The organism is Pseudomonas graminis (assembly GCF_900111735.1).
Classification (GTDB): Bacteria; Pseudomonadota; Gammaproteobacteria; order Pseudomonadales; family Pseudomonadaceae; genus Aquipseudomonas; species Aquipseudomonas graminis.
This window is the reverse complement of the sequence record NZ_FOHW01000016.1, coordinates 1-57,671: the sequence shown is the minus strand read 5'-3', so window position 1 is coordinate 57,671 and position 57,671 is coordinate 1. Positions and strand designations below refer to the sequence as shown.

Genomic DNA, 57,671 nt, shown 5'->3' with positions numbered 1-57,671 from the left:
ACTCAGCCTATGTGGAACAACGGTCTGCTCGACCTTTCCGTCTGGCAATTGGTCGCAGTCACACTGGCGATGACACACGTCACCATCGTCGGCGTCACGGTCTATCTCCATCGCTATTCAGCGCATCGCTCCCTGGAACTCAACGCAGGGCTCAAGCACTTCTTCCGTTTCTGGCTGTGGCTCACCACGGCGCAGAATACCCGCGAGTGGACCGCTATCCACCGCAAGCACCATGCCAAATGCGAAACCGTCGATGACCCGCACAGCCCGGTCATCAAGGGTCTGTCGACCGTGCTGCGCAAAGGCGCCGAGCTGTACCGCGCCGAAGCGGAGAACCCCGAGACACTGCGCATCTACGGCAAAAACTGCCCCGAGGACTGGATCGAGCGCAACCTGTATTCGCGCTATCCCCTGCTGGGCATCGCGATCATGGGCGTGATCGATCTGGCGCTGTTCGGCGTCATTGGCATCACCGTCTGGGCGATCCAGATGATGTGGATCCCGGTGTGGGCGGCGGGCGTGGTCAACGGCCTGGGCCATGCGGTCGGCTATCGCAACTTCGAATGCCGCGACGCCGCCACCAATCTGGTGCCCTGGGGCATTTTGATCGGCGGCGAAGAGCTGCATAACAACCACCACACCTACCCCAACTCGGCCAAGCTGTCGGTCAAGCGCTGGGAGTTCGACATGGGCTGGGCGTGGATCAAGGTATTCAGCTGGCTGCGCCTGGCGAAGGTGCAACGGGTCGCGCCGATCGCGCACCGTGTTGAAGGCAAGGGTCATCTGGACATGGACACGGCGATGGCCATCCTCAACAACCGTTTCCAGATCATGGCTCAGTACCGCAAGCTGGTCATCGCGCCGTTGGTGACACAGGAACTGGCGAAAGCCGATGCCTCCGTACGTCACCAGTTCCGCCGCGCCAAACGCCTGCTTTCTCGCGAGCCCAGCCTGCTGGAAGACAAGCATCAAGCGCGCATCCAGACCATGCTGGAGCACAGCCAGGCACTGAAAGTGATTTACGAAAAACGTCTGGCGCTGCAGCAGATCTGGGCGAAGACCAGCAGCAATGGTCATGACATGCTGGCAGCCATCAAGGACTGGGTCCACGAGGCGGAAGCCAGCGGCATTCAATCGCTGCGTGACTTCGCTGATCAGCTGAAAACCTACTCACTGCGGCCTCAACACGCTTGATGCCGTTGATCGGTGACCATTCGTCCGGGTGGCACCGATCGGAACTTAGTGCCATTACTCCTATCTCACTAACACCTTCGCACTATGCTGTGTGACATGTTGTGGCATGCGCCGCACCTTATTCTGAGATGCAGTGCTCATGGACAATCAGACTCCCCACGTTGAGACACCCGCCGCAGCAGAAACCCTTCTGGCGCTGATGCATGCCCAGGCGGAAGTGGCCCGCCTCAGCGAGCGCGAGCAGCTGTTCAGTTCTCTGCTGGTCAGCGTCAACGCCGTGTTATGGGCGTTCGACTGGCAGACGCAACGCATGATCTATGTCAGCCCCGCTTACGAGCGCATTTTCGGCCGTTCCGCCGGTTTGTTGCTCGCGGACTACAGCGAGTGGCGCGACAGCATTTACCCCGATGACCTGGACTACGCCGAGCGCAGCCTGAGCGAAGTGCTCGAAAAGGGCTCCATCGAAGACCGCGAGTACCGCATCATTCGTGCTGACGGCCAGGTCCGCTGGCTGAGCGATAAATGCTTTGTCAGTCATCAGGCCGAGCACAGCCAGCGCCTGATCGTGGTCGGCATCGCCGAAGACATCACCGAGAAGAAGCACCTCGAAGACGAGTTGCAGCGTCTTGCCACCACCGACGTGCTCACCCAGAGCAGCAACCGCCGGCACTTCTTCGAATGCGCTCAACGGGAGTTCGAGCAAGCGCGTCTGCAGGGCACGCCGATGGCGTTCCTGTTGCTGGACGTGGATGATTTCAAGCTGGTCAACGACACCTACGGCCATCAGGAAGGCGATCTGGTGCTGCAACGCATTGCCGAGTGCGGGCGCAAGACGCTGCGTCGTGGTGATCTGTTCGGGCGGATTGGCGGGGAAGAATTCGCCGCCGTATTCCCGGGCTGTGCGCCGGAAATGGCCCAGCAGATTGCCGAGCGGTTGCAGCGTGAGATTCAGCGCCTTAGCTTTCAGTGCAACGACAAAACCTTCGGCATCACCGCCAGCCAGGGGCTGACCAACCTCGGCGATCAAGACCAGAGCCTCGAAGCGCTCTACGCACGCTCTGACGCTGCGATGTACCAGGCCAAGCGTCAGGGCAAGAATCAGATCGTGTTGGTGTAAGCCGCCTGTTCTGAAATCTACATCCGGCTACGCCACCGTCTTGTTGCGCACCCTTTCGAGATCTGACTCGCTGACCTTCAACAGCCGCGCCGACTTGCTTTTCGCCAGCGCCTCCAGCGGGTCTTCAAGCCCGAGAGAGCCCATCTGCCCAGCCACATTCATCGCCAGGATTTCGCGAGTAAAAACCCCGGTGTTGTATTGATACACCGCTGCGATCAATTCACGCAGTTCCAGGGGCAGGCGCCAACGCGTGCGTAATGCCGAGCCGAACGAGGCCGAATACTGCGCCAACGCACGGCGAATGGTTGCCTCATCCAGGGAGCCGCCGGCGATCAGCCAGTCCTGCATACAGCGCAACACGGTCAGTTCGCCAAGGCCCCTGAGCAAGCCGGCGCAGTAACAGCGCTCATGATCGAGATCCAGCTTGCGCGCCAGCGTCCGCGCACATTCGGCGGTGCGTTGCGAGACCTCCCAGATTTCCGTGGCATGCAGCAACAACGTTGCATCCGTCAGCACCGCCCCGCGCTTGAGGGCCAGACCTTGGACCAGATTGACGCTCTGGGTGGCGCCCAACATGGCGAGCGCCTGCCTCAGCGTCTGCACGGGCTTGCCCTGATGATTCGACGCGCTGTTAGCGGCGGCAATCAACAGTGCGGTGACATGGGGGTCATGGATCAGCGCCTGTTCCAGCAACGTCAGATCAACACCCGACGCCCCGCGACTGCTGGCCACCGCCGCCCTCACATCAACGAACAGCGGCCCGCCGTCGGCCACTTCGCGACGCTTTTCCAGAAACGCATCCAGCCCGACACCCGGCGCCAACGCGGGCACCGCACAGGCGACCTGCGCACCGTCCTGCAACAGCAGCGCTTCCAGCCGATGGCGCAGGCCTTCCATGTTCAGGGGTTTGGTGAGGTAGGCGGTGGGCGCCAGTTGCACGGCCTCGCGGACACTGACGCTGTCGCTGCGACTGCTCAGCAGAATGAAACGAACCGGTGGCTGGCGACGCAACTGGCGCAACCCGCGCAGCAGGCTCAGGCCATCGACGCCGGGCAACTCGCGGGAAGCGATCACCAGGTCGGGGATATACCCGCTCATCCGCTCGATCGCCTCTCGGCCGTTGGAACAGATGTCCAGCTGCGCGTCGCAACGCACGTCGAGAACCAATTCGTTGAGCATCTCGCGGGCCCAGGGGTCCGATTCAGCGATCAACACGCGGGGAACGGCTAGCGCCTCTACAACGGTCATCATGACTCTCCGGCATCAGTCTCCTTACCTTAGTCAAAGACTGGGCAAGGAGACAGACCGGAGGAAAATTTTCCGACGTCCATAAACGAAAAAACCTGCCGAGGCAGGTTTTTTCTGATGAAGCGGTCACGTCCTTATCAAACGTGGCTGCGGCTCATCGGCGTGAAGTCAGGCGATTTCAGCGAAGCATTCTTCGATGATCTTCAGGCCTTTGTCCAACTGCTCGTCAGGCGAGGTCAGCGGGACCAGCACGCGCAATACGTTGCCGTAGGTACCGCAGGACAGCAGGATCAACCCCTTGTCACGGGCCTTGGCGACCACTTGGGCCACGGCAGCCGCGTTCGGCTTGTGGGTGTCGCCGTTCTCGAAGCACTCGACGGCGATCATGGCGCCCAGCGCGCGGACTTCACCGATGACCGGGTACTTGGCCTGGATGGCACGCAGACCGGTGACCAGACGCTCGCCAACGGCTTTGCAACGATCCAGCAGATGCTCTTCTTCGAACACTTCCATGACTGCCAGCGCAGCAGCACACGCGATTGGGCTACCGGCGTACGTGCCGCCCAGACCACCCGGGGCGATGGCGTCCATGTATTCGGCCTTGCCGCACACGCCGGCCAGCGGGAAACCACCGGCGATGGATTTGGCGAAGGTGGTCAGGTCGGCGCTCACGCCCATCTGTTCCATGGCGAAGAAGGTGCCAGTACGGCCAGCGCCGGTCTGCACTTCGTCAGCGATCAGCAGAATGCCGTGCTTGTCGCACAGTTCGCGCAGACGCGCCATGAACGCTTTAGGCGCGACGTAGAAACCGCCCTCGCCCTGCACGGGCTCGATGATGATCGCGGCGATGTCTTTAGGCTCGGCGTCGTTCTTGAAGATGCGCTCGATGCTGGCGATGGAATCGTCAATGCTGACGCCGTGCAACTCGTTCGGGTAGATGGCGCGGAAGATACCGCCCGGCATCAGGCCCATGCCGGCCGAGTACGGCACGACTTTACCGGTCAGCCCCAGGGTCATCATGGTGCGGCCGTGGTAAGCGCCGGTGAAGGCGATGACGCCCGCACGGCCTGTTGCGGCACGGGCGATCTTGACGGCGTTTTCGACCGCTTCGGAACCAGTGGTCACCAACAGGGTTTTCTTGGCGAAATCGCCCGGCACCTTGGCGTTGACCTTCTCGCACAGCTCAACGTAGGGCTCGTACGCCAGCACCTGGAAGCAGGTGTGGGTCAGCTTGGTCAGTTGCTCTTGCACGGCCGCGATGATTTTCGGGTGCAGGTGACCGGTGTTCAGTACCGCAATACCGCCGGCGAAGTCGATGAACTCGTTGCCTTCGACGTCGGTGACAGTGGCGTTCTTCGCGGACTCAGCGAAGATCGGGTGAATTTGACCAACGCCGCGTGGGACTGCAGCTTCACGGCGTTTCATCAGGGATGCGTTAGTTTTGCTCATCATTTCCTCATTCGCCGCTCATCGGGCGGCGCGGTTCAAGGATCAAGCAGCGGGGGTCAACAGCGACAGCATACGATGATCGACTGTCGCGGCCTCCCGGCCACCAATAGGTTGGTGCCACTGAAACCTGCGAAACGGCGCTCTCGCGTCCCGCAGGTTGTCGAACAGTTACTTCACTCTGCCACTCAGCGGGTTCAGATGCTGAGGCAGAGGTATTTGATTTCCAGATAATCTTCGATGCCGTACTTGGAGCCTTCACGGCCAAGACCGGACGCCTTGACGCCGCCGAACGGCGCGACTTCATTGGAGATCAGGCCGGTGTTGATGCCCACCATGCCGTACTCCAGCGCTTCCGCCACACGGAACACTCGGCTCAGGTTCTGCGCGTAGAAATACGACGCCAGCCCGAACTCGGTGTCGTTGGCCATGGCGATCACTTCGGCTTCGTCTTTGAAGCGGAACAGCGGAGCCAGCGGACCGAAGGTTTCTTCCTTGGCCACGGCTGCGTTTTTCGGCACGTTGACCAGGATAGTCGGTTCGAAGAAATTGCCTTCCAGGCTGTTGCCGCCGCTCAGCACTTTCGCGCCCTTGCTCAAGGCATCAGCGATATGTTCCTTGACCTTGGCCACGGCTTTTTCGTCGATCAACGGACCCGTGGTCACGCCGTCGGCCAAGCCATCGCCGACTTTCAGCTTGGCGACGGCAACCTGCAGCTTCTCGGCGAAAGCATCGTAGACCGCGTCCTGCACATAGATGCGGTTGGCGCACACGCAGGTCTGGCCGTTGTTGCGGTACTTGGAAATGATCGCGCCTTCAACGGCCTTATCCAGGTCAGCGTCGTCGAACACGATGAACGGCGCGTTGCCACCCAGCTCCAGCGAGACTTTCTTGATGTCGTGAGCGCATTCAGCCATCAACTGGCGACCGATCTCGGTCGAGCCAGTGAACGACAGTTTGCGCACGATCGGGTTGCTGGTCAGCTCGCTGCCGATATCGCCTGCGCTGCCGGTTACCACGCTGAACACGCCAGCCGGGATGCCCGCGCGCTCAGCCAGTTCAGCCAGCGCCAGTGCGGAATATGGGGTTTGCGAAGCAGGCTTGAGCACCATGGTGCAGCCTGCCGCAAGGGCCGGGCCGGCCTTGCGGGTGATCATCGCAGCGGGGAAGTTCCACGGCGTGATCGCTGCGGTAACGCCGATTGGCTGCTTGAGGACGATCAGGCGCTTGTCCGGCTGATGGCCCGGAATCACGTCGCCGTAGACGCGCTTGGCTTCTTCGGAAAACCACTCGATAAAGGAGGCGGCGTAAGTGATTTCGCCTTTGGCCTCGGCCAGCGGCTTGCCCTGCTCCAGGGTCATCAGGCGACCAAGGTCGTCCTGGTTTTCAATCATCAGTTCGAACCAGCGACGCAGCTTGGCGCCACGCTCTTTGGCGGTCAGCGCACGCCAGGCCGGCAGCGCCTTGTCAGCGGCCTCGATGGCGCGACGGGTTTCAGCAGCGCCCATCTTTGGCACGGTACCGAGAATCTCGTTGGTCGACGGGTTGTTCACCTTGATGGTCTGGCCACCGTCGGCATCAGCCCAGGCGCCATTGATGTACGCCTGCTGGCGGAACAACTTCGAGTCTTTGAGCTGCATTGCGGCCTCCTGAACAGCACCGCGCGCGGCGGAGCGAATGGTTGTGTGCGGGCGCCTCGACCGAGGCCGCCGCCGGATAAGACTGTCGCCGGCCCTGATTGGAGAATAGAAGAAAGGCCGGGCGGGGCGTTTGAAATCTCAAACGAATCCTAGGGACAACAGGGTTAAAGGACAATAGTGCGTTCGAAAAAAAGAACGGCTGGGGTTTGGGGTGAGGATGAATTCGGATCAGCGTACCTGGGAGCATGCGGATGTGGTTGTCATGTGGGGGTGCCGATACGGCTTGGCTTGGTCTCACTAAATTGTTAACAGCGGGTCATCGGCATGGACGCGTGCAGGCCAGATGAGTATTATGGCGCCCGCGTTGCACCTGTAGCTCAGCTGGATAGAGTACTGCCCTCCGAAGGCAGGGGTCATGGGTTCGAATCCCGTCAGGTGCACCATCTTCTTCCCCTTGTATTACAAGGGGATATCGCTACTGACAGAAACCTGTCCTAGTCCTGAAAGTCGTTTTTGCCACAAATTTGCCACACTCAAATGTGGCGGGAATGGTCGAAATGGCAACAATCAGGAATCGCGGCGAGTATCAGTGGGAAGCGCAAATTCGTCGCAAAGGCTATCCAGCCCAGCGCAAAACCTTCGAAACCAAAGCCGACGCCCAAGCCTGGGCACGCATGATCGAAAGCGAAATCGACCGGGGCATCTTTGTCTCTCGCGTCGAGGCTGAACGCACCGCCTTTCATCAACTCATCGATCGCTACAACTCCGAAATTGCTCCAAAGCACAAAGGCGCGTATTCGGAAATCAAACGCTTGGAAGCGCTCAAGCGTCATCCGCTCGCGACACGCATCGTTGCCACCCTAACCTCTTCAGATTTTGCCCTCTACCGTGACGAGCGCCTGAAGATCCGCAAGGGCAATACAGTGAAGCGTGAGCTGGCTTTGTTTCAATGCGTGATTGAGGTCGCCCGCCGCGAGTGGGGAATTCACCTTGCGGAGAATCCAGTCAGGATGGTCAGTCGTCCAAGCTATAACGACGAGCGCTCGCGACGGCTCGACCCAATTGAAGAGCAATACATGCTCGGCGCGTTAGAGCTTCGTGAGCGACGTGCTGACGGCACCTACGCCGATGCATCACACAATCCCTGGATACGGCCCATCGTCCAATTGGCGATTGAGACCGCCATGCGCCGTGGCGAGATTTTCGAGCTGCGCTGGAAGCATGTGAACCTGGATCGTAGGACCGCGCACCTGCCCGCAACCAAGAACGGCCTACCCAGAACCGTCCCGCTTTCGCCTAAGGCCATCCAGCTGTTGAAGGACTTGCCGCGCTCGTTGTGCGGTCGAGTCTTTCCCACCACGGCTGATGCTCTCAAGAAGGCCTTCGTTCGAGGTCTGGAGCGTGCAAGGCTGAAATACCTGGGAGATTGCGGGGCTGCGCAGGTAACACCTCAGGAAGACTTCCTGATCAATCTGCGCTTTCACGATCTGCGGCATGAGGCAACCTGTCGGCTTGCGACCAAGCTGCCGAATTTGATCGAGCTGGCCAGCGTGACGGGGCATCGGGAGGTGAACATGCTCAAGCGCTACTACAACATCACAGCGGAAGAGTTAGCAGCGAAGCTAGCTTGATCGAACCACACCCATCGGTGTGGTAGTTACACAGACGGAGCTTCACTGGCGCACGGCTGGGCCAATCGTGTGCGTCGGATGAGCCCAGTACAGTGGGTGTCTTTAACCGGCAGAAGTCGGCCAAAAGCGACCGCTCAACAATTGCGTCGTGCACGTCCCGTGACAGGGCCCAAAGCGCCTTCGGACACACTTCGCTGTAGCTAGCGCTGTCTCGTTGTATCGATTCTCGCGAGCGGCGTTGGAGCATTCCCAAGCTCTCCGACCATACAATCTATGAAGCACCTGACACCGGCCTCCAAAAGACGCTTGCGGGGATAGATCGTCCGGATCTTTAGCTCGTCGTCAATCTCGACCCTTGACGATTTGGCAGACGACCGTGGCGGCAACTACACTGGCATTATTGCCTACTACCGCGACGCTAAGTCCGGTACCGAGAAATCCATCACTTAAGGCGACCAGAGCAAGCCGCGGTGCCTACGGCATCTCTATAGCAGCAAGAAAAGTGCGCAGCGGGCTATAGATCGAGAATGGACGAATCAGTAGAGCCGAAGGTAGATTAGTATTGGGTTTAGCATGCTGAGCCTGATGGATGCCCTATACGTTATTGCGGGAATCAAAATTTTATGTCGAAGGGAATCAAATGAGGCTGGAAAGCGAATTTAAAAGAACCGGCTTTTTCTCTACACCAAACAACCCTGAGAAACAGTTCCAGGGCACTCTCACAATAAGTGACGGTGGCGATATTGAGCTTGAAATAACTACAATAGAAACAGACCTAATGACCTTAGATGATTATCATATTGGTTGACTTATTTGGAATCTGGAAAAAGCTGGCTCCGTAACTCTCGACGACTGTTTCTATATAAATAGAAGTTTAGCATTCGGAGCGCCCGCTACATCTCGCATACGGGTCGGTCGCGCTACCATAGGAGCCGTCTATGAAGCAGAGGAAGAGACAGTCTTTTCGGAGTTCAGCTTTAGCATTGAAGGCATTGACGATTGGCTTCGAACCAGCGGCATCAAGGTAGAACGCAGTGAAAACACTGCAACGATAATGTACGAACCACAACAACCGATTATTGTATACAGTGAATCCGGTTGCGAAATATCGATTTGCTTTGCTTACACAATCCCAGGGTTTCCCACATACAGCGAAGCAAAGATCACCCAATCTGCGTACATCAAGATCTCAACCTCAGAACCTCAATGCTTTAGTTACTTCACAAACATCGCTTATAAAATAACTAACCTGCTTTGCTTCGCCACAGCCTGTTCACTATCCATGCACTCTGTGAACGCCAAGGTTCCAGATAGCTCGACAGATAGCGGCGAGTCTATCAAGGTAAAGCTTTTCTACCCCAGCCTCCCTTTTTCAGAATCCAAACCAGACGTCAAACGGCACGACCTACGCTTTGCCTACCCTCAAGTTCGCGATCGTTTCCCTGATATTCTTAAAAAGTGGCTAGACGATTATGAACTGTTGTCCCCTGCTTTGAACCTTTATTTCTCGACTCAGAATGGAACCCACAAATATTTAGACTCGAAGTTTTTATCACTAATGCAAGGATTAGAGACTTTCAGTCGGCGCACACATACAGCAACTCAAATGGACCCGGAGCACTTTCACGCGCTCACCCTACAACTATTAATATCTTGCCCATCAGAAAAGCATGATTGGCTATTTGGTCGATTACAGCATGGTAATGAAATTAGCCAAGCCAATAGAATCAAAAAACTAATCGAACCCTTCGAATCTCATTTCGGAGACAAAGCTACAATCCATAGCATTGTTCGCAAAATCGTAGACACTAGAAATTATCTAACACATTACGACTTAGCTGCAGAAAAGCGGGCCGCTAAAGGTCGAAACCTTTGGATTCTAGGGCAAAAACTAGAGTCCATATTCGAACTGAACATTTACAAGCGCTTATCATTCAGCGACGAAGACATCGTGAATATCTGCAAATTCGGAAACCTTAAACAAAAACTTAGCCTGTTACTCGAATAACCTCATCCCAGCGCGAGGTAAAGCACTGACGCTTCATATCCCGCAGCATGCTCCGGTCCAGTTCGTCGGGCACACAGCTCGCGCGTACAGGACCGCGCAGCAGCGGTAATCCGGCCGCATTAAGCGTGTTCAGGCTGAAGGTACACATGTCTGAACCGCGTTCTCGTCCAGAAGGGGAAATGGCTCTGGCGCGATGGGCTGCTTCTGGCCGATTTCAGTCAGTCGTGACAGGCAAAAATCGGCCATAAGCAGACCTTCGCCCGCATATTTACGATGCCCTACCGTTCTAATTGGCGTTGCCTCAGAATATCGGTCCACTAGCGGCTGGATGGAACCACCATGCGCATCGTCACAGACTCCCGGCCAAACGAAATCCTCAGGCTGGCGTTACGGGAATACGTCCAAGGTGTACCGTACCTCGGCCCCATTTTTCGTTGAAATGATCCATCAAAGATTTATGAGGCGCGGCGGCTGTATGTTGGCGAAAATATCAGGTGTGTATTCTTCTGGTTTGCGCCACTGACAAAGCCAGTGGCGTAAGCCAGCCTATTAATTATTTGACGTTACGGCTTGGCAACGTGCCAGACTTGGTTGACGCCGTCACCGGTTGTATCCCCTGGCTTGGTATCTTTGACCCAGCTGTAAAGTGGCATGCCTTTGTATGCCCATTGTTTTGTGCCATCGTCTCGAGTGATGACAGAGTAATCATGACCCGCTTTCGCGTCTGCGGATACCGGTAGAGGTGGCCAGTTTGAAGCGCATGGCCCATTGCAGACCGACTTGCCCGAGGTGTCCTTACCGAAGGTATAAAGAGTCATACCTTTTGCGTCTACGAGTACTTTTCCCTTGTCCGTTTCAGCAAGCTTGACTGGCGCATCGGCGAGCGCCAAACCCGACATGCAGCTGGCGGCAACAGCGACGGTGAGAATCATCTTTTTGAACATATGTATTTCCTTTGGTCATTTTTAATTTTTAGAAGACCCACCTGCCTCTGAAACGGCAAGCGATCAGACAATAGACGAGCCACAAACAGGTTAATTCGACTCCATAGAAAAAACGTCCCGATATCATTTTTTGCTGGAATGCTGGGCTCTCCCCCCCCCCCGGACCCTGTGCCTTCCTCAATTGAGCAAAGCGACGCTCACGGTCAAGCATCATTGGCTCATCTCAATGAGCGACGGCGATCCATCATCCAGGACTCATCATTTTCACTCATTATTATTCACTTGGTCGTGGAGTATCAGCAGGCCCCCATGAAGGCCTGCGCTGTTCAATCAGTCGGCCTTGAGCGTCGACACCACCTTGTTGCTGGCGAGATCGACTGTGGAGATACTCAAGTCCTCATTGAGGACATACGCCTTCGACTTGTCTTTGGTGAAGACAATGGCCTGGCGGGGTGCCTTCAAACCGGTCACAGTGGTGGTCACTTTCAGCGTTTTGGTGTCGATCACTGAAAGGCTGTTGTCACCGAGGTTACCCGAGTAGACGTGCAGCCCGTCTGGAGTGAGGGCTGCGCCGTAGGGGTCTTTGCCAACAATGACGGTGGTTGTGATGGCGCGTTTTTGAGTGTCGACAACTGCGATGCTGTTACTGCCGCTGTTAGCCGCGTACAGCGTATTGCCGTCCGCCGATATGGAGATGGCGCGCAACTTGTTGAAGCCAGTGATCTCACCTTCAATCGTATTGGTCTTGCTGTCGACCAAGGTAATTTTGTCCCCAAGAAAGTTGGTGACATAGACGGTTTTGCCGTCAGGACTTACTCGGATGCCCTGGCGCGGTTGGGAGAAGCCAGGTACCACAGCTACTGGCCGCTGGTGATCAAGGTCAATGACCGACAGCGTGCTGGCCGCTTCATTGTTGACGTAGAGCAGGCTTCCGTCCTTGCTGAGTGTGGTACCAAAAGCACCTGCGCCCAACGGAATATCTGCGATCACTTTTAAAGTCTTGGTGTCAATCTTGCGCACGACCCCCAAACTGCTGTCGGAGAGGTAGAACACATCGCCAGTTGGCGAAAACACAATATTTCGCGGCGTGACGTAGCCGGTGAGAACCTGGCGAACCTTACCGGTTTTCAAATCATAAACCACTACATCTGGACGCTGACTGTAAGAGACCACCGCCGTCGTTTCATCAGGGCTGACGGCCAGCGAGTTGTTGTGAATATCGCCGTCAAACGTCCAGCGATCTTGCGCGGCCCACGCGCTCATCGATGCGGCCAACGCAACACCCAACGTCAGGGCTGTGACGGTTTTCTTTATCACATTCATCAGAATTTCCTCATAGGGTAAGCAAGGCACCCAGTCGCGCCTTGGCATATACAACTCGTTCATCGCTGCAGGGCAATGAGTTGACTTTATGCGTCGTTGATAAATTCCGGAAACAACTTGTTTTGGTAGCTCTTACCTGTTTTATAAATAGGTCTAGCTACTCTTGGCTCACGAATTGACTGCATTTTTCCCAGAATCGCTCAAGCCCAGGCGAGATGTATCTGTCCCGGTGACGGATCAGAAAAAAACGTCGGGTCAGTGCAGGCAACGCGTGCGGCAGTTCAACCAAGACTTCAGAGGCCAGTAGATCCCGAACGACCCAGCGGGACAGGCAACTGATGCCGATGCCTTGTGCGAGGGTATGCTTGATGGCCTCTGAACTGCCGATCTGGCGCGTTTCGGCGAGATCGTGCAAATGACGCAGCAGCAATTGTTCGACTTCTTCACGGGTACCAGAACCTGGCTCGCGCAGTAGCCATTCAGCGGTACGAAGATCATCAAGTGTGACCTGCTGCTTTAGTGCCAAGGGGTGCCGTTGGCCTGCGGCAATAAGCAACTCATCAATTAGCCAAGGCTCGGCACTGAGTTCGGGCAGGTGGCAAGGCCCCTCGATCAGGCCCATATCAATCTCGAAATCAGCGACTCTTCTTGCGATAGCCATGCTGTTGGCCATGTCGACATCGACCCTCAAATGTGGTGTTGATTGACGTAGCTCACCGAGAATCAATGGCAGAACATAATTGCCTATCGTGGTACTGCATCCTACCCGCAAGCGTGTCTTCAGCCCGGCATGGCCGGGTAAGAAACTGGCCTCTATCTGTTGTGCATTCTCAAGCATCCTTCTGGCTTGAGGCAGTAAGGCATGGCCGTTATCGTTCAGCACTAAACGCTTGCCTACACGGTCGAACAGCCTGGTATCCAAGGCGCTTTCCAACTCGTTCAGTGCGGCGCTGGTTGCAGATTGGGACAGTGACACCGAAATGGCGGCGCTGGTGGTGCTACCGTGCTGCGCGACGGCGCAGAAAATTTGTAGCTGGCGTAGGCTTAGCTTCATGTAATCTACCTTCTTTATAGGTCATATAAACCTATACTATCCGTTTTTACCGCTATTCCCATCAAGCTATACTTCAACCATGTCATATCGAAGGCACACTGAAGCGGGAGCGCGAAAATGAGTGAGACACGACTCGCAGCTATAATGGGCGGCAGCCATCCACTGGCGGCTTTGTCCAATCCACGAGAAGCGATCCGGCAGTTCACACCCAACTGGTTCGCCGCCACGATGGGCACCGGGATTCTGGCGCTGGCTCTGGGCCAACTGCCCTTTGTTGCGCAGTGGCCCAAAGCGTTAGGGGAAGCCTTGTGGTTTTTTAATATCGTGCTGTTTTGCCTGTTTACGCTGATGTACGCGAGCCGTTGGGTATTGTTCTTCGATGAGGCCAAACAGATCTTCGGCCACTCCACTGTATCGATGTTTTTTGGAACTATCCCCATGGGATTGGCGACCATCATCAACGGTTTTCTCCTTTATGGTTTGCCACGCTGGGGGGGTGGGGTAGTCGCTTTAGCCGAAGTGTTGTGGTGGATCGATGTCACCATGGCATTGGCCTGCGGGGTGCTGATCCCGTATATGATGTTTACTCGCCAGCAGCACAGCATTGATCAGATGACAGCGGTATGGCTGCTGCCAGTAGTTGCGGCTGAGGTGGCTGCCGCCAGTGGCGGTCTATTGGCTCCGCACCTCGCTGATGCGAGCGCACAGTTCACCATGCTCATCACCAGCTACGTGCTGTGGGCCTACTCGGTGCCCGTCGCCTTGAGCATACTGGTGATCCTGTTACTGCGCATGGCTCTGCACAAACTACCTCATGAAAGCATGGCAGCATCGAGCTGGCTGTCTTTAGGGCCGATCGGTACCGGGGCTTTGGGGATGTTGCTGCTGGGCAACGATGCTCCAGCAATCTTTGCTGCCCATGGAATGGCAAGCATCGGCGGCGTAGCCGAGGGCATTGGCTTGATCGGTGGTGTGCTGTTCTGGGGGCTGGGATTGTGGTGGATGGTATTGGCGCTGCTAATTACCGGGCGCTACTTCAGGGAGGGCATTCCCTTCAACCTCGGCTGGTGGGGCTTCACCTTTCCGCTGGGAGTGTACGCCGTAACAACCCTCAAATTGGGCTCTATGCTGCACCTCACGTTCTTTAGCTTCTTTGGCGTGGTGCTGGTGTTGATGCTGACTGTCATGTGGATGATCGTCGCGGCTAAAACCCTGGCTGGTGCCTATCGCGGCAACTTGTTCGTCTCGCCGTGTATCCACTCGCTGAGCAAGGCGAGCAAAACCTGAGCCTTTGGCTACTTGATCGACTGTTTGGCGTGACGCAGTGTGGACAAAATGCGCTGCCTAACATTCGGGTGAGTGCAAACGGAAAGGGGGCTTGGGTGTGGCATTTCCAGCAATGAAAAATTAGGGAAGGCGAGCCGAACACGCGGTATGGCTTTCTGGGCAACACGTCCGGCAAACACGATAGTGACGAGATCAGGGAAAAGCGTCAGTAGCGTGATCAGCATCTCGATACCTTCCTCAATTTGCGCTCTGCGGAGCGGACCCTTGGGCTTATCGAGATCTGGTAACCAAGGGTACAAATTCCAAAGGACGGTTTTGTGACGTGCCAGTCCAACCTGCTCAATGAAACCTTTCAGGTTGCGTTGTGCAGGCCCCGGATTGTCTCTTGAGACATACCGTGGAAGACTGACCGTTCGAGCGGGCGATTCCAACAAGATCAATACCCTTGCGAAGACGCCGCCATCCAGTGGATCGAAATACGGTAATGTTCTTTCGCCCGTGGACTGGGCCATTACCCAGCGCGTCAATTCAGCAGTTTTCGGCAGCAGCAAAAAGTCTTCTCTTACCTTAAGAGAAATTTCCTGCTCTGCGCTTTTCTGATTGAGTAACACTACTTGGAAGCCTCCTTCTTCAGGTTATAGGCCGCTACCGATTTACGAATATCTTCCCGCGCTTCGTCTGCGCTCCCCCAGCGGCCCATTTTCACCCACTTACCCGGCTCTAACGCTTTGTAGTTTTCGAAGAAGTGCTGAATCTGTGCGAGGAGTAACGCAGGGAGGTCAGAGCATTCCTTTACATTGCTGTACATAGAGCTGAGTTTTTCATGAGGCACTGCGATTACCTTGGCATCCGCACCAGCTTCGTCCGTCATGTACATCACACCTACTGGGCGACTGCGGATGACAACGCCAGGTGATACCGGGTAAGGGCAAATCACGAGGACGTCCAAAGGATCGCCGTCATCGCTCAAGGTATTTGGAATGAACCCGTAGTTAGCCGGGTAGAACATCGGCGTGCTGAGGAAGCGATCAACGAAGATCTGTCCACTTGGCTTGTCCACCTCGTACTTGATCGGCGAGTGGTTTGCAGGAATCTCGATAACGGTGAAGAAGTCATCGGGGATCGCGTTACCAGCTGGAATATCCGTGTAGCTCATGCTCATATCTCCAAGCGTCTAGGAAAGGCCAATGCCACTGACGTTTTTGCCAACAGCTATACGTGGTTCGTTTTTTTACGGTAACCAGTCCAACAGGTTTACCGGCGATAGGCCGTCAGCGCACGAATGCATCATGTCCTGCATAAAACGCACGGCTGCCAAGATCCTCTTCTATTCGCAGAAACTGATTGTATTTCTCGACCCGCTCCCCCCGGCATGGAGCTCCTGTCTTGAGATGGCCAGTCCCCATCGCGACAGTCAGATCAGCGATGGAGCTGTCCACCGTCTCCCCGCTACGATGAGAAACCATCGCCCCCCAATTTGCCCCATAGGCCATTTCGATGGCGGCTTTGGTCTCAGTCAGCGTTCCGATTTGATTAGGTTTGATCAATACGGCATTGGCGACGTTTTCTGTGATGCCTCGCTGAATCCGTTCGACATTGGTGACAAATAGGTCATCTCCAACCAACTCGATCCGGTCACCCAGAGCTGCATTCAACAGCTTCCAGCCTGACCAATCGTCTTCCGCGAGTCCATCTTCCAGTACCGCAATCGGATACTTGTCGACCCAGGAGGAATAGAGATTAATCAGCTCTTGAGCATCGACCTTACGACCCTCAGAGCGCAGATGGTAAAGGCCGTTTTCATAGAAGCCGCTGGATGCTGGATCGATAGCGATCTCGATCTGAGATCCAGGGGTGTAACCAGCCCTCTCGATTGCCTTGATGATCAGCTCAATGGCGTCTGAGTTTTTCTTGAGTGCCGGCGCAAAGCCGCCCTCATCTCCGACCGCTGTTGAATAGCCGGCGTCCTTAAGCACCGCTTTCAGCTCGTGGTACACCTCGGAGCCCCATCGCAAGGCTTCCTTGAAACTGCCAGCCCCTGTAGGTGCAATCATGAATTCCTGAAAGTCAGGGCCTTGCCAGTTGGCGTGAACACCGCCATTGAGAATATTGAACATCGGGACGGGCATTCTTGCTGCTTGCTCGCCGCCCAGATATTGGAACAAGGGCAAGTTCAGCGCAGAAGCCGCCGCTCTGGCAACGGCGAGGCTCACGCCCAAGATCGCGTTTCCTCCAAGCCTGGATTTATCAGAGGTTCCATCCAGCTTAATCATCAAATGATCAATTTGTTCCTGGTCAATCGCATTCATGCCCCTCAGAGACTCAAGTATTTCGGTATTCACATTGCTAACGGCCTTTAACACTCCCTTGCCGGAGTACCGCTGTGTATCTTTGTCACGCAACTCAACTGCTTCGTGAGCGCCTGTAGAGGCACCGGACGGTACTGAAGCCCGGCCCATGGCGCCGCACTCCAAGGTGACGTCGACTTCAACGGTAGGGTTACCGCGTGAATCGAGAATTTCACGTGCATGAATGGCCTGGATTTGCGTTTTCATTGATCTTCTCCAAGTAACGATTCGGGAGCGTCATTAACCATTTGAATCCGTTGAGAGGCCTCTATGTCGGACGTCAGCTCTCCATGAGTATCCTGAACAGCTGCACTGCCGACACCGCAATTGCGGGAACCAAGAAGCCTCCAATAATTAGTTCAGGAATCTCTCCCACCAAGGGCATGAACTGCCCTCTTTTTGCCATCTGGAAAAGCTCCATCATTTGGTTTGAAGCAACCATTACAGAGCAGCAATACGCCGTCTGGGCTTGTAGCCTGACGCGCCTTTGATTTAGCAGATGAAAGGTCAGCAAGGACACTCCAACGCTTACGATGAAAAGCGCGGCGAACTCATAGACGGATCCTGTGAAAAACCTGCCCATCACAAGCCCGAATACGATGCTCAGCGTCACTGCGCTCATGTGGTCTCCCAATTCTCTAAAATGATTTTGATGAGCCGACGTCGGTGAGCTCCATTTCGCGATCTCATCTTTGGATTGCCAACCGCCATCGCGCTCAATGTTGCTGTGCTCTCAGCTCGTAGCCCGGTACGCAGGTCTGGGCTACGTCGGCCTTGCAGGACTTTTCACTGGGCATACGCATCGTGACTAATGCGCCTTCGAGCGGGGTGACGACGTACCACCCCTCGCTCGAAATCTTTTGATTGTCTGCGATGCCCGCCAGAAAAAGCGACCAAAAAACCAGTCCTACGAGGAGCTGCCTGTTGTCATGAGCCCAGTTAGCGGGGGCTGGCTGTGGACGTAGGTTATAAACTCGGTACATGGCGTTTATCCTTTTTATCGGTTGTCCAACAAGGTGCGTTTTTTAGTTTTTCGCCTGGCCCACTCGACCGTATTCGATGGGCAATTTGATATAGCTCAGTGAAAACGACTCCTTGGCCAATGCCTCCAGCAACCTGTCGCACCCAATTTCATCAGTGGATATAGTCACCGTGACGGGATGGTCGGCACCGCCGAGGAAATGCGCCGTATGCAAATGCCCCAAATGATCTAGCCCCTCTGTACCGCTCACCAACGTCGCACCCAACGCGCCCTCTCGCTTGGCGAACTCGACCAACCACTCTCCCAGTGGAAGGTGCTGGTAGTTGGTACTCTGTTCGGTGAAAAACGTCAGTTGAAAGCCGTTCATAGCTACATCCTCTAATGTCGCGAGTGACCGACGCTTCGGTCGGCCTTACCTCTTCATTTCCGAGCTGTTTTCAAACTGAATTACGACGCGTCAGTGAGCGGTAACTCACATAAGAGAAGAACTGCTCGCACCTTGCGTAACTCGTCAGCGTGGTCGCGCAGGTATGCGCGCAGCTTGTCCTCTGTATCTAGCAATTCCAGACACTGGGGATGACGCATATCGCCAAGCTCCGGGTGATGATGGGAGATGCGATGGCCTGGCAAATAACCTGCAGAAATCGTCTTGAGCATGACCTGCTCAATTCTTGCTTTTTGAGCAACTTTAAGGAGGTGCTGGGCTAGTGCAGGTGCGCTTAGGTGGTGCCAGAAGCTGGTCACGCGAGCCCGGCTAGCGCCAGGAAAATAGAGTTGCAAAGCTGTCAGGCGATCTTGGTGATGTTCAATCATTTCTCTTCCCCCGCAAGAGTCACTTTCCGCTCGCTGGCGGATTCACTTTGAGCATGAAATTGCTTGATATCAGAGAGCCGGATTTCCGTAACCGTCCGGGCAACACACCTTCCTGACACCGTCGCTTGAGGCGATGGTGTCCACCCAAATATAGGTGGACACCATTTTTAGCCTTTTTAAGCGGACGCCCATGCCACAAGAACGCCGTTCCTATTCCAAGTCCTTCAAGGCCCAGGTCATTGCTGAGTGCGCCCAACCTGACACTTCAATTGCCAATGTCGCCTTGACCCACAACCTCAATGCAAACCTCGTCCATAAATGGATTCGGGTGCATGCACAGAAAAACCTGACACTTCAAACCGCCTTCATCCCGGTCAAGACATCGCCGCCGGTGCCGATGCATCAGGCCCTTCCTGCCACGATCCGAATCGAAGTGCCGCATTCAAAAGGCGTAGTCGTGGTGAGTTGGCCGGCAGAAAATGCAGCGGCGTGTTCTGCTTTCCTGCGAGACCTGCTGCGATGATCCGCATCGACTCCATCTGGCTTGCCACCGAGCCCATGGACATGCGCGCAGGCACTGAAACTGCGCTGGCGCGGGTCGTGGCGGTGTTCGGTGCGGCGAAGCCGCACTGTGCTTATCTGTTTGCCAACCGTCGTGCCAATCGCATGAAAGTGCTGGTGCATGATGGCTTGGGGATTTGGCTTGCTGCCCGGCGCTTGAATCAAGGACGTTTTTTTTGGCCGGGCGTGCGGCACGGCTCTGAAGTCGAGTTGGATGCAGAGCAACTTCAAGCCTTGGTGCTCGGCTTGCCTTGGCAACGCGTCGGTTCCGGAGGAGCCATCACGGTGCTCTAATTCGCCTGCCATGGCCTGCTTGCCAGCGCAATTGGCCCATCAGTCTATCGCCGCCACTAGCCCTCTCTGGCAAAATCGGCGGCATGACTTCGCATCCGAATCTCGATCAATTAAACCCTGAAGAACTGCGTGCCTTGGCGGCGCAGTTGATCCAGCGCGTCGAGACGATGGACAAGCAAATCACTCATCACAAATCGGTCAACGAGAAGCTGGCCCACGAGATCGCGCTGCTCAAACGCTTCAAGTTTGCCAAGCGCAGCGAGCAGTTGAGCCCGGATCAAGCCAGCCTGCTCGACGACTTGATCGATACGGATATCGCCGCTATCGAAGCCGAGTTTGAGGCGCTGCAACCGGCACCTGTCGAAGCCAAAGTGCGCCAGCAACCCAAGCGCGCACCGCTGCCACCGCAGTTTCCTCGCACACTGATCCATCACGAACCGGACAACAGCCACTGCCAGTGCGGCTGCGCACTCAAGCGCATCGGCGAAGACGCCAGCGAAAAGCTCGACTACACGCCCGGCGTGTTCACAGTCGAACGCCACATCCGTGGAAAGTGGGCCTGCGAACAGTGCGAAACACTGATCCAGGCGCCGGTACCGGCGCACGTCATCGACAAAGGCGTCCCGACCGCAGGCCTGCTGGCCCACATCATGGTGGCCAAGTTTGCCGACCATCTGCCGCTGTATCGCCAAGAGAAAATCTTCGGCCGCGCCGGGCTGCCCATCGCCCGTTCGACCTTGGCGCAGTGGGTGGGCAACTGCGGCGTGCAATTACAGCCGCTGGTTGATGCGCTGCGCGAAGCCGTGCTGACGCACGACGTCGTTCACGCCGACGAGACGCCGGTACAAATGCTGACGCCTGGTGCGAAAAAAACTCATCGCGCTTACGTCTGGGCCTATGCCACCAGTCAGTTCTCCAACCTGGCGGCGGTCGTTTACGACTTCAGCCCGAGCCGCGCTGGCGAACATGCCCGAGCCTTCTTGGGCAGTTGGAACGGCAAGCTGGTCTGCGATGACTTTGCCGGCTACAAGGCAGGCTTTGAACTGGGCGTTACGGAGATCGGCTGCATGGCCCATGCCCGCCGGAAGTTCTTCGACTTGCACGTGACCAACAAGAGCCAGGTCGCCGAAAAAGCGCTGAACTACATCGCGGCCTTGTACGAAGCTGAACGAGAAGTCCGAGAGCTGGAGCCGGGTGATCGGCAGCGAATACGGCAGGAAAAAGCAGCGCCAATCGCCGACGCACTTCATACCTGGATGATCGCCCAAAGACAGCTTGTGCCTGAGGGTTCGGCCATCGCCAAGGCGCTGGATTACAGTCTCAAACGCTGGATAGCGCTGACGCGCTATCTCGATGACGGTGCCGTGCCCATCGATAATAACTGGTGCGAGAATCAAATCCGGCCGTGGGCTCTTGGGCGTTCGAACTGGCTGTTCGCGGGATCGTTACGCAGCGGTAAACGTGCAGCGGCGATCATGAGTTTGATCCAATCGGCGCGACTCAACGGCCATGATCCGTATGCTTATTTGAAGGACGTCCTCACGCGCCTGCCGACGCAGCGGGCAAGTGAGATTGCGGAGCTACTACCGCATAGGTGGCGACCGGTTTAGTTGCGCAAGACGGGATGCCCGGACGCACCTCCAACTGGTGCCATTACCGGTCTACTTAGCCTTTATGCTGGTTATCCATGCATTCCTCCCTACAGCTTCGCCCGGTTCAGCCGATAGTTTTCGTACCAAGAGAAGCGCGGCAATTCGATCCTGTAACAAAGGAGAGTAAGCGGCTTTTGAGGAAGATCTCTTGGAATGCTTTCATTACCTCATAACCATAAATGAGAGATGGGCACTTTTTAACGCCTAAGAAAGCACTCACAGACCTTGAGTGATCGAGAACCCGATGAATTTATTAGCGCCTGCCCTGTTCGTTACCAACCGTGTTCGATTCCCCATGAAATTCGCAATTTTGGGATTTATTGTCCTGATTCCTCTGCTCCTGCTAGGCACCCGGGCGATGCTTTCACTGAACACGAGCATCACGGGCATCAAGCATGAACAGGTGGGTCAACAATACTTGTTGGACGTCACCCCTATCCTGCGTCTAACCATGATTCAGAGGGCGCTGACACACGGCATGCTCAGCGGTGACACCAACGCAGTAGCCAATGCAGCACGCAATGCTGAAAAGCTTAACGATGCCTATGCGACTCTTGCTGCGCAGGACGCAAAATTTAGCACCCAACTGGCAACGACAGACCGAGTTCAGACGTTGCGTACCGCTAGTGTGCAGCTGGTTGAACGCGCCAAAGCAGGCGAAGCACCTTTGGTGATCTTTTCCGCGTGGAACGACCAGTTAACCGACCTAATGAATTTCGTTTACTACATTACGGCCACTTCCGGCATGATTTTGGACGAAGATGCAGGTTCGTTGTACCTCATCGATCTAAGCTCTATACGTCTGCCTCGGCAAATAAATCTGGTCGGACAGATTCGCGGTCTGGCCAGCGGTTTTAGCGCTGACCGTCCTCTGGACGACACCACTCGTATTTTTGCCCAGACTTTGTTGAAACAGGAGCTGCTAATGCGTCAAGAGTTGCAGCAGAGCCTTTCCCTGCTTCGCCGAGAAGAGCCGAAATTATATGGTGTAGTTCAGCCGTCTGTAACAACAGCCATTACCGACCTGGAAAATCTGCGTAAAGACCTGGTGGACTACCTTGATCCGAGCAAGCGCTCAAACGTGAATGCCAACACCTTGGGCGAGCGTGGAAACGCCGTCGTTGCTCAGTTTTACAAAGCTCAGGATCAGATGCAGGAATCGCTGCGAATTCGAATTGATGAGCGTCTGAATACACTGAGTAATGAGCGTACTTTCGGCACTGAGCTATTTATCGCCATTGCGATACTGCTGCTCTATGCGTTCGTCGGCATCTACAAGGCCCTGCGGATTGGGGTTGATGAGCTCCTAGCTGTGACGGCACGTATTGCTCAAGGCGATCTGAGCGCGCGCGTCCGAATCAACAGCCACGATGAAATCGGTGATGTAGGCGAGGGACTTAACCGCATGGTAACGGCCTTCTCTGGCTCACTGAGCCAGGTGGAGCGTAGCTCGCATTCAGTCTCAGATGCGGCAAAGCGACTAGAGATCTCCATAGGCCAAGCCAAAGCCTCAATGAACTCACAACAGGCTGAAACCGAGCAGGTTGCTACTGCCATCAACGAAATGACCGCGAGCGTTGCCGACGTGGCCCAGAATACCGAGGGCGCAGCACGTGCCGCTGAATCTGCAAGCAGTGCGTCTAACGACGGCTTGAAAGTTATGATTGAAACAAGTGCCGCTATTGAGACGTTGGCCAACGAAGTGGAGCTCAGTGCAAGCAAAGTCGAAGCGTTAGCGACACACAGCAAAGAAATCGGTGGTGTCATCGAGGTCATCAGTACCATCGCGGATCAGACTAACCTGCTGGCCCTTAACGCGGCCATCGAGGCGGCGCGAGCTGGCGAGCAAGGCCGTGGTTTCGCGGTCGTGGCTGACGAAGTGCGGACTCTGGCCTCGCGCACACAAAACTCCACAGAAGAAATTCGACGGATCATCCAACAGTTGCAAGGCGCTACTGATGCCGCTGTTCAACAGATGAAAGCTGGGCAAACCCGAGCTAGGGAATGCATTCAGGCAGCGAGCCAAGCGTCTGGCAGCCTGAACCAGATCAATGAAGCAGTAGACGGAATTGTGGGCATGAACACTCAGATTGCAAGTGCGGCGGTGCAGCAACATTCGGTCTCAGAGGATATCAATCGCAACGTCATCGGCATTCGAAACAGCAGCTTAATCGTCATGGAAGGCGTAGAGGACAACGCCGTAACGGCTGACGAGCTTTCATTGCTCGCTAATGAACTTCGCAGCGTAGTCGGCAAGTTTAAGTTATCCAGCAACGCTTGAAAGGAATCTCAAACGTTTCAATTGTTGATAGCACGAGAAAGTGCTTTGATCGGGTCTGACTGGGGTGATGATGCCCGGCAGTCCCTGATCGACATTGAGGGCTGAGCTTTATCGTTGCGCAATCTCGTAAAACAATAGAGCCAGCTACGCTAGATGACTTGCCCGGACGGTTACAAATCACAGAATGGGCCACCGCCATAACCTCAAGGAAGCACTTCCAGCACGTTATATTGCGATTTAGAGATTATGACTATCCATCAATAACCATACCCGTGCGAACGCACGATATGGAACGCGTCACTTCTCAGCTGATAACCACAATGGGGTAAACAATCGGGCTTAAACCCGCGATTTTCTATTCCAGTTCAGTAGAGGCTTCGTTCAGCACAAGGATATTCTGTTTAGCCATGCCACATCGGCGCTGTTCCAGGGGCAGATTCTGACATTTAGCTTCAAGCTTTCCAGATGCTGGTGTTCGAACATCCGCCCCCCAGAAGGCTACGGTCACCCTCAGATTCCAAAGCTCGAAACTTTACTGAGTTTCTCAAGAGCCCATCGGTCGAGAATCCCGCAACGGCAGAGGTGAAGGAAATAATTCGCGTACCGTCTTCTACACCAGCGAGACAACTCGTGGTTGGCGGCCAGGCTCTAGGCTTCAAGTGTATGCGCTGTTCCGTTGCCCCCCGCCCTGCGCAGCTGCACAAACGAAAATGTCGGCGATATACGACAAGGTTCAAGGGGTAAGGCACCGTGCGTTTCCTCCCCTCCAAAACCATAAAAGTCAGAAATGACCTCAAAAATACCCAGCAAATGCATTTCAGGCGAACCGTCGAACTAGGCAAGCTTAATCGAGGAAACCCGCGGCAATTATAGGGATTTTGGTGGTACACGACATCTCCCGCCTAACGCTGAGTCTTAGCGGGTTAGTGCATTTGCTTTTCCGTTGCTGGCCAACTCAGACGTCAATTGACGCGTTTGTAGCCTCTGCGTACGATTGGATTACAACCATAACCTCCACGCCTCCGACGGGCTTTGGCCCGAACTGCGCACCAGGGGGTTTCTTTGTGCCTGTAGGATAGTCAGCTGGACGCTCTTAATCTACGTCGTCCAGCAGCCATAAGATAGGTAAAAAGGGCTCCAACCCGCAGCCACGCAGCTATGAATAACAGCTGCGTAACTCCATCGCTTACAGACCTGAATAACCCAGCACTCTCTGTACGAAGACCCTGCATCTCGACCACGCACAGCATTGCTTTGCAGTGAGAAATGAGCGCCTACAAGCTAAGCGTTAAGCTGGTCTCCAGTCGCCCATAAATGTCGGCGATATACGATAACTCACAGCCAGCCATGCCAATCGTAAACCACGCTCAGTACCCATAAATGCCACAAATTTGCCACACTCGCCCAGCTAACTGGGGCGAAAACCCGCTAACCCCAGCTAACACAACCCATTGATTTCCCAGCTAATCCCCGCTAACGTATTGATTCTAAACGTTGACTTTTAGGACTCCGAAGGCAGGGGTCATGGGTTCGAATCCCGTCAGGTGCACCAATATCATCCTGTTTCGATTTGTCTACGGATGTCTTCGAAGCGCTCCACAAAGCCCGCTCACCGCGGGCTTTGTTGTTTCTGATTCTCTACGACTGTCCCCCTTCATACCTGAGCCCCCTGTATCCCCTTGGGAGATTTTAGAACCTAGGGAATAAGACCTCTGAAACGGTCGGAAATCAAACGCAAGCCACTCAACGATGCCGCTTTGTCAAAGCTTGAACCGGAGATCTGCGAGTACCGGGAGCTCGACAGCAAAGGGGTCCATCTGAGAGTCAAACCGGACGGCCAAAAATCTTGGCAACTCCGGTACAAGAACCAAGCGGGTAAATGGAGTTGGCTCGGCCTTGGGGGCTATCCGAATGTGGGTGGCGCCCTAGCACGCAGCAAAGCGTTAGATCTGCGAAAGGAGATCGCTCAAGACGAAGACCCGCTCGCCAACAAATAGGCGCGTCAGGCAGCCGAGCTCGAGGCGGCGACCAATACTTTTGAATGCCTTGCCCGGGAGTGGATCACCATTCGCACGCCGGGTTGCGCAGCCAGCACAACGAAGCGCAACGTAGGTGCTTTAGAACTTCACGTTTTTCCGGTTTTCGGTAGGTGCGTTCACACCGAGAGTACCCCCCAAGCGCTGGATGGATTTCTTCCAGATGCTGAAACGTAAAGGCATTTTCGAATAGATAAGCAGGTTTCGTCGTTCCTGCAAAGAAATCTACGACTTGGCGAGAATTACGGGCCGGGCGATTCATAACCCGGTTGAGGGCTTGAGCAGATTTTTGCAGAGCAGATCGGCAGAAAACTATCCCCACGTCACTGCAAAAGAACTTCCAGATCTGATGAGAGCAATCAGTGCATATCCGCATGCTTCGGACGTGCGCCTTGGCCTTCGCTTGCTCACATTGACCGGCGCGGAAATCCACGCGCTGACACTGTGCGATACCGCTTATTCGGCGTATTGTTCTGAATGACCACGCTGTAACAGGAACGCGACCCTACGCACGTGGGGATTGGTGAGCTCGCTTAGGCTCGGAGGCCAGATGTACGATCAAAGTTTCAACCTTAAGTCAATCGAGCGGACCATCCGCAAGTCCGATTTCTATACACTTCACTTCCTAAAGAATGAAGCTGAAAAAACTAAGGTAGTTAGCGCAGCTCATACTAGGTCAATGGAAGGCTTCAAAGATTTTGCAGCGTTTTCATCCAACAAGGTTCGAGGCAAAACAGTCGTAAGTGTTAAGTCATTTGCAGACGAACTATTAATTAGAAAAATAAATCTCAACATCGTAACCAAAGCAAAGATTCGCCCTTTAGACCGAGACTCAATCGTAGCTAACGTCGCTAACTTGTTAGCAGAGGGAATTCAATACAGGGTGTATCGGCTGGATATAAAAAGTTTCTACGAAACTATTTCTACCAGCCAAGTGACAGCGGCGCTTGACGAGGTGACGTTGCTCTCGCTCGCAACCAAACAGCATGTCCAGCAGATACTGCGCCATTACCACTCGTCGGGTGGTTCCGGGGTGCCTAGAGGACTGTCAATATCCGGGGCACTATCTGAACTGGTACTGAGAAATTTCGACCGTAGGGTGACGTGTGATCCTGAGGTATTTTTTTACTCACGGTATGTTGACGACATCATTATCATCACTAGCGGTGATGAAAACCGGCGCAGGTTCACAAGATGGATCCGTAGTAGCCTGCCCCCAGGCCTGACCCTAAACGAGAAGAAGCAACACATAATTGACCGTGCAAAGGTAATTGTAGAGAAAGGAGCCCCTGTTACATCGAAGGAGGTGTCATTTGAGTTCCTAGGTTATGAGTTCAAAGTAATAGAATCTGGAAATGATGGAAAAAAACCTCGAACTGTAAAACTTGATCTAGCCCCATCAAAAGTAAAAAAAATTAAGACCAGATTGCTTAAGAGCTTACTAAGCTACTCAAAAGATAAAGACTTTGATCTTCTAAGCGACCGCATATTATTTCTCTGCTCTAACTTCAGCGTAATGGATGCAGACAGGGAGCGAAAAAGGTTGGCTGGAATCTATCACAATTATCATAGAGTTTTATCAGGAGGATCGGACGCTTTACGCGATCTAGAGTTGTTCTTCCAAAAGGTGGTGACTTCTGGATATGGGCGTGTGTGTGATCCTTTTTTTACAAGCACAACGGCCAGTCAAAGGCGTGAACTCCTGAGGTGCAGCTTCATTAGAGGCCACTCAACCCCAGTTTATTACCACTTTTCCGAAAAACGCATCTCCACAATTCAGCGGTGCTGGCGATATGTCTAAAAAATTCGCGGTCGAAAAAATCCGCAAAGACAATTTCTTGAGGATTCTCTCTACGGAGACTTTGCCATACGAAACACCAATCATCCACTCCAATGATGGTCTAGTCAAAAATCTAAAGTCCGACAACAATAACGAAATCTACAAATTTATCTGCAGTACTATAATAAAGCCGCAGAAACTGGGGCCTACAACACCTTATAAGTATAAGATTCGAAAATCAACAACTGAGCTACGCACGCTTGCATTGGTACACCCCGCATCCCAAATCAGGTTCATGGATTTTTACGAAAAATATGCGCATCTCATGTGCTATTACTGTAGCTTTAGCAGCTTTTCAATTAGAGCTCCATACAAAATAGCTAGCACGTTTTACTATAAAAATCTGTGGCAAAACATTAGCGAATTTAAACGAGGCGCAGTGACCACCATAAAAAATGACGAGCTCTCAAGGCACAGCAGTTCGTATTTTGCTTACAAGGGTCACGACAGGCTTTTCAAATTTTACAACTCTCGCGATTTTTTGAATATTGAAAAAGATTTCGGAATATTCCTGAGTTTGGATGTTTCGAAGTGCTTTGATAGCATCTACACACACTCAATTGCTTGGGCTACAAAGACTAAGCCACATACAAAAGAAAATCTCAAAATAACGACGACGTTTGGCCAAATATTTGACGGCTTGATGCAGCAGTCCAACCACAATGAGACGAATGGAATAGTCATTGGACCTGAAATCAGTAGAATCTTTGCAGAAATCATATTCCAACGTATAGATTGGACAGTTGAGCACAGACTCTTAGAGATGCCTAACCCAATAATCAACAATAAAAATTATACAATCCGAAGGTATGTTGACGACATTTTCATCTTTGCAAAAAACAAAGCTGACATCAATGTAATCGCAGAAATCTACACAGAAGAACTTGCTAGATTCAACTTGTATGTAAACCGCAATAAAGTAGTTGAATATGCTCGACCTTTCTTCTCAACCAAATCTAGGGTAATCACAGAAAGCAACTCTGCGATAAATGCGTTTAGCGATAACTTCCTAGAATCTAGAGAAAACAATGAACGACTCTCGCCCAAGCAAATTTACAATCCTCAAAAGCTGACCAAAAGCTTCATCGATGACATTAAGACTATCTGCTCAAGCAACGGCGTAGATTACGATCAGGTGTCATCATATATAATTTCAGCCATTACCAACAGGATAAAGAAACTCATAAACATCACAACAAATTCTGGAATTGACCACCCTGCTCATTACAGCAACGCTCTAGATGTCTTGATAGAGGTTCAATTCTTTTTTTATACTACAGCGCCTTCAGTAAGCGCCTCTTACAAGCTTGCAACTTCGATGATTTTGGTTTCACGCTTTACAAAAAAATATTTGCCTATTCATAATCCGACAATCAATCAAAGAATTTTTGAGCTAACCTCACAGCTGCTAACCGGCGACCTTATCTACTATAAATCCACAACACGCAATTTTGTTTATCTCGAAGCCTTGAACATTGTATTAGCCAGCTCCGAGCTAGGCGATGAGTGCCGGCTGCCGTCGGCTATATTAAACGCTTTGCTCAGCGATCACAGTTCGTATTACGACCTGATGAGCTGCCTTTATTACATAAAAAACGAAACCACTTATGCTGATACGAAAATCGTCATCGAGCGGCGACTGGATTATCTCCTAAGAGATCTTAGTCAGATCCCTACAGACGCCGAAAAAGCTTGTATTTTGCTGGATTCTCTTTCATGTCCCTATCTGGATATGCCCCGTAAGAAAAAGTTTGTTCAGAGGCTATACAGAGATTTGGGGCAAAAAGTACCGACAGACGAACAGATAGGCGGTTTTCTTAAAAAAGCATTGACAATGCCGTGGTTTATCAACTGGACGGAAATAGACCTCCTTAACATGCTAGAAAAAAAGGAGTTGAAAGAAGTTTACTAATGCCGCTTAATCATTTCCGGGAGATGGCCAATATGCTCTCTACGGGCTTCGGCACGGTTACTCAGGTATGAGACACGGATCAACAACATGCTAGGTGTCTGCTTGGGAGCCCTTTCCATCGGTTTGGGCACACACTAAGAGATGAGGCCATCTCTCCTCTTTTCACCGCTGCTCCAAGCACCATGTATCCCGGACTGTATCTCTAAAACCCGCCCCCCCTTAATAAAGTATTTATTTTTCAGTGAGTTGATGGATTTATTCGAATCCCGTCAGGTGCACCATTATTGATTCCAGTTCGCGCAATGGGTTCTGGAAATCCGCTACAGACGAAGAAGCCCGCCTTTGAGCGGGCTTTTTTGTACCTGAGCGTTCGTAAAGGTGTCCGACTCAATCCCACGCTAGATCCATCCTCAAAGGTACGCGCTATCCGTCGCATCGCCTTGCCAAGGATGGACGATGCGTCTAACGTAACGACAAATGTCTTTACGGGCTCAACTTATGGCTTCCATCAATGTTCGCGTCGATGACGAACTCAAGGCTCGCGCCTACCGAGAGCTGGAGCGTCTAGGCGTTACTCCGTCCGACCTTATGCGCCAGGCCCTGCAGTACGTGGCCGAGCGTGGTCAACTCCCGTTCCGTCCGGTCCTCCTAACTCAAGAAGACGAAGCGTTGATCTCCGTGGCGCGCGAGCGCCTTGCAGCGCCGCAGCGCGTTAAGGTTTCGCTGGATGAGTTATAGGCTGGAGTTTGATGCTCGTGCGCTGAAGGAATGGCGCAAGCTCGGCGATACAGTCAGGGAGCAATTGAAGAAAAAACTCGCAGCTGTATTGCTGAATCCCTGCGTCGAAGCCAATCGACTTCATACGTTACCTAATTGCTACAAGATCAAAGTCCGTAGCAGCGGGTACCGGCTGGTGTATCAGGTGATCGAGCTTGAAATCGTAGTCTTGGTAGTCGCCGTCGCTAAACGAGAAGGCGAAGCGGCTTATCAAAAAGCCTCCGTACGCACCAGGTAAACGCTCGCTGTGCAGTGCGTTCAAGTGACGCGCTCGAAGGCAGAGGATCGGGCTGCCTGCTCCGAAAGCCCGATGTTCTACAAGCGTTCAGGCGTCTGATCCTCCAGTGACTGGATGATCACCTTCCCAGCCGCTTACACAACAAACTTACTCACCAACCCCTGCAGATGCACACCCAAACGCGCCAGCTCAACGCTGGAGGCGGCAGTCTGTTCACTGGCGGAAGCGGTCTGTTCGGAGATGTCCCTCACACTGAGAACACTGCGATTAATCTCTTCAGCCACGGCACTTTGCTCTTCAGCAGAGGCGGCGATTTGCTGGTTCATTGATTCGATGGTCGAAATTGATCGACTGATGTTGCCGATCGAAGCCCCCGCATCCCGCGCCAGCTCCACACTGTTGTCAGTCAGCAGGCGACTGTTTTCCAGTGTGGCCGCAACCTGAGCGGTTCGGGTGTGCAAACCACCAATCAATGTTGCAATTTCTTCGGTCGACGCCTGGGTGCGCTGCGCCAGGCTTCTCACCTCGTCCGCAACAACCGCAAACCCTCGTCCGGCTTCGCCAGCGCGTGCGGCTTCGATGGCAGCGTTGAGCGCCAGCAAGTTGGTTTGCTCGGCAACGGCCTTGATCACATCAAGCACGCCGCCGATCTTGTTGCTCTCTTGCTTGAGCTCATCCATCGCGGTCTTCGAATAGCCGACTTCTGTCGCGAGTTTTTCAATCTGGAGCACGGCCTTGGCGACAACTGCATCGCCATCGCGGGCCTCTTTGGAGGCGCTGACCGCCGCATCTGACGCCTGCTCTGCGTTTCTCGCCACTTCCTGAACAGTGGCGGCCATTTGGTTCATGGCTGTTGCAACTTGGTCGGTTTCGGTTCGCTGACTGTTGACCCCTGCGCTGGTCTGCTCGGTGACTGCCGACAACTGTTCGGCAGCGCTCGCGATCTGAGTGACGCTGTCACGCAAGCCACCCATCAATTGCCGCAGGTTTGAGGTCATTCTTTGCATGCTGGTTTGCAGCAGACCAAGCTCATCTCGCCTTGTCGTGACTTCGCTGTAGGTCAGATCACCGTTTGCTACCCGATCAGCCAACTGCAGTGCCTCGCGAAGCGGCCCGACGATGACGCGGGTGATGATCCATGCAGCCAATGCGCTGATGATGAGAGCAATGCTCAGCCAGATAATCAGCATCTTGTTGGCTTGACCGACGTCCTCGATACGCAGCGAAACCTGGTTTTGCGCCAACTGATCGGCGGAACTCAGCAGGATTTCGATGTTTTTCGTGATGCCCCCCTGCCCTTTGTCAATCGCGGCCTGGGACTCTGAAAACTGAGCAATGGCAGCCTGGTATTTACTCAGGGAAGCCTGGAGGCCTTTGATGACGTCAGGTTGAAATCCAGCGGCTTGCAGGGATTGGGTATTGTTCATGGCAGCGGCGATTGAAGCGATCGCCAGTTGCTGCGCCTCAGGCTTTAGCGTGAACGTGTACCCACGCACATCAAAGCGCATTTTCTGAAAAAGTGTCAGCGCTTGCCTGATTGCATCTCGCTGCTCGGACGTACCCTCAGGCGAGCTGGCGAAGGCGTCAAGGCGTTGCAGCGCCGCCGCTGCATCGTCGCCGTTGCTGCCAAATACGACTCGACTGGCTTCGCGAGCGTGGGTCGCATTGATGATGTCGTTGTAAAAACCTTTGTAGGCAGTCATCGCGGCGGATGCGGTTTTTACATGGGGAATATTGAGCTCGGAATCCAGTATTTCGCGAAGATACGCCAAATGACCGTCGAGATTGTCGTAGGCTTTAAGCCAAGTGGCAGCATTGGCGTCATCAGAATTCTGGGCGTAGACCAGCCGCGCGATGCGCATGTCCCGCGTCAGCGTGGTGAGCTTCGCGATGTCAGACACGCGCTCGCTTCGCTCGCTGAGTGAGGAGATTCCTGTCCAACCCGTCAGGGCGATAAGGACAGTAAAAATGATCACCAGGGTGAAGCCGAGTACTAGCTTCGACCTGACGGTCATGTTGATTAATATGTTCTTTAGCATGGCGCCCTCTGAGAGTTTTAGGTGTCGACATAGGAGAGGGCCACTCCATGCCATTCCTACAGCTTTAAACTTCGGCCACGCAAAAAGAAACTTTAGTGAAAAATCACTTTTTCCATGCACTATCGACTTAATAACTCATTTTTATCGGCGAAACTATCCAGGATAAAAAGTTCAACATGCCGGTCCTATTTTTTTGGGCGGCCGATGGTCGGGCGCGTTGGCCGGGGACTGGGGATCGATTCGGGCTTTAGGGGCTCGGACGGGTGCCTGGCCCGAGCCAGAAGCGCAAAGGGCGGTTATTCCAAGGCAGGATAGCGCGGGAGAGTTCCCATTGGTGGATGGGACAGATTAAGCCAAACACGAAAGACAGTTACTCTTCTTATTAAGTGAGAGTGCCGGCAATCACATGGCAACTTCGAACTTAAATATCAGTGCATTGAGAGTTGAACCAACCAGCCCTCACATGGGTCGCGTTTAACTGATATCCCTTTCCTACTTGCGAGAGTTACTGCCATTCAGATCCATTGCCTGGCAAGCCGTTAGAACTCAAGACACTCACTTCAGTAAACCGGCGGCTTGAACCAACTTCAGACCCCATTCCACTCGCTCGGGAATGGCTTGGATCATCGGCTCTCGGTCTCCACCCAGCAGCGCTCTAAGCCGACGGGGCGCGAACACCAAAATCGATAAAGTGAAGGGCCGGTGCATCAGGATCCGAGGGTTGGCAGGCCTGAGCGGAGGACAGGCGTCAAATCGTCGAATCTGTAACAAAAACGAGAAAAAATTCCGCTTGTAGGAGCTTTCCTACTATAAAAGGCTGCCAGCGACGTGCCGGGGACTTAAGCGTCAAAATCGTAATCGCCGCAAACCGGGCAGTCAGCAACGCATAACAACAAGCAAGACCCAGGATATCCGGGAAGAAAACACCACCCAAGGACCTCAAGGAAAACCAACATGAACACGACAGATCAAGTACAAAGCCGCGACGTCTACAGCGAGAAATGGCAGCAACGTTTCGCATTTTTTGACGAGCATGGCGGGCCGAACTCCCCAACGTTCAAGCCCGCATGGCTGAAACTGCCTCTCCGGCAGAGGATCAAGATCAACGCGAACATCATCGCGTTTTTCTTCGGCCCGATTTACCTGTTCGTCCTGGGCTTGTGGAAAAAAAACCTGACGCTGATCGGCCTTTTGCTGGCCGTCAGCGTGGTGGCGGAAATCTTCTATTCCGCAACCGGCTTTGCCTACGCCAAACAGTTGGATCTTGCTATCGGCATTGCCATAAACGCCTTCTATGCAAGGACCACGAACTTCGCCTACTACCTCAAGGAAGTTAAAGGCGAACAAGGCTGGAACCCGTTCAAAGGCTGCTAACGCCAAGACGGACCACAGAGCGTCGTCACTTTCATTGCCTCGTTGTGTGAAAGACGAAGCGCTCTGCCATGGTGTTGCGCCGGCAATGCCATGGCCATTCAAAACCCCCGCAGCCAGTCCTGCGGGGAGAGCTACGCCAACATCACAGGTAAAGCGTTCGATCGCTACCTTCGCGACTAACGCAATGCCAGCAGCGCATCCCGACGAACCCCCTCCAACGCAGAAAGCGCAGCACCCCTGACCTAAAGCCGCGCAGCCTTTCGCCGATACTTTTTACCTACAGCGTCATTTTCATTTAATCGGACAGTCACACAGCAGTCCCGCAAGGAGCACGTTCGGCATGATCGTCGGTATAGATCTCGGCACCACCAACAGCCTGGTCGCCGTCTGGCGCGATGGCGGCACGCAATTGGTCAGCAACGCGCTGGGTGAGCTGTTGACGCCCAGCGTCGTCGGGCTGGACGACGACGGACAAGTGTTAGTGGGCAAGGCCGCGCAAGAGCGGCTTCAAACTCATCCGGGCACAACCACGGCGCTGTTCAAGCGGCACATGGGCAGCGCGCATGAAGTGAAGCTCGGCGCGCGCAAATATCGTCCGGAAGAGCTGTCCGCGCTGGTGCTGAAAAGCCTGAAGGCTGACGTCGAGCGGGCGTTCGGCGAGCCGGTGACGGAAGCGGTGATCAGCGTGCCGGCGTATTTCAGCGATGCGCAGCGCAAGGCGACCAAGGTGGCCGGCGAGCTGGCGGGCCTGAAGATCGAGAAGCTCATCAATGAACCGACTGCCGCAGCGCTGGCCTACGGGCTGCATCAAAAAGAAGGCGAGACCTCGTTTCTGGTGTTTGACCTGGGCGGAGGCACCTTCGATGTGTCGATCCTTGAACTGTTCGACGGCGTGATGGAAGTGCGCGCCAGCGCCGGGGATAACTTCCTCGGCGGCGAGGACTTCGACAACGTGCTGCTTGAGCACTTCGTGGCGCTGCACAAACAGGAGGTCGAATTTCCAGCCGCATTGACGGTGAGGCAATCCCTTCGTCGTGAAGCCGAGCGCGTGCGTAAAGCGCTGGGGCAGGAAGCGAGTGTTGATTTCGTGCTGCGTCATGCCGATCGCGAGTGGCGCAAGCCGGTGACCCAAGAGCAACTTGTCGAGCTGTACGCGCCCCTGCTGGACCGTCTGCGCGCGCCGATCGAACGAGCGCTGCGTGACGCGCGCATCCGTGTCGCCGATCTGGATGAAATCCTGCTGGTGGGCGGCACCACGCGCATGCCGCTGATCCGCAAGCTGACCGCCAGCCTGTTCGGGCGCTTCCCTTCCATCACGCTCAACCCTGACGAAGTGGTCGCTCAAGGCGCGGCGATTCAGGCTGCGCTGAAGGCGCGCGACTCGGCGCTGGAAGAAGTGGTGCTGACGGATGTGTGTCCTTACACGCTGGGCATCGAAACCACCCAGCGCATCGGCGAGCATTTCGAGAGCGGCCATTACCTGCCGATTATCGAGCGCAACACGGTCGTGCCGGTAAGCCGGGTCAGGACCGTCAGCACCCTCAGCGATCATCAGCAATTCGTCATTGTGAAGATCTTTCAGGGCGAGAGCCGCAAGGTTAAGGACAACGTGGCCTTGGGCGAACTTGAGATCAAGGTGCCGCGCCGGCCCGCCGGTGAAGTCGACCTGGACGTGCGGTTTACTTACGACAACAACGGCATTCTCGAAGCCGACGTGCGCATTCCGATGACCGGGGAAGCGCACACGCTGGTGATCGAAAACAACCCGGGCGTGCTGACGCCTGCCGAGATTCAAGAGCGCCTCAAAGCGCTCGAGTCGTTGAAGACTCACCCCCGCGAGCAGCAGGTCAACACGCACATGACGGCAAAGCTCGAGCGCCTGTATCAGGAGTACCTGGGTGAAGCGCGCGAGATGGTTGGGGCATGGGCCAGCCAGTTTCAGCACGTGTTGGAAACGCAGGATGAGCGGCAGATCAGCGAGGTGCGCAAGCGGCTGAGCGAGCAGGTCGAACGCTTCGAGCGAGGGGAATGGTAAGCGACATGAACCCTTGGACTTTGCTGGGCCTGAGCGACGATGCCGATGAGCGGACCGTCAAACGTCACTATGCAAAACTGCTGAAGGTCACTCGGCCGGACGAAGACCCGAAGGCCTTTCAGCGGTTACGAGAAGCCTACGAGCGCGCGATTGAGTTGGCGCGAAACCGTGCTGAAGAAGATGATGATGACCACTCGCCTACGGTGACTTTGAGTCGTGCGTCGGAGCTTTCGGCCCAGACCGTGACGTCTGCGCACAATTCCGGTGATCTCGTGCATCCGGCACAGGATGCCGAAGCCTTGGCGCGGCAGGCTGCACGCCTGCTGGTTGAAGGAACCACCGCAGAAAATCTGCCGCATCAGCATCAGCGCGCGGTGGAACAAGGTTGCGATTTGCCCTTCCAGCAACGCTTACTCGATCGGTGCCTGGAAGCAGAGTCGTCCGACTGCGATCTGCTCAAAGCCGCCGTCGACCGGTTGCAATGGCTGACCCCGTGGCAGTCGTTGCGCATCAGCGCAGACCGGGAAATCCAGCTGACACAGCGATTGCTGGACAGCGAAGGCGCGCGGCTCGAACACGCGTTGGCCGAAGGCAAAGAGCGCCAGTTTCTTGCGGGCTTGCAGGAGCTCGCTCAGCAACCCTGGCTGGCCTCTCTGGAACGCCGCGATCAATTGCAGCGCTGGGCGATGTTCTTCCTGCACAACCACAAAGGCTGGACGGCTGCGCTGTTCGACAGGGTATGCGAACTTTTTGCGTGGGATGACCGCAAGGCCGTGTTTCCCGAGCCGGAGTTCATCTGGCGAAATTTGATCGAGCGATGCGAGAAGTACGCCTACATCGAACATTGGCAGCGCCTGCTGGCGGGCGGCAAGACTGACAGCGTTGAAGAGAAGGCCGCGCGGCTGGTGCTCCAGCCGGGGCGCAAGGTTGATCGGCTGCGACTGGCAAGATTCTGCACCGCGGATGTGTGGATCGCCTGCGAGCGGCTGTGCTCGACGATCAACAATCGCTATCCCGAAATGCTAGAGGTTTTCCCCGAAGCGGATCTGCAGGGCTGGAGAACCTTACGGGTTGATCCGATGAACCCGGCTGTCTGGACGTGGATCGGCTGGGTGCTGTTCACGGCTCTCTTCATGATCCCGAACGAGATGATGAAGGGCGAGCTGGACGGGGTAAAGGCGGCGGTGATGTTGCTGATGTATCCGCTTTTCATGACCGGCCTGTGCCGAATCGCCATGCGCGCCTGGCGCCCGGTGTGTCTGGCCATCGAAGAAGCTGATGAATGGATCAGCGACCTGCTGCTTCCGGAGTGGCTGCATTGGCCCGCGTCGCAGGCACTCGTCGTTCGGCACGGGGTACCGCTGGTGTTGATTGGGGCGCTGCTCTACTCCCAAGGGATTGGCGCGTTGCTGTGCTACTCGCTCCTGATGCTGGCGTGGATCTTTCTGTCGCCCTATCGCCACCCGCAGATTTACGCACCAATCCGGGAGGCGGTGAGAGGGTTCCTGCACGTGAACACGCGCAAGATCTTCCTGTCGATCATCGTCATCGCTGCATCTGCGATCTATTTCAGTCTCTACCCGTTGGCACCGAAGCCGGTGCCAACCTCAAACTCCGGACAGACGACCGCGAGAGCACTCCCCGGCCAGCTCGATTGCAGCAGCGAGCAGGCAATGGAACTGATGGATAAGGAGTGCAGGAACGCGGTGCTGCCAGAGCGCTGCGCGAGCTATTCGCGAGAGCAGAAGATCAGCCAGTGCTGGCGGCTTAGGACCCGGTTGCAGCGTGAGCTGGACATTCAGGCGTCGCCGGGCCGTTAGCCCGGACTGGCCAGACCATTCGACTTGTAGTAAACGTGTCGGATGCTCTGGCTCGCTGATTCCAGCCCGTCACGATTTCAGCGGCGGCGGGTTGATCAGGGAACATTGAGCACCGAGGGAGCTCACACCTCTTGCCTTTGAACCGTCCTGTTGGTGACCCCCTCTATGGAACACGTACTCCCGGAAGCCTGGCTGAACGCGCTGCCGTTGCCCTGGCTCAACACCCTCCTGGCTGCGGCCATCGCGATTGGCATCGCACTGTTGGGACGCTGGATCGCGCTGATCTTGCTCCGCCGCGTGGCCAAGTCCTTCGTCTTCGCTCAACAGCTCATTCATCGCGCCGAGCCGCCGACCTTGTGGCTGATCCCGCTGCTGGCCCTGCAAACCGTGTGGACCTCTGCGCCTGATGATCTGATGTTGATCAAGGGTGTTCGGCATCTGAACGGCATGCTGGTGGTGGCCGGGTTCACCTGGCTGGCGCTGAGCTGCGTGAAGGCCATTGGCGAAGCGGTGGCGATCCGCAACCCGCTGGACATCGAAGACAACCTGCAAGCCCGCCGGATTCAGACGCAAGTGCGGGTGCTGGTACGCTGCCTGAATGTGCTGGTTCTGTTGTTCGGCACCGGGCTTATTCTGATGAGCTTCCCGCCAGTGCGTCAGATCGGTACCAGCCTGCTGGCGTCGGCAGGGCTCGCGGGACTGGCCGCCGGTTTCGCCGCCAAGCCGGTACTGGGTAACTTGATCGCCGGCCTGCAAATCGCGATCTCTCAGCCGATTCGCCTGGATGACGTGGTGATCGTCGAGGGCGAGTGGGGTCGGATCGAGGAGATCAGCGGCACGTATGTGGTGCTGAAGATCTGGGATGAACGGCGGATGGTGATTCCGTTGCAGTACTTCATCGAGAAACCCTTTCAGAACTGGACGCGCAGCACGTCGAGCCTGATTGGCTCGGTGTTTCTCTGGGTGGATTACGCGTTGCCGCTGGAGGAGCTGCGCGAGGAAGCGGAACGTATCTGCAAGGAGATTCCGCACCTATGGGATGGCCGCGTCTGCGTGTTGCAGGTCACGGACACCACCGACAAGGCGATGCAGTTGCGGGTGTTGTTGAGCTCTGCTGACTCATCGCGCAGTTGGGATGCGCGGTGCCACATGCGCGAGCGGCTGATCAGTTTCGTTGCCCGGCAATACCCGCAGTGCCTGCCGCAACTGCGCGCGGAGATGTCTTCGCGCACCGTTCAGCCGGAACGCGAAGGCCACGAAGCGCCCACGGAAATCGCGCGCCAGCCGCCAGTCTGAAGACAGGTCAAAGCAAGCTGCCCGGCCACCTCAGCGGTGGCCGGGCAAGACTTATTGACCGCCGCTGAGCATCACAAACTTGCCCATCATCGATGCGGCAAACTGTTGCGCCGGCATCTTCACGCCGTTGAAGTCCACCACGTCATTGGCGTAATGCAGGCTGGACAGGATGTTGTCGCCCTCGACCTTGCCCATTTGCAACATGACTGCCATGCCGCCCACCGACTCTGCTGCTGCCTGCGCCTGTTGCGCGATGGCGGCGGGGTCGGTCAGACCGGCAGACTTGGCGCGCAGTGCGGCCAGATCCTTGATCATCGGCTTGGAGAGCACCAGCTTGGCGTCCAGCTGGGTCAGCAACTGCTTGAGCAATTCCGCGCCCGGCTGATCGAGTGCCGAAGGATTGGCCAAGTCCATCGACAGGCTAAACTGGCTTTCGCCGCTGGCGGTCTTGAGCGAAAGCTTTTCCAGTTCGATGTGCGGCTTGGCGCTCAGCAGCTTGCTGACTTCGGCCTGGACCAGTGCCTGATCAGCCGGGCTCAAATGCGGCGTATAGGTTTCACCCATCGCCGCGGCGGCCTGGGCTTGAGGCTGCACTTTCTCCTGATAGATCTTCATCAGCGCCTGGGTTGAAGCGATGTCGAAATTGCCGAACTTCCAGAGCATCTGCATGGCGCCGATGTCGCTGCCATTGAAACTGATGTTGCCGACGTCGTAGGTCACCTGCGCATTCAGGTTGCCCTCCACCTCCTGCAACAGGCTGGTGTTGACGAAGTCCTTGAACTGAATGGCCGGCTGGCCTGCTGCCTGGAACGTGGCCGAGGCGATTTTCGCGTCGGTGTGGCCCAGGTAGAAACCCGATTTGCCCTTGGTGCCACCGGTGTTGAAGGTGAAATCCTTAAGCGTCAGATGCACCGGGCCTTCTTCGGAGGTGGCGGTGACGTCGACGCTGCCCAGCACACCGTTGGCCTCAAGCTTCTGGCCATCACCCGAGCCAGAGGCATTCACGGTGAAACCGGAAAACTTGAACGCGCCGGTCTGATCGGTGAACTCGAACGGCAGCAACTCCACACGGCCCAATGCGGCACGGTCGTAGCCCATGCTGAAGTGCCCGGTCAGGGGCGGCTGGCCGTTGGTCATGGCAAACCATTTTTCGGAGAAGGCGTTCTTCTCGATCTGCACGTTGCTGGCGGCCATTACCGGCAGCAGTTGCAGCGATTTGACGCGGCTCCACGGCAATGGGCCGTGCTCGATGTTGTCGACAAACAGCAGCTCGACCGGCTTGCCCTCATTGAATTGGGGGTCCTGGATATTCAGCTTGTAGTGGGCAGTGCTGGTGAAGAAGTGGCGGTCCAGGGAAAGGAGCTCAACACTCGCCTTGCCTTCATGCCCGACGAACGCGGCTTGAAGCTGCTGATTGCCTTGCTGGATGGCGTCGTTGAGCGCGCCCTCCAGCCGTTTTCCGGTGTACCAGGCGCCAGCGGTGATGAGGACGCCGGCAACTACAATGACGCCTACGGCGATGTTGACTGATTTTTTCATGTGTCGACTCGAAGATGTCCGTTCTTGAAGAGAGGTCTTGCCTTCCTTGACCCCGGAGGGTTTCGGCGCCACACAGAGCGGCCGTGCAGCACCTTGCGCTGCCGAGAGCCCGGCGAGATTAGCACTTGGCGAGAACGTTTTGCAGCCGTTGCGCCTAGCCACGACGTTCGCCGAGGCGTTAGGCTGGACGCCAATTTGCTAATGGGATCGATGAGATGAACGAAGTGCAAAAGCCCAAGGGTCCGGTCAAGGCGGTAATTTTCGACATGGACGGCCTGCTGCTGGACACCGAAGGCATCTACACCGAAGTGACCGACATCATCGCCAAGTGGCACGGCAAGACGTTCGATTGGGCGGTGAAGCAGCATTCCATTGGCCGCGGCTCCCAGGATTTCGCCGAGTATGTGATCAGCGCGCTTGAGCTGCCGATGTCTCCCGAGGAGTTCTTGAGCGTTCGCCAGCCGATGCTGGACGAGCGCTTCCCTCACGCCGTACCGATGCGTGGCGCCGAGGCACTGGTGCGTCACCTTGCCGAGCACAACATCCCCATCGCGGTGGGCACCAGTTCTTCCCTTCACTACTTCCACGTGAAAACGAGCAATCACCGCGCCTGGTTTGAGCTGTTTAAAGACGTGGTGACGGCGGATCACGCCGAGGTCACGGCGGCCAAGCCTGCGCCGGACATCTTCCTCGCTGCAGCGCGCCACCTGGGCGTGGACCCGAAGGACTGCCTGGTGTTTGAAGACTCGCCATTCGGTGTCACTGCGGCCAAGACCGCTGGTATGTACGCAGTGGCCGTGCCGGACTCGCACATGCCGGTCGAGCAGTACGCCCACGCCGATCTGGTATTGGGTTCGCTGACCGAGTTTCCGCTGGAAGATTGGGGTTTGCCGGGGTTTGGCAACTGATTATCTGCGCATGCGTAGGCGCGCTTGGCCTAGATTCTTGTGGGGGAAAAATCGAGGCCATGCGTTCGCGCTGAAAATTCCTACCGGGCACATCCGTTCAGACGGGCATATTGATCAATTGCATCAACGCTATCGTTCGCCCCATGAATCAGGTCAGACATTACCTCAGCGCAAACGGCGACGATCTTTATCAGCAATGGCTTGATGAGCTCAAAGATCGATCCGCGAAAGCCAGAATCACCACGCGCATCAACCGGGTCGCTGCAGGCGCATTGGGCGACTGCAAGCCTATTGGAAGTGGCGTGTGGGAATTGCGGGTCGATCACGGACCGGGTTATAGGGTTTACTACGCCCAGGCAGGTAAGCAGCTAATCTTGCTGCTTCTGGGAGGCGATAAGCACCACCAGCGATCTGACATTGTTAAAGCCATTGATTGCTGGCACGACTATCAGCGGAGAAGGCCATGACGAGCTCACGTGATCACGACGAAACAGTCATTGCGATGATTCGGGACGACCCCGCATTCGCAGCGGAGTATTTGCGAATTGCATTTGAAGAATTGGACGAAGAAGGCGGCGATGCTGGCTTTCTTGCGGCGTTGAGACATGTTGTTGAAGCTCGAGGCGGCATAGCATTCATAGCAGAGAAAGCCGGAATACCTCATGAGAGCCTTCGTCGAGCGCTATCCCCCAAAGGAAATCCCACGTTGAAAACCATGCGCCAAGTGGTACATGCCACCGGGCTCACGTTCGCGGCAATCGCGTGATATTCACGCTACACGCCAACCCTCAAATCCACCCCCAACGCCCGAGCGAACGCCTTGACCAGCGGGCTCCGGGGGGCGTTGTGTCTCAGGATGAGGTTGACGGGTGTGCGCAGAAAGATCAGGTCGGGGCGCAGCGCGCGGAGTTGGCCGTCGCGGATCAGATTGCGCGTGTAGTGCTCGGGGAGAAAGCCGATGAAGCGGCCGGTCAGGATCATCATGGCGACCGCTTCGACCTGGGAGGCGGAGGCGCACTGGCTGTCGGAATTGACGAAGCTCGCCTTGTCGCGATGGATCGCATAGCGGTGATTCACGATGTCGAATGCGCGCAGGCTGTCGATGCTCAGGGCACTGTCGTCCGCCTCGAACAGCGGATGCCCCACTGCGCAATATGCGTGGGAGGTCTCTTCGTACAACTCGAAATAATCAAACTCTTCGCGCCGCTGATACACCGGCACGATGCCAAGACTCACCCGTCCTTCGACCATGGCACGCTCGACTTCATCCAGTTGAGACGCTTGCAGGCGCAGTCTGACTTTGGGCGCTTCATCGCGCATTAGTCTGAGTGCTGCAATGAGCGGCGAACTTTTATCGGTCAGGGTGTTATCAATTACGCCGATACTCAAATCACCAATCAACTCATTCTGCGCAGAACTAATCCGGTCGCGAAAACTATCCACCGACGCGAACAATTCGATAGCCGCCTGATAGACCAGCTTGCCTTCTTCGGTCAGATGAAATCCTTCCCGGCCACGTGTACAGAGGCGCATCCCGATACGGATTTCAAGGTCCGAAATCTGCTTGCTGATGGCGGCGAGGCCCACATTCAGCTCGTTCTGGGCAGCGCTGAAGCCACCCGCCTCCACCACGGCCTGAAACACCCGCAACAGCTTGAAGTCCATTCCGCTGAGAGTAAGAGGCGGACGTATTCCCGGTTTAGGCGGCACGTTTCCAGAATTGGAAAGTGGAGTTTCCATAATGCTTATTGACCTCGCCCATTGGATTCAACAGGCTCTGACTCACAACAAAAACGTGCCCGGTTGATAATAATGAACACAGAAAAACCTGATTGGCAACCGCGTACGCAGTACTCCGCTTCATGGCTCGGAAGCGGATCCAACGTTAATTAACCTGACACTTTGATCAGGACTTTCAATTCGTAACTGCCACTCGTCCAGGACGTTTCCATATTGCAACGGTGGGCCTACGTCGTGGCAGGAAGGCTGGGTACGGTTGCCCAGATCAGGCAGGCGCGGTCTGCACACAGCTTCGGAGAGACACATGAATCAGAATCAGGCGGAGCAGCTGCAAGCCGAGCGCAGGAAGACCGAAAACGCGTTCGACATCACTCAGTACGAACACGTCCCACGCCGCTATTACGGGCGCATTTTCTTCGCGACCCTCATCATCGTTGCCCTCGCCGGCCTGGCCCGCGCGTTTGCCAACGGGCAGATCGAGTGGGGTTATATCGGCCAGTTCCTGACCTCCGAAGCCATTCTGTGGGGGCTGCTCAATACGATCATCATGTCGATTCTGGCGATGCTCCTCGGCGTGGTGATTGGCGTGATCACGGCCATCATGCGCATGTCGGCGAACCCCATTTTGCGTTACGTCGCGATCACCTACACCTGGCTGTTTCGCGGTACGCCGCTGATCTTGCAGTTGCTGCTGTGGTTTAACCTGGCGCTTATCTTCCCGGTTATCGGCATTCCCGGCGTGTTCGAGATCGACACGGTCAGCCTGATGACGCCCTTTGTTGCCGCGCTGCTGGGCCTGAGCATCAATCAGGGCGCGTACACCGCTGAGGTCGTGCGCGCAGGCTTGTTGTCCGTGGACACCGGTCAGTACGAAGCCGCCAAGTCCATCGGCATGCCGCGCCTGCAGGCGCTGCGTCGAGTGATTCTGCCCCAGGCCATGCGCGTGATCATCCCGCCGGTCGGCAACGAATTCATCAGCATGGTGAAGATGACCAGCCTTGCCAGCGTCATCCAGTATTCCGAACTGCTGCACAACGCGCAGAACATCTACTACGCCAACGCCCGGGTCATGGAGCTGCTGATCGTCGCGGGGATCTGGTACCTGGCGGTGGTAACGGTCCTGTCGTTCGGCCAAAGCCGGCTGGAGCTGCGTTTCGCCCGCGGCGCCGGCAAGCGTTCGTAAGTCAGGCCCAGGAGAATCAGCATGAGAAACATCGTCAAAGCCGTCGGCCTGAACAAATACTACGACCAGTTCCACGCCCTCAAAGACGTCAGCATTGAAGTCGAACAAGGCGAAGTCCTGTGCATCATCGGGCCCTCGGGCTCGGGCAAGAGCACACTGCTGCGGTGCGTCAATCAGCTCGAAAAAATCGACAAGGGCGGTTTGTGGGTCGACGGCGAACTGGTGGGCTACCGCATCGTCGGCAACAAGCTGCACGAACTGACGGACGCTCAGATCGCCCGTCAGCGTTTGAGCACCGGCATGGTGTTTCAGCGCTTCAATCTCTTCCCGCACATGACCGCCTTGCAGAACGTGATTGAAGGCCCGATCCAGGTGCTCAAGCGCTCGCCCAGAGAGGCGACCGAAGAAGCCACCGAGTTGCTGGCCCGCGTCGGACTGGCGGACAAGCGCCATTCCTATCCCGTCGAGCTCTCCGGCGGCCAGCAACAGCGTGTCGCGATCGCTCGCGCATTGGCGATGCGGCCCAAGCTGATGCTGTTTGACGAACCCACTTCCGCCCTCGATCCGGAGTTGGTGGGCGAGGTGTTGTCGGTCATGCGTGACCTGGCGCACAGCGGTATGACCATGATCGTCGTGACGCACGAACTGGGCTTTGCCCGCGAAGTTTCCAACCGGATGGTGTTCATGGACGGCGGCCAGATTGTGGAGGCCGGCACCCCGGAAGACATTCTAATAAGCCCACAAAACCCAAGAACCCAAAGCTTCATTTCTGCCGTTCGCACTTAAACCAGAACAAACGAGAACGACCATGAAAAAGATCTTCATCCCCAGTTTGCTCGCCGGCCTGATGGCGTCCGCGTCGGTGTTCGCCGCGCTGCCTGCCAGCCTCAAGGAAAAGGGCGAAATTACCGCCGCCATCGTGCCGAACTATCCGCCGATGGATTTCAAAGACACCAGCACCAACACGCTGACCGGCCTGGATGTGGACCTCGGCAACGCCCTGGCCGAGCGACTTGGCGTCAAGATCAAATGGCAGGAGACCGCTTTCGAGCAAATGGTCAGCGGCCTGGTGACCAAACGCTTCGATATCATTCTGTCGGGCATGACCGACACGGCCGAGCGGCAGAAGTCGGTGACGTTCATCGACTACTTCGCCAGCGGGCCGCAGCTGTACACGCTGACCAAAAACGCTGACCTGAATGAGCCAGCCGATCTGTGCGGCAAGAAAGTTGGCACCAGTCGTCGAACCACCTGGCCTGCGGAAATTGCTGGCTGGAGCAAGGAAAACTGCGAGGCGAAAGGCAAGCCGGCGATCATCGTCAGCGGTTCCGAAGGCTCGGCTGACGCTCGCGCTCAGCTGCGTCAGGGCCGGCTCGACGCCGCGATGCAAGGCAGTGAAACCATTCCGTACTTGATGTCTCAGGAGAAAGACACGTACAAGCCGCTCGGTCTGGCGATCTCGAAACAGTTCACCGGCCTGGGCGTCAGCAAGTCCAACCCTGAACTGGCGGCGGCCATTGCCGAAGCGATGCAGGCCATGGTCGACGACGGCACCTATGGCAAGATCCTCAAGAAGTGGGAGCTGGAGCAGGGAGCGGTGACCAAGGTCGGTATGAATCAGGGGAAGTAAACGGCTGCGCGACGAATCACGGACGAACACCAAGCACGGATTTCTGTAGGGGCGCTTGCCCGCGATTGAGATGTATCAGTCCCTGACTCGATATCAGGCATGACGCATTCGCGGGCAAGTGCGCTCCTACAGAAGGAAGCGCTGACATAAAGGAAACCAAGAGTGCCCACCTACTCCCTCGTCATCCGCCGCTTGATGATCTGCTCGCTGACCATCGTCATGAGCCGGGCGATGACCAGCCCGTTGCTGTCGCTGTTCCTGAGCACACGATTGGGACTCAACCAGCAAGACGTCGGACTGCTGATGGGCATCGCGGTCTTCATCGCCACACTGCTGGGGCTGTACGGTGGCTACGTCATCGACCGGCTGGAAAAGCGCAAATTGCTGATCCTGGCCATGCTGTCCAGCGCCATCGGCTTCGCGCTGCTGACCTTCGCCCACAACGTCTATCTGACGACCCTTACGCTGGTGATCACGGAGACGGCCTCGGCGCTGTTTCTGATCGGCTCCAAAGCAATCATCAGCGAAAACCTGCCCATCGGTCAGCGTGCGAAGGTTTTTTCGCTGCGCTATACACTCACCAACATTGGCTACGCCACAGGCCCGATGCTGGGCGTGATTATTGCCGGGCACTTGCCACTGGCGCCGTTTTTCATCGCCAGCGCCATCGCATTCTGCAGTCTTTTTCTGATGCTCGGCATTCCGCGCACAGTCGCAGACACCGAACACCCGCCGCGCAGTTTTCTGGACACCCTGATCACGCTGAAAAACGACCGCACGCTGATTCTGTTCACGGGCGGCAGCTTGCTCAGCACCATCGTGCATGGCCGGTATACGTTGTACCTGTCGCAGTTTCTGCTGGTCACGCACTCGGCGGAACAGGCGCTGAAAATCCTCTCAGCGGTACTGGCGTGCAATGCGGTAACGGTCATTTTGATGCAGTACCAGATCGGCCGCTTTCTCAAGCGCGAGCAGTTGCCTTACTGGATTTGCCTCGGCACTGCATTGTTCGCGATCGGCCTTGTCGGTTTCAGTTTTGCTGAAACGACCCTGGCCTGGTGCGCCGCCATGTTCGTCTTCACGCTGGGCGAGATGATCATCTACCCCGCCGAATACCTGTTTGTCGACACCATTGCACCCGATCACCTTCGCGGGAGTTACCTGGGTGCGCAAAATCTGGCGGCCTTCGGCGGGGCGTTGAGCCCGGTGATCTGCGGCTACTTATTGATCAACAGCCCCGCGCCGACCATGTTTTATGTCTTGGCGTGTTTGACCGGCATGGGCGGCACACTGTGCTTTCTGGCGGGGCGACACGCGAAGCTCACTCACGCTGACATCTCGCTCTGAGCCCGCGCTCAGCGACACGCGGTTCCGTCAATTTGTCACTTTTCAAAACCTGCCCAAACAGGTGAGTATGTCCGGCCTAGAGCTGTCGGTCTGACCGGTCTTTACGACACCCCTGCAAGCCTGTCCCAGACTGTCCTGATTTCCACTTTCCTGACGAAAAGGATATCGAGCAATGAAATACCGCACCCTTGGCCAATCCGGCCTTCAGGTTTCAACGCTGACACTGGGCTCCATGATGTTCGGCGTGCAGACGGGCACCGAAGAATCCCTGCGCATCATCGACAAGGCCTGGGATGAAGGCGTCAACTTCATTGACACGGCCAACGTCTACAACGCCGGCCGATCAGAAGAAATCGTTGGCGAGGCCATCGCCAAACGGCGCAGCGAGTGGGTCCTCGCCACCAAAGTCGGCAGCAGCTCGGGCAATACCGCGCCGAACGCCAGCGGCCTGAATCGCAAGCACATCTTCAATGAAATTGAATCCAGCCTGCGTCGTCTCGACACCGATTACATCGATATCCATTACCTGCACAAGGAAGATCACAACACGCCGCTTGAAGTGACCGTGTCTGCCATTGGCGATCTGATTCGCGAGGGCAAGATCCGGTACTGGGGCGTGTCGAACTTCCGCGGATGGCGTATCGCCGAGGTGGTCAATGTCGCTCAGCGTCTGGGCGTCGACAAACCGGTAATCAGCCAGCCGCTGTACAACATCGTCAACCGCCAGGCCGAGCTGGAGCAGATCACTGCAGCGAAGTTCTACGGTTTGGGCGTCGTGCCCTACAGCCCGCTGGCGCGCGGCGTCTTGAGCGGCAAGTACGCCCCCGATGTAACGCCGGACAGCAGCACCCGCGCCGGCCGTCAGGACAAGCGCATTCTGGAAACCGAATGGCGCAGCGAGTCCTTGCACATCGCCCAGAAGCTCCAGGCGTACACCCAGGCCAAAGGCGTAGGTCTGGTGGAATTTGCCATCGCCTGGGTGCTGAACAACCAGGCCGTGACCTCTGCCATTGTCGGGCCACGCACCGAGGAGCAATGGGACAGCTACACCAAAGCGCTCAGCGTGAACATCACTGCCGAGGACGAAGCGTTCATCGACTCCCTCGTGACACCCGGGCATGCGTCCACGCCCGGTTTCAATGATGTGCAGCATTTCGTGACGGGCCGCTATATCTGACACCGATCGTCTGTGAAACCAGCCTTGAGTGCCGCACGACTTGCGTAACCGAGGCTGGGCATCCCGCTCCCAATCCCCGATTGATGGCAATACCTCTGCGCTCATTCCCTTGTAGAATGCCGCGCCGAGGCAGCCCGCTAAACTTGTGTCAAAGTTTGACAAGGGCAGCAGCGCTCTCTAGTGTTCCATTGGATCCAATAACTGGTTAGCCGAAGAAGATCAAGCATGCGCAGGACTGAGAAAGAGCAATTTCTGCGGGAAACCCTGGGCGATGAGCAGCCGCCTGCGCATCAGGCGCGTGCCATAATCGAAGAGAAACTGCGCAGCGCCATCCTTGAAGGCCGCCTCCCGGCAGGTATCGCCTTGCGCCAGCAAGAGCTGGCGACGCTTTTCGGTGTCAGCCGCATGCCTGTCCGCGAGGCGCTGCGTCAGCTGGAAGCTCAGTCGTTGCTGCGCGTCGAGACCCACAAGGGTGCGGTGGTTGCCCCGCTGATCAACGAGGACGCAACGGATGCGTACGCGTTGCGCATCCTGCTGGAGTGCGAGGCGCTGCGGCAGTCGATACCGCTGCTGACCGCCGAAGACATCAGCATGGCGCGTGGCTACATCGAACAGCTTGAAGTCGAAACCGACTACAGCATCATGGGCACGCTCAACCGCCAGTTCCATATGTCGCTGTACTGCAAGGCGCACAACAAGCGCCTGCTCAAACTGGTCGAGGACGGCTTGAACGAGGAAGAGCGCTTCTTGCGTTTTAATCTCAAGCAAATGAATCTGGGCAAGGTGTCCCAAAACGACCACATCGAATTGCTGGAAATGGCCGGCGCCGGTAATGTGGACGCCACAATCGAGGCGCTGACTAACCACTTGAATCGTGGTGTCGAAGCCATCAATGCCTACTTGAGCGCCCGCAAGGCGGAAGAGGCAAAACCTGCGGCGGCCTCAAGAAAGCGCGTCGTCACCCAGTAACATTCACTGCTCTATTCAACCTTGACCTTGCTCGTCTCTGGCTAATCGGCCAAGAAGCACAAGGCATCAACGAACGCCGTTAATGACGGCGTATGCGCCGAAGGACCCGGCTCCACGGTTATGACGCCTTTATCAAGGCTCGGGAAGCTGAGTGCAAGCCGAAAAGAACAAATGGCTGATGGTGGTCAATTCCGGACAACCCGTCAGGACACGCCTGATTTGCTTTCCTCACGTAGGAGGCGATCCGGAGCACTTTCGTGACTGGTCCGAAGGCCTTGCCGATCACATCGAACTGGTCACACTGCGCCTGCCCGGCCACGGCAGCCGGCTCAAGGAAACGCCCTACGATCAGTGGGCGCCCTTGCTGCAAGACACCTTCCTCGCGTTGCAGCCCTATCTGAGCGAGCCCCATGCGTTTTACGGCCACAGCTTCGGCGGTCGTGTCGCTTATGAAATGGCCAGGCTGGCGCAGCATCATTACCCGAATCTGACGCGTCATCTTGTCGTCTCCGGCTGCCGCAGCCCTGACAGCCGACAGCCCTGGCCGTATTTGCACACCCTGCCGCAGGACGATTTCATTCAAGCGCTGATCACGCTGGGCGTGCTTCCGAACACGTTCGCGCAGGATAAGAAACGCCTGAAGCTGCTGGAGCCTGTCGTGCGCAGCGACGTGAAGCTGTCTGAGATCTGGTCACACTGCGCGGACGGGGGCCTGGACATCCCGTTGACCGGTCTGTACGGCAGCGATGATCCGGTCGCTACCGCGGCCAGCATGATGAAATGGCGAGAGTTCACGCGTCGCGAGTTCGAACTGATCGAAGTCCGCGGCACACATGACTTCCTCTGCTCGCAACGCGATCGCCTGCTGCACATCATCAACACGCACCTCGGCTTGCTCGGCGGCTGAACACACACCGCCGCCCTCTCCTTCTGCATCGACTCCTCGCGCCCTCCCTTCTGAAGCCCCCCAAGACTAAAAACCGGCCCGCCCATGCTCGGGCCGCTGCTCATGCACCTATCGTGAAACCTGGCAGTCGTGACGCGGTATACCGCCGTGTTCAGGCAAACTCGGACGACGAATCGGTCTGCAGCCGGTTCAGGGAAGGCAGTTCTCATGGAGCGGCAAAAGGAGCATTGCCCTGGGCGGAGACATTGAAGTGAAAGCCTGAATGTCGCCCACACCAAAAATTCTAAAAAACTGTATTAGCCCGATAACGCGCAACGCTGAACGAGGTATTCGTTCATTCATTTCAATTCTGGCTCTAATGAGCCGGAAGGGTTGCGCTCGCCTATATAAAACTTTATTCAGAAGTTTTATTGCCACTTCTCGCGCCCGATTTATATAAGTTGTTAATTATATTAAAAAGTATTTGCGGAACCATTTGAAACTGTTTTAACGTTTTCTGGCGACCAACGTTTCAGGGCTATTCGCCCACCGACGCTGGTCAGCGAAGGCGTTAGCTAAACGAGCACGCCTCGTTCCTGCCTACACGATTATTGACCACTCACATAGTAAGGTCGCGACTTCTTATTGCCTGACATTAATGGAAGTCATGTTATCCATTGTTTACACAGCAACTTAAAACGACTTTCGGTTTTGGCAATTAGCACAGTTCGTGACGCACTCAATCTATCAAGGATGTAAAAATGGATAGTCTCAAACAGCAACTTATCGCGAAGAAATCAGCACTCAGCGCGCACCCTGTTTTTTCCGAAATCGATTCACTCCACGTCCTTCAGCGGTTCATGGAGGTGCATGTGTTTGCGGTCTGGGATTTCATGTCACTCACCAAGCGGCTGCAGCAGGAGCTGACGTGCACCCGACTGCCCTGGCTGCCGCCGCAAGACCCGAAGGCGGCGCGGCTCATTAACGAAATCGTACTGGGTGAGGAGTCGGATGATCGGCCAGGACGCCACGATCATTACAGCCACTTCGAACTGTATCTGGACGCGATGCGGGAGATCGGCGCAAGCACAGCTCGCATCGAGCATTTCGTCGAACTGTTGCGCGAAGGCATTCACTACAAAACCGCGCTCGACAGCGTCGGCGCAGGCCGAGCAGCCACGCACTTCGTTCTAGACACGCTGGACATTGCCTTGGATGCGCCGGCGCACTGCGTGGCTGCTGCGTTCCTGCACGGTCGCGAGAGTGTTATCCCGCAGATGTTCCAGCGGATTCTCGACGACTGGGGCATCACTGCCGACAAGGCACCGACCTTTCGCTACTACCTGGAGCGCCACATCGAGGTGGACTCCGAGGATCACGGCCCGGCTGCGGAATCGTTGTTGGCCAGGCTAGTCGCGGGCAATGAACAACACCAGCGCGAGGTATATGCCGCTGCCATCGCCGCCGTCGAAAGCCGCATCGCGCTATGGGACGCCTTGCAACTGACCCTGCGTGAAACCGCGCGGGAGGTCAGCGCATGAGTCCATCACGCCTCCGCACTCGACCAGCCCTCCACACAAGGACGCCATCATGAAAGCCGAAGACTACTTGTCGTTCGTCGATGCCTGGGAAGGCCGCGCGACGATTCGCACACGCCCGCGCCGTATTGTCGAAAACGACGAAAAACTGATCTACCCGCTCAGCCGTCAGCCACTGGTACTAAGCGAGACATTCACTCGCGAATGCGCCCATCTGCGCGATCTGGCGCTGGTGCAGAGCCTGTACAAGTTCATCAACGACGTGGTGATTTTCGAGACCGAAATCGTCGACAAGACCGCGCGAAGCATCGCCAAAGACAACTTCGCAATCCGCTTTCCCTTTGCTTGCCGATATGACGCCATGACGGTGGTCGTCGATGAGGATTACCACGCTCTGGTCGCGATGGACTTCATGCAGCAAACCATCGCCCTCACCGGCATCCAGCCAATCCCGTTGCCACAGGAAATCGAACTCAGCCGGGCCATTCCCGCTGCGCTGGCCCTGGCGCCGGACCATTTGCGCAGCGCGGTCGAGCTCATCTGCGTGGCGATTGCCGAGAACACTGTGACCAACGACGTGGCGGCGTTTGCCAAGGACGACACGGTGAAGCAGTCCGTCAAAGGCCTCATGGCGGACCACCTGCTTGATGAGGGACGGCACTCGGGTTTCTGGGCGCGTCTGGTCAGGATCTACTGGCACGCAGCGTCCGAACAGGACAAGCAACTCATCGCGCAGATCCTGCCGGTATTCATTGCTCAGTATTTGACCAATGACATCCAGAAGTCTTTTGACTTCCTACTGATCGACAGCTTGCCCGTCGCAGAACCGATCAGACAGGCACTGAGGGAAGAGACGCAGGCGATGTGCTTCCCGATCAATCGCCACCATCCGCTGGTGGGCAACATTATGCGTTTCTTCACCTCCAGCTCGATGCTCGACTCACCCTGCGTCCAGCATGCCCTTGCGGACTATCTACCAGCCGGAGGCCTGCAATGAAGCGCCTGGAGATTGTGCTCATCGGTCAGAGCCGGGCGATGAATGAGCTAAGTGCTGAACTAAACGCCCACGGGCATCTGATTCACCACCTGCGTAACGAGGCCACGCTTGAGCTGATAGCGCTGAAGGACGCGTCGATCATCATTGAGGACGGCACGCTGGAACTGCCCCATGCAGAACGGGGCGCGTTCAAGGCAGCCGTGCATCTTGGGCTCCGGGTAGCACTGACACCGGTGAGCGAGCGGGCACTGCCTGAGCTGGAAATAGTGTGCTGGCTCGGGACGGCTACGGCCCAGCGCTTGATCGCGTGCCATGCCGTGGCTACCACGCTTTCCGGCAACGGACGCGTGCTAAGGGACACTGCGGTCGCAACGCTGGTCGACAACGTCGCGATGCTGATCAGCCGGTTCTCGCGTGATACCCAGTATTTCGCGCGCGCCGAGCGCGTCGACCCGCCGCACAGTGAGCGCCAGGAAAGCCTGCTGCGATTGGACCGACTGGCCTTCGAGCACTGCTTCAACTTCACCGCCGCGCCAGAGTTGCTGCGTGTCGCCGAGCAGACGCTTGTCGCACGCCTGGATCACAGCTTCAGCCAATTCGCCGGGCGCACGGCGCTGAGTATCGACGGCGAGCGCATCAGCTATGACCAACTGCGCGCGCACAGCGTCGCCATCCAGACGCAGATACGGGCCATGCTGCCGCACGTGTCGGCGAAACCGGTGGTGATTGGCATTTGTATGCCGAAATCTGCGGCGCTGTTCGCCGGGATCCTTGCCATCCTGGGCAACGGAGCGGTGTACCTGCCTTTGGACCCCAGCCAGCCTGTTCAGCGGCAGCAATACATCCTCGAGGACGCCCACGCTACGTTACTGCTGCATGATGGCAGCCACCCGCTGGCAGGCGTTGTTGTGCCGGGGCTGGATATCAGCAACATCGAGATCGTGCCGACGGCGCAGTCGCTGATGGGATGTTGCCCGGAGACTGACGCGCCATGCATGGCGCTGTACACCTCGGGCACAACCGGACACCCGAAAGGCGTGATGCTAAGTCAGGGTAACCTGAGCCATTTCACGGCCTGGTATGCACACTACGTCGAACTCTCCGAAGAAAGCCGGGTGCTGCAGTTCTCGACGCTGAGTTTTGATTCATCGGTCATCGACATATTCCCCACACTGCTCAGCGGCGCTGAACTGATCGTGGCGAGCGATGACCAGCGTCGTGATCCGCTGCAACTGTCCGAGCTGCTGGATCAGAATCTCAGCCACGCGTTTCTGCCGCCTGCCTTGTTGAGCATCCTGCCGATTGACCGACCGCTGAAGCTCAAGCACTTGTGCACCGGCGGTGATGTCTGCGAGCCCTACGTGATTGAACGCCTGGCAGCGCAATGTCACTTCCATAACCTGTACGGCCCGACTGAGGCCACGGTGTTGATCACAGCCGGTCAATTTCAACCCGGCGGTAGCAACCGTAACCTGGGTCGCCCGATCGCCAACAGCCAAGTCCTGATTCTCGACGAGGATATGCAGCCTGTCGCGGACCAGACGCCCGGCGAGCTCTACATCGTCGGTCCGGGCGTGTGCATGGGTTACATCAACAACCCAGTGCTCACCGATGAGCGCTATGTGCATGTCGCCCTGGGTGATGGTCAAAGCGTTCGCGCCTACAGAACCGGGGACATCGGCAAGTGGACGAGCGATGGCATCGAGCTGTCCGGGCGACGTGACAACCAGGTGAAGATACGCGGATTCAGGGTTGAGCCTGAAGAGATCGAGCACTGCCTGCGCGACAGCCAGCTGTACCGCCAGGTCGCGGTGGTGATCGATGGCCAGCGGCGCATCCTGGCTTTTCTCGCGCAACCGCACGACGTAGAACCGGACGCCGCTCGGCGCTTGCTCAAGGACCATGTCGCCGCTTTGTTGCCCGACTATATGCGGCCGACCGCCTACACGGAGTTGGTGAGCATGCCGTTTGCCAGCAATGGCAAGGTTGATCGCAAGGCGCTGTTGCAGTTGCCCGTGAACATGCTGGAGCAGGTGCCACGTCGTTTGCCCGATACCGAAAGCGAGAGGCGGCTCCTGACGTTGTGGGCGGATCTGCTGGAGCTTCCGCCTGGTGAAATCTCAACAGACGAGAGCTTCTTCAATTTGGGTGGCCACTCGATTCTGCTGTCTCAGATGCTGCTGGGCATTCGCGAACGGTTCGGCCGCAGCATCCCGATCAATCGCTTCATCGAGGCGCCGACGCTGACCAATCTGGCGTCACTGCTCGACAGCGATGGCACCACCTCATGGAGCGTCAGCCCGCAAGCATTCCTGGATGCTTCGGCACCCTTCGAGCTGCCGATAGTGCCCGTGGAGCGCATGGGCGACGTACACAAAGTCATCGTTACCGGCGCCAATGGTTTTCTCGGCGTTCACATCGTTCAAGCGCTGTTGGCGTGGGGCGCAACCGAGGTTGCCTGTCTGGTGCGTGAAAGCGCAGGGATGACGGCCCAGGACCGCTTTATCCAGGCACTGCGAGAAAACCGTCTTGAGCATCTAGATCTGGCGCGAGTACGGGTTTACGCCGCCGACGTCACGCAGCCACAGCTGGGGTTGAACAACGAGGTGTACGAGCGGCTTGATCGCGAGTTTGGCGCGTTAGTGCATAACGCCGCCAACGTTAACCACGTCCAGGATTACGAAACCCTGGCCAAGGATAACGTTGAGCCAATCTACGAATGCCTGAAGCTGTGCGAAGGGCGCAGCAAGAAAGTGTTCAACTTCGTCTCCACACTTTCTGCTTCGAGCGCCGTTGGGGCTGACGGGAGCGTCCTCGAAGCACCTGCTGCCGCTACACCGCCGATTTATATCAAGAACGGTTACAACCTCTCCAAGTGGGTCGCCGAGCGCATCCTGCAGCAAGCTCGGGAGCGAGGCGCGTGGGTAAACATCTACCGCCCAGGCAATATCGCATTCAACAGCACAAGCGGTGTCTGCCAGCCGCACAAGAATCGCCTGATGCTAATGCTCAAGGGATCGATGCAGCTGGGCCAGGTCCCGGACTTCTCCATGACCTTCGACTTGATGCCTGTCGACTTCCTCGCCCGATTCATCAGCTTTCACGCCAGTCGCTACCAGCCAGCCCACGCAGTCTTCAACCTCCACAACCCGGAGCCGTTGAGCTGGAGCAATTACGTCAGTGCGTTCCGTGAAGCGGGCAGTGATTTCGAGATGGTCAGCGTCAGTGAGTGGCAAACCCAGTTGAATCGCGTGGACAGCGAGAACGCTCTATTCGGCGTGCTCGGCTTTTACCTGGGCGGGTTTGAGGAAGACATCGGAGACATTTCAAAGATCGCCTACCAGAACGCCTATGCGGGTGTTCAGCGAATGGGCGAGTGCTATCCCTCGAAAACCCCGGCGCTGCTGCGCAAGGGCTGCGAGTACCTGAAAGAGATTGCTTTCATCTGATACATCCCAACGCAACATCCCCTTAAGTTATGGAGAACAACATGAACGCTATTCAGCCGCTCAACACCCTTGGCTCCCTGTCGCCCGATACGCTGATTACCAATCCTCGCGGGGAACCGGTGGTGTCTGCTATCTCGGTAAACGCACCGGCGCGTGAGGTCTGGAAGGTCGTAGGCGATTTCGGTGGTTTCACGCAGTTCATTCCGGAGCTTGCGAGTATTGAAGTGATTGGTAACGGGCCTGGCTCAGTCCGTTACAAGAGATTCAAGGAGGGTGATCTTGTGGTGGTCGAGCAACTCAACTACCACGACGACAACACGCTGGCTATGACATGGACAACCATCTACAACAACCTTGGCGTCAGCAAGCTCTGGGCTTCGATGACGGTTGTCCCCGACGGCAGTGCGAGCTGCGTTGCTACTTGGACCATCGTTGCCGAGCCTACAGATGACAACTCGATGAGCACAGAGGGCTTCAGAGAGTTCTTACAGGGCTTTGCTGATGGTGCAATGGAGAACGTGCCCCGCGCTGTGCTGCGCTCATAGCACAAGCCTGCGGCGCCTCAATGCCGGCGGCTTAAACGACAAAACCCCAGTCTGCTCACGCAGACTGGGGTTTCGGAATTCAATCTTGACGATGACCTACTCTCACATGGGGAAACCCCACACTACCATCGGCGATGCACCGTTTCACTACTGAGTTCGGGATGGGATCAGGTGGTTCCAGCACTCTATGGTCGTCAAGAAATTCTGTAGCCGACCCGTTACTAACGTAACGTTCCAGCGAAAATGTATGACCTTCACTTAAAACAAAACCCCATCTGCTTACGCAAATGGGGTTTTGGAATTTAATCTTGACGATGACCTACTCTCACATGGGGAAACCCCACACTACCATCGGCGATGCATCGTTTCACTGCTGAGTTCGGGATGGGATCAGGTGGTTCCAACGCTCTATGGTCGTCAAGAAATTCGGGTACTGACTCGTTCTCTCGAACGCTTCAGCAAATCGGGTATGTGATCAAGGTACAGCTTGTGTGTTCGCAAACTTTCGTCTTCATGCGTCTTCACACACCGCAACCTGCCGTCTTTCTGCAGATTGCTTGGGTGTTATATGGT

The 57,671-nt window shown here is 56.0% G+C and carries 48 protein-coding genes, 1 tRNA gene, 2 rRNA genes and 4 pseudogenes; 36 read left to right on the top strand and 19 right to left on the bottom strand.

The genetic code is table 11. The features are described 5' to 3' along the window. Window positions 1-9: 9 nt before the first annotated feature. The gene (gene desA, locus BMY98_RS13840; protein ID WP_074890076.1) at window positions 10-1,194 is read left to right on the top strand and encodes a delta-9 fatty acid desaturase DesA; all 1,185 of its coding nucleotides are present in this window, start codon (window positions 10-12) and stop codon (window positions 1,192-1,194) included. A gap of 139 nt (window positions 1,195-1,333) precedes the next feature. Further along, window positions 1,334-2,311 (top strand): GGDEF domain-containing protein, encoded by a 978-nt coding sequence (locus BMY98_RS13835; RefSeq protein WP_065990974.1) that lies wholly within the window; start codon window positions 1,334-1,336, stop codon window positions 2,309-2,311. 27 nt (window positions 2,312-2,338) lie between these two features. Here BMY98_RS13835 and BMY98_RS13830 read toward each other — a convergent pair whose 3' ends face one another. The 3 genes from BMY98_RS13830 to gabD all read right to left on the bottom strand — a co-directional run bounded on the left by BMY98_RS13830 (window position 2,339) and on the right by gabD (window position 6,645). Then, a complete protein-coding gene (locus tag BMY98_RS13830; protein WP_074890072.1) occupies window positions 2,339-3,562 on the bottom strand; it encodes an HDOD domain-containing protein in 1,224 nt (407 codons plus the stop codon). Window positions 3,563-3,727: 165 nt separating this feature from the next. Beyond that, a complete protein-coding gene (gene gabT, locus BMY98_RS13825) occupies window positions 3,728-5,008 on the bottom strand; it encodes a 4-aminobutyrate--2-oxoglutarate transaminase (RefSeq protein WP_074890070.1) in 1,281 nt (426 codons plus the stop codon). Between the two features lie 194 nt (window positions 5,009-5,202). Further along, window positions 5,203-6,645 (bottom strand): NADP-dependent succinate-semialdehyde dehydrogenase, encoded by a 1,443-nt coding sequence (gene gabD / locus BMY98_RS13820; RefSeq protein WP_074890068.1) that lies wholly within the window; start codon window positions 6,643-6,645, stop codon window positions 5,203-5,205. A gap of 366 nt (window positions 6,646-7,011) precedes the next feature. On the opposite strand from gabD, the gene BMY98_RS13815 reads away from it, so the two are divergent. The 5 genes and pseudogenes from BMY98_RS13815 to BMY98_RS26840 all read left to right on the top strand — a co-directional run bounded on the left by BMY98_RS13815 (window position 7,012) and on the right by BMY98_RS26840 (window position 10,284). Then, a tRNA-Arg gene (locus BMY98_RS13815) sits at window positions 7,012-7,088 on the top strand. A gap of 105 nt (window positions 7,089-7,193) precedes the next feature. After that, window positions 7,194-8,276 carry a site-specific integrase gene (locus tag BMY98_RS13810; protein WP_245760064.1) on the top strand — a complete coding sequence of 361 codons (1,083 nt, stop codon included), beginning with the start codon at window positions 7,194-7,196 and terminating at the stop codon, window positions 8,274-8,276. Window positions 8,277-8,630: 354 nt separating this feature from the next. Then, window positions 8,631-8,819: pseudogene (locus BMY98_RS27645) on the top strand (phage late control D family protein); the annotation flags it as partial. A gap of 46 nt (window positions 8,820-8,865) precedes the next feature. Then, a complete protein-coding gene (locus BMY98_RS27905; protein WP_139214498.1) occupies window positions 8,866-9,084 on the top strand; it encodes a hypothetical protein in 219 nt (72 codons plus the stop codon). A 3-nt stretch (window positions 9,085-9,087) separates the two neighbouring features. After that, window positions 9,088-10,284: an ApeA N-terminal domain 1-containing protein gene (locus tag BMY98_RS26840; protein ID WP_175514170.1), complete on the top strand. Its 1,197-nt coding sequence runs from the start codon at window positions 9,088-9,090 to the stop codon at window positions 10,282-10,284. Between the two features lie 563 nt (window positions 10,285-10,847). On the opposite strand, the gene BMY98_RS13795 is transcribed toward BMY98_RS26840, so the two are convergent. The 3 genes from BMY98_RS13795 to BMY98_RS13785 form a co-directional block, all read right to left on the bottom strand. Continuing rightward, the gene (locus BMY98_RS13795; protein ID WP_003317528.1) at window positions 10,848-11,228 is read right to left on the bottom strand and encodes a COG4315 family predicted lipoprotein; all 381 of its coding nucleotides are present in this window, start codon (window positions 11,226-11,228) and stop codon (window positions 10,848-10,850) included. A 330-nt stretch (window positions 11,229-11,558) separates the two neighbouring features. Further along, the gene (locus tag BMY98_RS13790) at window positions 11,559-12,551 is read right to left on the bottom strand and encodes a beta-propeller fold lactonase family protein (protein ID WP_003317529.1); all 993 of its coding nucleotides are present in this window, start codon (window positions 12,549-12,551) and stop codon (window positions 11,559-11,561) included. Between the two features lie 157 nt (window positions 12,552-12,708). Next, a complete protein-coding gene (locus tag BMY98_RS13785; protein WP_074890062.1) occupies window positions 12,709-13,605 on the bottom strand; it encodes a LysR family transcriptional regulator in 897 nt (298 codons plus the stop codon). A gap of 117 nt (window positions 13,606-13,722) precedes the next feature. On the opposite strand from BMY98_RS13785, the gene BMY98_RS13780 reads away from it, so the two are divergent. After that, complete coding sequence (locus BMY98_RS13780; protein WP_010428856.1) at window positions 13,723-14,892, top strand: TDT family transporter; 1,170 nt, start codon at window positions 13,723-13,725, stop codon at window positions 14,890-14,892. Between the two features lie 8 nt (window positions 14,893-14,900). On the opposite strand, the gene BMY98_RS13775 is transcribed toward BMY98_RS13780, so the two are convergent. The 7 genes from BMY98_RS13775 to BMY98_RS13745 form a co-directional block, all read right to left on the bottom strand. Then, entirely contained in the window at window positions 14,901-15,503 is a 603-nt protein-coding gene (locus tag BMY98_RS13775) for a uracil-DNA glycosylase (protein ID WP_003317532.1), read from the bottom strand. Beyond that, on the bottom strand, window positions 15,503-16,048 hold the full coding sequence (gene ppa, locus BMY98_RS13770) for an inorganic diphosphatase (RefSeq protein WP_003317533.1): 546 nt from the start codon (window positions 16,046-16,048) through the stop codon (window positions 15,503-15,505). Before ppa ends, BMY98_RS13775 begins: the two co-directional genes overlap by 1 nt. 115 nt (window positions 16,049-16,163) lie before the next feature. Next, window positions 16,164-17,447, bottom strand: a complete 1,284-nt coding sequence (gene eno / locus BMY98_RS13765; protein WP_003317534.1) for a phosphopyruvate hydratase — start codon at window positions 17,445-17,447, stop codon at window positions 16,164-16,166. A 73-nt stretch (window positions 17,448-17,520) separates the two neighbouring features. Continuing rightward, complete coding sequence (locus tag BMY98_RS27305; protein WP_003317535.1) at window positions 17,521-17,862, bottom strand: hypothetical protein; 342 nt, start codon at window positions 17,860-17,862, stop codon at window positions 17,521-17,523. 94 nt (window positions 17,863-17,956) lie between these two features. Continuing rightward, window positions 17,957-18,223: a hypothetical protein gene (locus BMY98_RS13755; RefSeq protein WP_003317536.1), complete on the bottom strand. Its 267-nt coding sequence runs from the start codon at window positions 18,221-18,223 to the stop codon at window positions 17,957-17,959. A 42-nt stretch (window positions 18,224-18,265) separates the two neighbouring features. Next, window positions 18,266-18,589: a DUF190 domain-containing protein gene (locus tag BMY98_RS13750; protein WP_003425060.1), complete on the bottom strand. Its 324-nt coding sequence runs from the start codon at window positions 18,587-18,589 to the stop codon at window positions 18,266-18,268. A gap of 80 nt (window positions 18,590-18,669) precedes the next feature. Then, window positions 18,670-19,035, bottom strand: coding sequence for a hypothetical protein (locus BMY98_RS13745; protein ID WP_003317538.1), 366 nt, complete (start codon window positions 19,033-19,035; stop codon window positions 18,670-18,672). A 190-nt stretch (window positions 19,036-19,225) separates the two neighbouring features. Here BMY98_RS13745 and tnpA point away from each other — a divergent pair, with 190 nt between their 5' ends. The 10 genes and pseudogenes from tnpA to BMY98_RS13700 all read left to right on the top strand — a co-directional run bounded on the left by tnpA (window position 19,226) and on the right by BMY98_RS13700 (window position 30,626). Next, a complete protein-coding gene (gene tnpA / locus BMY98_RS13740) occupies window positions 19,226-19,558 on the top strand; it encodes an IS66-like element accessory protein TnpA (protein WP_003317539.1) in 333 nt (110 codons plus the stop codon). After that, window positions 19,555-19,890, top strand: a complete 336-nt coding sequence (tnpB, locus tag BMY98_RS27640; RefSeq protein ID WP_017279403.1) for an IS66 family insertion sequence element accessory protein TnpB — start codon at window positions 19,555-19,557, stop codon at window positions 19,888-19,890. The genes tnpA and tnpB overlap by 4 nt, the downstream gene beginning before the upstream one ends. Window positions 19,891-19,973: 83 nt before the next feature. Next, window positions 19,974-21,500: an IS66-like element ISPsy43 family transposase gene (locus BMY98_RS13730; RefSeq protein ID WP_003317542.1), complete on the top strand. Its 1,527-nt coding sequence runs from the start codon at window positions 19,974-19,976 to the stop codon at window positions 21,498-21,500. Window positions 21,501-21,786: 286 nt separating this feature from the next. Further along, window positions 21,787-22,947 (top strand): annotated as a pseudogene (locus tag BMY98_RS28120) (HAMP domain-containing protein); the annotation flags it as partial. Continuing rightward, a complete protein-coding gene (locus BMY98_RS28115; RefSeq protein WP_373605084.1) occupies window positions 22,948-23,823 on the top strand; it encodes a methyl-accepting chemotaxis protein in 876 nt (291 codons plus the stop codon). Window positions 23,824-25,535: 1,712 nt separating this feature from the next. After that, a pseudogene (locus tag BMY98_RS27635) lies at window positions 25,536-26,283 on the top strand (tyrosine-type recombinase/integrase); the annotation flags it as partial. A gap of 126 nt (window positions 26,284-26,409) precedes the next feature. Then, on the top strand, window positions 26,410-27,660 hold the full coding sequence (gene drt3a, locus BMY98_RS13715) for an antiviral reverse transcriptase Drt3a (protein ID WP_074890057.1): 1,251 nt from the start codon (window positions 26,410-26,412) through the stop codon (window positions 27,658-27,660). Further along, window positions 27,653-29,611 (top strand): antiviral reverse transcriptase Drt3b, encoded by a 1,959-nt coding sequence (gene drt3b / locus BMY98_RS13710; protein WP_083398787.1) that lies wholly within the window; start codon window positions 27,653-27,655, stop codon window positions 29,609-29,611. Before drt3a ends, drt3b begins: the two co-directional genes overlap by 8 nt. 498 nt (window positions 29,612-30,109) lie before the next feature. After that, on the top strand, window positions 30,110-30,349 hold the full coding sequence (locus BMY98_RS13705) for a type II toxin-antitoxin system RelB/DinJ family antitoxin (RefSeq protein ID WP_074890195.1): 240 nt from the start codon (window positions 30,110-30,112) through the stop codon (window positions 30,347-30,349). Continuing rightward, complete coding sequence (locus BMY98_RS13700) at window positions 30,339-30,626, top strand: type II toxin-antitoxin system RelE family toxin (protein ID WP_074890055.1); 288 nt, start codon at window positions 30,339-30,341, stop codon at window positions 30,624-30,626. The genes BMY98_RS13705 and BMY98_RS13700 overlap by 11 nt, the downstream gene beginning before the upstream one ends. Before the next feature lie 134 nt (window positions 30,627-30,760). Here BMY98_RS13700 and BMY98_RS28110 read toward each other — a convergent pair whose 3' ends face one another. Both BMY98_RS28110 and BMY98_RS28105 read right to left on the bottom strand, forming a co-directional pair. Next, window positions 30,761-31,474, bottom strand: a complete 714-nt coding sequence (locus BMY98_RS28110) for a methyl-accepting chemotaxis protein (protein ID WP_425438875.1) — start codon at window positions 31,472-31,474, stop codon at window positions 30,761-30,763. Window positions 31,475-31,615: 141 nt separating this feature from the next. Then, window positions 31,616-32,641 (bottom strand): annotated as a pseudogene (locus BMY98_RS28105) (methyl-accepting chemotaxis protein); the annotation flags it as partial. A gap of 978 nt (window positions 32,642-33,619) precedes the next feature. Here BMY98_RS28105 and BMY98_RS13685 point away from each other — a divergent pair. The 4 genes from BMY98_RS13685 to BMY98_RS13670 all read left to right on the top strand — a co-directional run bounded on the left by BMY98_RS13685 (window position 33,620) and on the right by BMY98_RS13670 (window position 39,190). Beyond that, entirely contained in the window at window positions 33,620-34,039 is a 420-nt protein-coding gene (locus tag BMY98_RS13685; protein WP_074890051.1) for a DUF2628 domain-containing protein, read from the top strand. Window positions 34,040-34,379: 340 nt separating this feature from the next. Further along, window positions 34,380-36,074 (top strand): molecular chaperone HscC, encoded by a 1,695-nt coding sequence (locus BMY98_RS13680; protein ID WP_074890048.1) that lies wholly within the window; start codon window positions 34,380-34,382, stop codon window positions 36,072-36,074. A gap of 20 nt (window positions 36,075-36,094) precedes the next feature. After that, a complete protein-coding gene (locus tag BMY98_RS27300) occupies window positions 36,095-37,894 on the top strand; it encodes a J domain-containing protein (protein WP_175514168.1) in 1,800 nt (599 codons plus the stop codon). A 165-nt stretch (window positions 37,895-38,059) separates the two neighbouring features. Beyond that, window positions 38,060-39,190: a mechanosensitive ion channel family protein gene (locus tag BMY98_RS13670; RefSeq protein WP_074890044.1), complete on the top strand. Its 1,131-nt coding sequence runs from the start codon at window positions 38,060-38,062 to the stop codon at window positions 39,188-39,190. 51 nt (window positions 39,191-39,241) lie between these two features. Here BMY98_RS13670 and BMY98_RS13665 read toward each other — a convergent pair whose 3' ends face one another. Continuing rightward, window positions 39,242-40,729 (bottom strand): YdgA family protein, encoded by a 1,488-nt coding sequence (locus BMY98_RS13665; RefSeq protein WP_074890042.1) that lies wholly within the window; start codon window positions 40,727-40,729, stop codon window positions 39,242-39,244. Window positions 40,730-40,944: 215 nt separating this feature from the next. Here BMY98_RS13665 and BMY98_RS13660 point away from each other — a divergent pair, with 215 nt between their 5' ends. The 3 genes from BMY98_RS13660 to BMY98_RS13650 all read left to right on the top strand — a co-directional run bounded on the left by BMY98_RS13660 (window position 40,945) and on the right by BMY98_RS13650 (window position 42,403). Continuing rightward, window positions 40,945-41,637 carry an HAD-IA family hydrolase gene (locus tag BMY98_RS13660; RefSeq protein ID WP_074890040.1) on the top strand — a complete coding sequence of 231 codons (693 nt, stop codon included), beginning with the start codon at window positions 40,945-40,947 and terminating at the stop codon, window positions 41,635-41,637. A gap of 143 nt (window positions 41,638-41,780) precedes the next feature. Continuing rightward, the gene (locus BMY98_RS13655) at window positions 41,781-42,104 is read left to right on the top strand and encodes a type II toxin-antitoxin system RelE/ParE family toxin (RefSeq protein WP_074890037.1); all 324 of its coding nucleotides are present in this window, start codon (window positions 41,781-41,783) and stop codon (window positions 42,102-42,104) included. Then, complete coding sequence (locus tag BMY98_RS13650; RefSeq protein ID WP_065990926.1) at window positions 42,101-42,403, top strand: helix-turn-helix domain-containing transcriptional regulator; 303 nt, start codon at window positions 42,101-42,103, stop codon at window positions 42,401-42,403. The genes BMY98_RS13655 and BMY98_RS13650 overlap by 4 nt, the downstream gene beginning before the upstream one ends. An 8-nt stretch (window positions 42,404-42,411) precedes the next feature. On the opposite strand, the gene BMY98_RS13645 is transcribed toward BMY98_RS13650, so the two are convergent. Next, complete coding sequence (locus tag BMY98_RS13645; protein ID WP_074890034.1) at window positions 42,412-43,377, bottom strand: LysR family transcriptional regulator; 966 nt, start codon at window positions 43,375-43,377, stop codon at window positions 42,412-42,414. Between the two features lie 304 nt (window positions 43,378-43,681). Between BMY98_RS13645 and BMY98_RS13640 the strand changes: the two genes are divergently transcribed. From BMY98_RS13640 to BMY98_RS13590, 11 genes are all read left to right on the top strand, one after another. Then, window positions 43,682-44,560 (top strand): amino acid ABC transporter permease, encoded by an 879-nt coding sequence (locus tag BMY98_RS13640; protein ID WP_074890031.1) that lies wholly within the window; start codon window positions 43,682-43,684, stop codon window positions 44,558-44,560. A 21-nt stretch (window positions 44,561-44,581) separates the two neighbouring features. Continuing rightward, complete coding sequence (locus BMY98_RS13635) at window positions 44,582-45,346, top strand: amino acid ABC transporter ATP-binding protein (protein ID WP_074890028.1); 765 nt, start codon at window positions 44,582-44,584, stop codon at window positions 45,344-45,346. A gap of 22 nt (window positions 45,347-45,368) precedes the next feature. Further along, window positions 45,369-46,190, top strand: a complete 822-nt coding sequence (locus tag BMY98_RS13630) for an ABC transporter substrate-binding protein (protein WP_074890025.1) — start codon at window positions 45,369-45,371, stop codon at window positions 46,188-46,190. 162 nt (window positions 46,191-46,352) lie between these two features. After that, a complete protein-coding gene (locus BMY98_RS13625) occupies window positions 46,353-47,537 on the top strand; it encodes an MFS transporter (protein WP_074890022.1) in 1,185 nt (394 codons plus the stop codon). Window positions 47,538-47,709: 172 nt separating this feature from the next. Further along, a complete protein-coding gene (locus BMY98_RS13620; protein WP_074890019.1) occupies window positions 47,710-48,714 on the top strand; it encodes an aldo/keto reductase in 1,005 nt (334 codons plus the stop codon). 225 nt (window positions 48,715-48,939) lie between these two features. Next, window positions 48,940-49,683 carry a GntR family transcriptional regulator gene (locus BMY98_RS13615; RefSeq protein ID WP_074890017.1) on the top strand — a complete coding sequence of 248 codons (744 nt, stop codon included), beginning with the start codon at window positions 48,940-48,942 and terminating at the stop codon, window positions 49,681-49,683. Between the two features lie 151 nt (window positions 49,684-49,834). Next, window positions 49,835-50,590: a thioesterase II family protein gene (locus BMY98_RS13610; protein WP_074890014.1), complete on the top strand. Its 756-nt coding sequence runs from the start codon at window positions 49,835-49,837 to the stop codon at window positions 50,588-50,590. A 740-nt stretch (window positions 50,591-51,330) separates the two neighbouring features. Continuing rightward, window positions 51,331-52,110 (top strand): DUF3050 domain-containing protein, encoded by a 780-nt coding sequence (locus BMY98_RS13605; protein ID WP_074890011.1) that lies wholly within the window; start codon window positions 51,331-51,333, stop codon window positions 52,108-52,110. A gap of 49 nt (window positions 52,111-52,159) precedes the next feature. Next, window positions 52,160-53,104, top strand: a complete 945-nt coding sequence (locus tag BMY98_RS13600; protein WP_074890009.1) for a diiron oxygenase — start codon at window positions 52,160-52,162, stop codon at window positions 53,102-53,104. Further along, window positions 53,101-56,553 (top strand): non-ribosomal peptide synthetase, encoded by a 3,453-nt coding sequence (locus BMY98_RS13595; protein ID WP_074890006.1) that lies wholly within the window; start codon window positions 53,101-53,103, stop codon window positions 56,551-56,553. Before BMY98_RS13600 ends, BMY98_RS13595 begins: the two co-directional genes overlap by 4 nt. Before the next feature lie 41 nt (window positions 56,554-56,594). After that, window positions 56,595-57,098: an SRPBCC family protein gene (locus BMY98_RS13590; protein WP_245760063.1), complete on the top strand. Its 504-nt coding sequence runs from the start codon at window positions 56,595-56,597 to the stop codon at window positions 57,096-57,098. 83 nt (window positions 57,099-57,181) lie between these two features. Here BMY98_RS13590 and rrf (BMY98_RS13585) read toward each other — a convergent pair. Both rrf (BMY98_RS13585) and rrf (BMY98_RS13580) read right to left on the bottom strand, forming a co-directional pair. Then, window positions 57,182-57,297 (bottom strand): 5S ribosomal RNA (gene rrf / locus BMY98_RS13585). Between the two features lie 107 nt (window positions 57,298-57,404). Then, window positions 57,405-57,520: ribosomal RNA gene (gene rrf, locus BMY98_RS13580) — 5S ribosomal RNA — on the bottom strand. Between the last annotated feature and the right edge of the window lie 151 nt (window positions 57,521-57,671).

Excerpts from the sequence above, each read along its gene's own strand:
- gabD (WP_074890068.1), bottom strand. The coding sequence starts at position 6,645 with ATGCAGCTCAAAGACTCGAAGTTGTTCCGCCAGCAGGCGTACATCAAT.
- BMY98_RS13640 (WP_074890031.1), top strand. The coding sequence starts at position 43,682 with ATGAATCAGAATCAGGCGGAGCAGCTGCAAGCCGAGCGCAGGAAGACC.
- BMY98_RS13810 (WP_245760064.1), top strand. The coding sequence starts at position 7,194 with ATGGTCGAAATGGCAACAATCAGGAATCGCGGCGAGTATCAGTGGGAA.
- BMY98_RS13650 (WP_065990926.1), top strand. The coding sequence starts at position 42,101 with ATGACGAGCTCACGTGATCACGACGAAACAGTCATTGCGATGATTCGG.
- BMY98_RS13755 (WP_003317536.1), bottom strand. The coding sequence starts at position 18,223 with ATGTACCGAGTTTATAACCTACGTCCACAGCCAGCCCCCGCTAACTGG.
- tnpB (WP_017279403.1), top strand. The coding sequence starts at position 19,555 with ATGATCCGCATCGACTCCATCTGGCTTGCCACCGAGCCCATGGACATG.
- BMY98_RS13730 (WP_003317542.1), top strand. The coding sequence starts at position 19,974 with ATGACTTCGCATCCGAATCTCGATCAATTAAACCCTGAAGAACTGCGT.
- BMY98_RS13605 (WP_074890011.1), top strand. The coding sequence starts at position 51,331 with ATGGATAGTCTCAAACAGCAACTTATCGCGAAGAAATCAGCACTCAGC.
- BMY98_RS13745 (WP_003317538.1), bottom strand. The coding sequence starts at position 19,035 with ATGATTGAACATCACCAAGATCGCCTGACAGCTTTGCAACTCTATTTT.
- BMY98_RS13590 (WP_245760063.1), top strand. The coding sequence starts at position 56,595 with ATGAACGCTATTCAGCCGCTCAACACCCTTGGCTCCCTGTCGCCCGAT.
- BMY98_RS28115 (WP_373605084.1), top strand. The coding sequence starts at position 22,948 with ATGGTAACGGCCTTCTCTGGCTCACTGAGCCAGGTGGAGCGTAGCTCG.
- desA (WP_074890076.1), top strand. The coding sequence starts at position 10 with ATGTGGAACAACGGTCTGCTCGACCTTTCCGTCTGGCAATTGGTCGCA.
- BMY98_RS13635 (WP_074890028.1), top strand. The coding sequence starts at position 44,582 with ATGAGAAACATCGTCAAAGCCGTCGGCCTGAACAAATACTACGACCAG.
- BMY98_RS13655 (WP_074890037.1), top strand. The coding sequence starts at position 41,781 with ATGAATCAGGTCAGACATTACCTCAGCGCAAACGGCGACGATCTTTAT.
- eno (WP_003317534.1), bottom strand. The coding sequence starts at position 17,447 with ATGAAAACGCAAATCCAGGCCATTCATGCACGTGAAATTCTCGATTCA.
- BMY98_RS13780 (WP_010428856.1), top strand. The coding sequence starts at position 13,723 with ATGAGTGAGACACGACTCGCAGCTATAATGGGCGGCAGCCATCCACTG.
- BMY98_RS13620 (WP_074890019.1), top strand. The coding sequence starts at position 47,710 with ATGAAATACCGCACCCTTGGCCAATCCGGCCTTCAGGTTTCAACGCTG.
- BMY98_RS28110 (WP_425438875.1), bottom strand. The coding sequence starts at position 31,474 with ATGAACCAAATGGCCGCCACTGTTCAGGAAGTGGCGAGAAACGCAGAG.
- BMY98_RS13595 (WP_074890006.1), top strand. The coding sequence starts at position 53,101 with ATGAAGCGCCTGGAGATTGTGCTCATCGGTCAGAGCCGGGCGATGAAT.
- BMY98_RS13680 (WP_074890048.1), top strand. The coding sequence starts at position 34,380 with ATGATCGTCGGTATAGATCTCGGCACCACCAACAGCCTGGTCGCCGTC.
- BMY98_RS13665 (WP_074890042.1), bottom strand. The coding sequence starts at position 40,729 with ATGAAAAAATCAGTCAACATCGCCGTAGGCGTCATTGTAGTTGCCGGC.
- BMY98_RS13795 (WP_003317528.1), bottom strand. The coding sequence starts at position 11,228 with ATGTTCAAAAAGATGATTCTCACCGTCGCTGTTGCCGCCAGCTGCATG.
- BMY98_RS13835 (WP_065990974.1), top strand. The coding sequence starts at position 1,334 with ATGGACAATCAGACTCCCCACGTTGAGACACCCGCCGCAGCAGAAACC.
- drt3b (WP_083398787.1), top strand. The coding sequence starts at position 27,653 with ATGTCTAAAAAATTCGCGGTCGAAAAAATCCGCAAAGACAATTTCTTG.
- BMY98_RS13700 (WP_074890055.1), top strand. The coding sequence starts at position 30,339 with ATGAGTTATAGGCTGGAGTTTGATGCTCGTGCGCTGAAGGAATGGCGC.
- BMY98_RS13830 (WP_074890072.1), bottom strand. The coding sequence starts at position 3,562 with ATGATGACCGTTGTAGAGGCGCTAGCCGTTCCCCGCGTGTTGATCGCT.
- BMY98_RS13705 (WP_074890195.1), top strand. The coding sequence starts at position 30,110 with ATGGCTTCCATCAATGTTCGCGTCGATGACGAACTCAAGGCTCGCGCC.
- drt3a (WP_074890057.1), top strand. The coding sequence starts at position 26,410 with ATGTACGATCAAAGTTTCAACCTTAAGTCAATCGAGCGGACCATCCGC.
- BMY98_RS13785 (WP_074890062.1), bottom strand. The coding sequence starts at position 13,605 with ATGAAGCTAAGCCTACGCCAGCTACAAATTTTCTGCGCCGTCGCGCAG.
- BMY98_RS13615 (WP_074890017.1), top strand. The coding sequence starts at position 48,940 with ATGCGCAGGACTGAGAAAGAGCAATTTCTGCGGGAAACCCTGGGCGAT.
- BMY98_RS13645 (WP_074890034.1), bottom strand. The coding sequence starts at position 43,377 with ATGGAAACTCCACTTTCCAATTCTGGAAACGTGCCGCCTAAACCGGGA.
- tnpA (WP_003317539.1), top strand. The coding sequence starts at position 19,226 with ATGCCACAAGAACGCCGTTCCTATTCCAAGTCCTTCAAGGCCCAGGTC.
- ppa (WP_003317533.1), bottom strand. The coding sequence starts at position 16,048 with ATGAGCTACACGGATATTCCAGCTGGTAACGCGATCCCCGATGACTTC.
- BMY98_RS13630 (WP_074890025.1), top strand. The coding sequence starts at position 45,369 with ATGAAAAAGATCTTCATCCCCAGTTTGCTCGCCGGCCTGATGGCGTCC.
- BMY98_RS27305 (WP_003317535.1), bottom strand. The coding sequence starts at position 17,862 with ATGAGCGCAGTGACGCTGAGCATCGTATTCGGGCTTGTGATGGGCAGG.
- BMY98_RS13790 (WP_003317529.1), bottom strand. The coding sequence starts at position 12,551 with ATGAATGTGATAAAGAAAACCGTCACAGCCCTGACGTTGGGTGTTGCG.
- gabT (WP_074890070.1), bottom strand. The coding sequence starts at position 5,008 with ATGAGCAAAACTAACGCATCCCTGATGAAACGCCGTGAAGCTGCAGTC.
- BMY98_RS13670 (WP_074890044.1), top strand. The coding sequence starts at position 38,060 with ATGGAACACGTACTCCCGGAAGCCTGGCTGAACGCGCTGCCGTTGCCC.
- BMY98_RS13685 (WP_074890051.1), top strand. The coding sequence starts at position 33,620 with ATGAACACGACAGATCAAGTACAAAGCCGCGACGTCTACAGCGAGAAA.
- BMY98_RS13660 (WP_074890040.1), top strand. The coding sequence starts at position 40,945 with ATGAACGAAGTGCAAAAGCCCAAGGGTCCGGTCAAGGCGGTAATTTTC.
- BMY98_RS13600 (WP_074890009.1), top strand. The coding sequence starts at position 52,160 with ATGAAAGCCGAAGACTACTTGTCGTTCGTCGATGCCTGGGAAGGCCGC.
- BMY98_RS27905 (WP_139214498.1), top strand. The coding sequence starts at position 8,866 with ATGCCCTATACGTTATTGCGGGAATCAAAATTTTATGTCGAAGGGAAT.
- BMY98_RS13750 (WP_003425060.1), bottom strand. The coding sequence starts at position 18,589 with ATGAACGGCTTTCAACTGACGTTTTTCACCGAACAGAGTACCAACTAC.